General features: G+C 49.4%; 45 protein-coding genes and 1 tRNA gene. 7 read left to right on the top strand and 39 right to left on the bottom strand.

Annotated elements, in window-relative coordinates:
- The 3 genes from ACY2VT_RS09150 to ACY2VT_RS09140 form a co-directional block, all read right to left on the bottom strand.
- Nucleotides 1-888: D-2-hydroxyacid dehydrogenase (locus ACY2VT_RS09150; protein ID WP_461879658.1), on the bottom strand; the 888-nt coding region annotated here is incomplete at its 3' end.
- Nucleotides 889-1,063: 175 nt separating this feature from the next.
- Complete coding sequence (locus ACY2VT_RS09145; protein ID WP_461877090.1) at nucleotides 1,064-1,858, bottom strand: hypothetical protein; 795 nt, start codon at nucleotides 1,856-1,858, stop codon at nucleotides 1,064-1,066.
- A gap of 340 nt (nucleotides 1,859-2,198) precedes the next feature.
- Nucleotides 2,199-2,897, bottom strand: a complete 699-nt coding sequence (locus ACY2VT_RS09140; protein ID WP_022461363.1) for a 5'-methylthioadenosine/adenosylhomocysteine nucleosidase — start codon at nucleotides 2,895-2,897, stop codon at nucleotides 2,199-2,201.
- A gap of 304 nt (nucleotides 2,898-3,201) precedes the next feature.
- Between ACY2VT_RS09140 and ACY2VT_RS09135 the strand changes: the two genes are divergently transcribed.
- Nucleotides 3,202-3,444, top strand: coding sequence for a TIGR03905 family TSCPD domain-containing protein (locus ACY2VT_RS09135; RefSeq protein ID WP_022461364.1), 243 nt, complete (start codon nucleotides 3,202-3,204; stop codon nucleotides 3,442-3,444).
- Here ACY2VT_RS09135 and ACY2VT_RS09130 read toward each other — a convergent pair.
- The 4 genes from ACY2VT_RS09130 to ACY2VT_RS09115 form a co-directional block, all read right to left on the bottom strand.
- Nucleotides 3,431-3,640, bottom strand: coding sequence for a hypothetical protein (locus tag ACY2VT_RS09130; protein ID WP_461879657.1), 210 nt, complete (start codon nucleotides 3,638-3,640; stop codon nucleotides 3,431-3,433). The two genes, ACY2VT_RS09135 and ACY2VT_RS09130, sit on opposite strands and share 14 nt — an antisense overlap.
- On the bottom strand, nucleotides 3,628-5,250 hold the full coding sequence (locus ACY2VT_RS09125) for an MBL fold metallo-hydrolase RNA specificity domain-containing protein (protein WP_461879656.1): 1,623 nt from the start codon (nucleotides 5,248-5,250) through the stop codon (nucleotides 3,628-3,630). The genes ACY2VT_RS09130 and ACY2VT_RS09125 overlap by 13 nt, the downstream gene beginning before the upstream one ends.
- A gap of 667 nt (nucleotides 5,251-5,917) precedes the next feature.
- Nucleotides 5,918-6,415, bottom strand: a complete 498-nt coding sequence (locus ACY2VT_RS09120; protein ID WP_461879655.1) for a DUF6147 family protein — start codon at nucleotides 6,413-6,415, stop codon at nucleotides 5,918-5,920.
- Between the two features lie 58 nt (nucleotides 6,416-6,473).
- Nucleotides 6,474-7,427, bottom strand: a complete 954-nt coding sequence (locus ACY2VT_RS09115) for a DUF4367 domain-containing protein (RefSeq protein ID WP_461879654.1) — start codon at nucleotides 7,425-7,427, stop codon at nucleotides 6,474-6,476.
- An 83-nt stretch (nucleotides 7,428-7,510) separates the two neighbouring features.
- Here ACY2VT_RS09115 and ACY2VT_RS09110 point away from each other — a divergent pair, with 83 nt between their 5' ends.
- A complete protein-coding gene (locus ACY2VT_RS09110) occupies nucleotides 7,511-8,578 on the top strand; it encodes an undecaprenyldiphospho-muramoylpentapeptide beta-N-acetylglucosaminyltransferase (RefSeq protein ID WP_461879653.1) in 1,068 nt (355 codons plus the stop codon).
- Nucleotides 8,579-8,581: 3 nt separating this feature from the next.
- Here the strand turns inward: ACY2VT_RS09110 and ACY2VT_RS09105 are convergent, their stop codons facing one another.
- Both ACY2VT_RS09105 and ACY2VT_RS09100 read right to left on the bottom strand, forming a co-directional pair.
- Entirely contained in the window at nucleotides 8,582-9,106 is a 525-nt protein-coding gene (locus tag ACY2VT_RS09105) for an RNA polymerase sigma factor (protein ID WP_461879660.1), read from the bottom strand.
- 58 nt (nucleotides 9,107-9,164) lie between these two features.
- Nucleotides 9,165-9,581: an HIT family protein gene (locus tag ACY2VT_RS09100; protein WP_172680766.1), complete on the bottom strand. Its 417-nt coding sequence runs from the start codon at nucleotides 9,579-9,581 to the stop codon at nucleotides 9,165-9,167.
- A 203-nt stretch (nucleotides 9,582-9,784) separates the two neighbouring features.
- Between ACY2VT_RS09100 and ACY2VT_RS09095 the strand changes: the two genes are divergently transcribed.
- On the top strand, nucleotides 9,785-10,468 hold the full coding sequence (locus ACY2VT_RS09095) for a two-component system sensor histidine kinase NtrB (RefSeq protein ID WP_195530790.1): 684 nt from the start codon (nucleotides 9,785-9,787) through the stop codon (nucleotides 10,466-10,468).
- On the opposite strand, the gene ACY2VT_RS09090 is transcribed toward ACY2VT_RS09095, so the two are convergent.
- The 16 genes from ACY2VT_RS09090 to ACY2VT_RS09015 all read right to left on the bottom strand — a co-directional run bounded on the left by ACY2VT_RS09090 (nucleotide 10,443) and on the right by ACY2VT_RS09015 (nucleotide 25,068).
- Nucleotides 10,443-11,117 carry a rhomboid family intramembrane serine protease gene (locus ACY2VT_RS09090; RefSeq protein WP_461879652.1) on the bottom strand — a complete coding sequence of 225 codons (675 nt, stop codon included), beginning with the start codon at nucleotides 11,115-11,117 and terminating at the stop codon, nucleotides 10,443-10,445. The two genes, ACY2VT_RS09095 and ACY2VT_RS09090, sit on opposite strands and share 26 nt — an antisense overlap.
- A 483-nt stretch (nucleotides 11,118-11,600) precedes the next feature.
- Complete coding sequence (locus ACY2VT_RS09085; RefSeq protein WP_461879651.1) at nucleotides 11,601-13,097, bottom strand: DUF6382 domain-containing protein; 1,497 nt, start codon at nucleotides 13,095-13,097, stop codon at nucleotides 11,601-11,603.
- Nucleotides 13,098-13,113: 16 nt separating this feature from the next.
- On the bottom strand, nucleotides 13,114-13,539 hold the full coding sequence (locus tag ACY2VT_RS09080) for a TadE/TadG family type IV pilus assembly protein (RefSeq protein WP_461879659.1): 426 nt from the start codon (nucleotides 13,537-13,539) through the stop codon (nucleotides 13,114-13,116).
- A 2-nt stretch (nucleotides 13,540-13,541) separates the two neighbouring features.
- On the bottom strand, nucleotides 13,542-13,973 hold the full coding sequence (locus tag ACY2VT_RS09075) for a prepilin peptidase (RefSeq protein WP_461879650.1): 432 nt from the start codon (nucleotides 13,971-13,973) through the stop codon (nucleotides 13,542-13,544).
- Between the two features lie 104 nt (nucleotides 13,974-14,077).
- Nucleotides 14,078-14,815 carry a hypothetical protein gene (locus tag ACY2VT_RS09070; protein WP_461879649.1) on the bottom strand — a complete coding sequence of 246 codons (738 nt, stop codon included), beginning with the start codon at nucleotides 14,813-14,815 and terminating at the stop codon, nucleotides 14,078-14,080.
- Nucleotides 14,816-14,981: 166 nt separating this feature from the next.
- Nucleotides 14,982-16,514, bottom strand: a complete 1,533-nt coding sequence (locus ACY2VT_RS09065) for a DUF5702 domain-containing protein (protein ID WP_461879648.1) — start codon at nucleotides 16,512-16,514, stop codon at nucleotides 14,982-14,984.
- Nucleotides 16,515-16,670: 156 nt separating this feature from the next.
- On the bottom strand, nucleotides 16,671-16,838 hold the full coding sequence (locus tag ACY2VT_RS09060; RefSeq protein ID WP_022461946.1) for a Flp1 family type IVb pilin: 168 nt from the start codon (nucleotides 16,836-16,838) through the stop codon (nucleotides 16,671-16,673).
- 50 nt (nucleotides 16,839-16,888) lie between these two features.
- Nucleotides 16,889-18,187: a type II secretion system F family protein gene (locus ACY2VT_RS09055; RefSeq protein ID WP_461879647.1), complete on the bottom strand. Its 1,299-nt coding sequence runs from the start codon at nucleotides 18,185-18,187 to the stop codon at nucleotides 16,889-16,891.
- Between the two features lie 246 nt (nucleotides 18,188-18,433).
- A complete protein-coding gene (locus ACY2VT_RS09050; protein ID WP_461874073.1) occupies nucleotides 18,434-19,234 on the bottom strand; it encodes a type II secretion system F family protein in 801 nt (266 codons plus the stop codon).
- Nucleotides 19,231-20,409: a CpaF family protein gene (locus ACY2VT_RS09045; protein WP_461877070.1), complete on the bottom strand. Its 1,179-nt coding sequence runs from the start codon at nucleotides 20,407-20,409 to the stop codon at nucleotides 19,231-19,233. Before ACY2VT_RS09045 ends, ACY2VT_RS09050 begins: the two co-directional genes overlap by 4 nt.
- Nucleotides 20,406-21,443 (bottom strand): P-loop NTPase family protein, encoded by a 1,038-nt coding sequence (locus ACY2VT_RS09040; protein ID WP_461879646.1) that lies wholly within the window; start codon nucleotides 21,441-21,443, stop codon nucleotides 20,406-20,408. The genes ACY2VT_RS09045 and ACY2VT_RS09040 overlap by 4 nt, the downstream gene beginning before the upstream one ends.
- Nucleotides 21,440-21,967 (bottom strand): A24 family peptidase, encoded by a 528-nt coding sequence (locus ACY2VT_RS09035; protein ID WP_022461951.1) that lies wholly within the window; start codon nucleotides 21,965-21,967, stop codon nucleotides 21,440-21,442. Before ACY2VT_RS09035 ends, ACY2VT_RS09040 begins: the two co-directional genes overlap by 4 nt.
- A gap of 352 nt (nucleotides 21,968-22,319) precedes the next feature.
- The gene (gene ybaK / locus ACY2VT_RS09030) at nucleotides 22,320-22,802 is read right to left on the bottom strand and encodes a Cys-tRNA(Pro) deacylase (RefSeq protein ID WP_461879645.1); all 483 of its coding nucleotides are present in this window, start codon (nucleotides 22,800-22,802) and stop codon (nucleotides 22,320-22,322) included.
- On the bottom strand, nucleotides 22,802-23,674 hold the full coding sequence (locus ACY2VT_RS09025) for an alanyl-tRNA editing protein (protein WP_461879644.1): 873 nt from the start codon (nucleotides 23,672-23,674) through the stop codon (nucleotides 22,802-22,804). Before ACY2VT_RS09025 ends, ybaK begins: the two co-directional genes overlap by 1 nt.
- 19 nt (nucleotides 23,675-23,693) lie before the next feature.
- The gene (locus ACY2VT_RS09020) at nucleotides 23,694-24,221 is read right to left on the bottom strand and encodes a cysteine hydrolase family protein (RefSeq protein WP_461874067.1); all 528 of its coding nucleotides are present in this window, start codon (nucleotides 24,219-24,221) and stop codon (nucleotides 23,694-23,696) included.
- Nucleotides 24,222-24,246: 25 nt separating this feature from the next.
- Nucleotides 24,247-25,068, bottom strand: a complete 822-nt coding sequence (locus tag ACY2VT_RS09015) for an alpha/beta hydrolase (protein ID WP_461879643.1) — start codon at nucleotides 25,066-25,068, stop codon at nucleotides 24,247-24,249.
- A 207-nt stretch (nucleotides 25,069-25,275) separates the two neighbouring features.
- Here ACY2VT_RS09015 and ACY2VT_RS09010 point away from each other — a divergent pair, with 207 nt between their 5' ends.
- A complete protein-coding gene (locus tag ACY2VT_RS09010; RefSeq protein ID WP_022461956.1) occupies nucleotides 25,276-25,536 on the top strand; it encodes a DUF1292 domain-containing protein in 261 nt (86 codons plus the stop codon).
- 88 nt (nucleotides 25,537-25,624) lie between these two features.
- Here the strand turns inward: ACY2VT_RS09010 and ACY2VT_RS09005 are convergent, their stop codons facing one another.
- Nucleotides 25,625-26,077 carry a GNAT family N-acetyltransferase gene (locus ACY2VT_RS09005; RefSeq protein WP_461874066.1) on the bottom strand — a complete coding sequence of 151 codons (453 nt, stop codon included), beginning with the start codon at nucleotides 26,075-26,077 and terminating at the stop codon, nucleotides 25,625-25,627.
- Nucleotides 26,078-26,093: 16 nt separating this feature from the next.
- Nucleotides 26,094-27,428 carry a carboxylesterase/lipase family protein gene (locus ACY2VT_RS09000; protein WP_461879642.1) on the bottom strand — a complete coding sequence of 445 codons (1,335 nt, stop codon included), beginning with the start codon at nucleotides 27,426-27,428 and terminating at the stop codon, nucleotides 26,094-26,096.
- A gap of 241 nt (nucleotides 27,429-27,669) precedes the next feature.
- Here ACY2VT_RS09000 and ACY2VT_RS08995 point away from each other — a divergent pair, with 241 nt between their 5' ends.
- Together ACY2VT_RS08995 and ACY2VT_RS08990 are read left to right on the top strand one after the other, a co-directional pair.
- Complete coding sequence (locus ACY2VT_RS08995) at nucleotides 27,670-28,362, top strand: AzlC family ABC transporter permease (protein WP_461879641.1); 693 nt, start codon at nucleotides 27,670-27,672, stop codon at nucleotides 28,360-28,362.
- Nucleotides 28,359-28,682 (top strand): branched-chain amino acid transporter permease, encoded by a 324-nt coding sequence (locus tag ACY2VT_RS08990; protein ID WP_461879639.1) that lies wholly within the window; start codon nucleotides 28,359-28,361, stop codon nucleotides 28,680-28,682. Before ACY2VT_RS08995 ends, ACY2VT_RS08990 begins: the two co-directional genes overlap by 4 nt.
- Before the next feature lie 319 nt (nucleotides 28,683-29,001).
- Here the strand turns inward: ACY2VT_RS08990 and ACY2VT_RS08985 are convergent, their stop codons facing one another.
- From ACY2VT_RS08985 to ACY2VT_RS08950, 8 genes are all read right to left on the bottom strand, one after another.
- On the bottom strand, nucleotides 29,002-29,523 hold the full coding sequence (locus tag ACY2VT_RS08985; protein ID WP_461879638.1) for a VanZ family protein: 522 nt from the start codon (nucleotides 29,521-29,523) through the stop codon (nucleotides 29,002-29,004).
- A gap of 127 nt (nucleotides 29,524-29,650) precedes the next feature.
- Nucleotides 29,651-29,905: a hypothetical protein gene (locus ACY2VT_RS08980; protein WP_461879637.1), complete on the bottom strand. Its 255-nt coding sequence runs from the start codon at nucleotides 29,903-29,905 to the stop codon at nucleotides 29,651-29,653.
- A 16-nt stretch (nucleotides 29,906-29,921) separates the two neighbouring features.
- Complete coding sequence (locus tag ACY2VT_RS08975; RefSeq protein ID WP_118595886.1) at nucleotides 29,922-31,211, bottom strand: glycoside hydrolase family 125 protein; 1,290 nt, start codon at nucleotides 31,209-31,211, stop codon at nucleotides 29,922-29,924.
- A gap of 63 nt (nucleotides 31,212-31,274) precedes the next feature.
- Nucleotides 31,275-32,288 carry a LacI family DNA-binding transcriptional regulator gene (locus tag ACY2VT_RS08970; protein ID WP_461879636.1) on the bottom strand — a complete coding sequence of 338 codons (1,014 nt, stop codon included), beginning with the start codon at nucleotides 32,286-32,288 and terminating at the stop codon, nucleotides 31,275-31,277.
- 239 nt (nucleotides 32,289-32,527) lie between these two features.
- Complete coding sequence (locus ACY2VT_RS08965) at nucleotides 32,528-33,064, bottom strand: hypothetical protein (RefSeq protein ID WP_461879635.1); 537 nt, start codon at nucleotides 33,062-33,064, stop codon at nucleotides 32,528-32,530.
- A 78-nt stretch (nucleotides 33,065-33,142) separates the two neighbouring features.
- On the bottom strand, nucleotides 33,143-33,802 hold the full coding sequence (locus ACY2VT_RS08960) for an ATP-binding protein (RefSeq protein WP_461879634.1): 660 nt from the start codon (nucleotides 33,800-33,802) through the stop codon (nucleotides 33,143-33,145).
- A 163-nt stretch (nucleotides 33,803-33,965) separates the two neighbouring features.
- Nucleotides 33,966-37,661 carry a helicase-exonuclease AddAB subunit AddA gene (addA, locus tag ACY2VT_RS08955; protein ID WP_461879633.1) on the bottom strand — a complete coding sequence of 1,232 codons (3,696 nt, stop codon included), beginning with the start codon at nucleotides 37,659-37,661 and terminating at the stop codon, nucleotides 33,966-33,968.
- A gap of 79 nt (nucleotides 37,662-37,740) precedes the next feature.
- The gene (locus ACY2VT_RS08950; RefSeq protein WP_461879632.1) at nucleotides 37,741-41,244 is read right to left on the bottom strand and encodes a PD-(D/E)XK nuclease family protein; all 3,504 of its coding nucleotides are present in this window, start codon (nucleotides 41,242-41,244) and stop codon (nucleotides 37,741-37,743) included.
- A gap of 194 nt (nucleotides 41,245-41,438) precedes the next feature.
- Between ACY2VT_RS08950 and ACY2VT_RS08945 the strand changes: the two genes are divergently transcribed.
- Nucleotides 41,439-41,912, top strand: coding sequence for a hypothetical protein (locus tag ACY2VT_RS08945; RefSeq protein ID WP_461879631.1), 474 nt, complete (start codon nucleotides 41,439-41,441; stop codon nucleotides 41,910-41,912).
- A gap of 130 nt (nucleotides 41,913-42,042) precedes the next feature.
- Here ACY2VT_RS08945 and ACY2VT_RS08940 read toward each other — a convergent pair whose 3' ends face one another.
- From ACY2VT_RS08940 to ACY2VT_RS08925, 4 genes are all read right to left on the bottom strand, one after another.
- The gene (locus tag ACY2VT_RS08940) at nucleotides 42,043-43,953 is read right to left on the bottom strand and encodes an NAD(+) synthase (RefSeq protein ID WP_461879630.1); all 1,911 of its coding nucleotides are present in this window, start codon (nucleotides 43,951-43,953) and stop codon (nucleotides 42,043-42,045) included.
- Between the two features lie 15 nt (nucleotides 43,954-43,968).
- Entirely contained in the window at nucleotides 43,969-44,844 is an 876-nt protein-coding gene (gene hslO / locus ACY2VT_RS08935; protein WP_022462421.1) for an Hsp33 family molecular chaperone HslO, read from the bottom strand.
- Nucleotides 44,845-44,853: 9 nt separating this feature from the next.
- The gene (locus ACY2VT_RS08930; protein ID WP_461879629.1) at nucleotides 44,854-45,639 is read right to left on the bottom strand and encodes a class I SAM-dependent DNA methyltransferase; all 786 of its coding nucleotides are present in this window, start codon (nucleotides 45,637-45,639) and stop codon (nucleotides 44,854-44,856) included.
- A 90-nt stretch (nucleotides 45,640-45,729) separates the two neighbouring features.
- A tRNA-Asn gene (locus tag ACY2VT_RS08925) sits at nucleotides 45,730-45,801 on the bottom strand.
- Nucleotides 45,802-45,853: the final 52 nt, after the last annotated feature.

Below are 45,853 nucleotides of genomic sequence, written 5' to 3'. Positions count from 1 at the left end.
GCGCGTGCGGGCTTCCTTCGATGCCCAGGCGATGTGCGGCGTGATGTACAGGCGGTCGTCGTCCGCCATTTTCAGCAGCGGACTATCACTGCGGATCGGCTCGCTGGAAAGTACATCGAGCGCAGCTCCGGCAATCAGGCCCTCACGCAGCGCACAGCAGAGATCTCGCTCATTCACAATCGAGCCGCGGCCGACGTTGATCAGGATTGCGTTCCGCTTCATGTTGGCAAACGTTTCGATATTCATCAGGTTCTCGGTCGCCTCATTTAACGGGGCGTGGATGGAAACCACATCAGAATCCTTCAGCAGACGGTAGAGATCGACCCGCTCGTAGTCCGGATCGTCGTGTGCACCGGAGGTGGAGTAATAGATCACACGGCAGCCGAATGCCTGTGCAATCGAAGCCACTTTTCTGCCGATCGCGCCAAGGCCGATGATGCCCCACGTCTTGCCCTCCAGCTCGGTGAACGGTCTGTCCATGCAGGTGAAGAGGCTGCTGGCTGCGTAACTGCCATTTTTTACGTAATCATCGTAATAGCGGAGCTTCTCGGCCAGATAAAAGTACATCGCAAACGTGTGCTGTGCCACGCTGACGGTAGAATAACCGGCAACGTTCGTCACGGCGATGTTGTGGCGCTTCACATAATCGAGATCGATGTTGTTGATGCCGGTTGCGGTAACGCAGATCAGTTTCAGGTTCTCCGCGCCGGACAGGGTGCGGCTGCACATGCGCACCTTGTTGCAGATGACGATGTCCGCCTCCCGCACACGCTCCGGGCATTCCTCCTCCGTTGTTTTTTCATATACTGTCACTTCTCCAAAACGGGAAAAGCCGGACAGATCCATGTCCTTTCCCAGTGACTCTGCCTCAAGAATTACAAGTCTCATGTTGGTTCCTCCTTTTGCAGATGGTGATTCTGCTTTATCCGGGAAAGCAGTACCGCCTGTCTGTTTTGAAAGACGGCACTGCCTGAAATATTTTTATCTTAGATACCTGCGGACTGCCGATTCGGAAATATGGTCATGTCGATATGCCATGCTCCCCGGCCTGGTCCCCTGATATTTACACGTATTCGCTGATAATTTCCCTCATCAGCTTCTCTTCCTCGGGCGTCAGCATTCCGGCAAACCTGCTCTCGGCCGCGGCGGTCTGGCGGATGCCCTCCCTGACTTTCGAAATCCTCGCTTCTTTTTCCGGGTCTGCGAACAGTTCGGTCCGATCCTTTGCGGACTCGCTTCCCGCAGTCTGCGGTTTTGTTTTCGCCGCTCCGGTTCCCGCCTGTGCCATAGCTTCCGCCTGCACGGACTGCACCGGCTGCCGTTCGGTCTGCTGTACGGTTTCCAGCACCGCACTCTGTTTCGTCGCTGCAAACTCATTTTCCAGATAGTCTGTCCAGCCGTTCAGCAGAATTTCCTCTTTTCCGCCGAAATCCAGACAGAGCCGGAAAAAGACAAGGCCTCCGGCAAGCGCGATGCCCGTTCCGAGGTAGCGCATCAGCTCCGCCTCTCCATAACGGTATCGGTAAATCGCCCACAGCGAAAGAATCGACAGTGCCAGAACCGTGAGGATCATATTCTGGCTTCCGCGCAGAAGCGTCGGGACTGCCATTCCCGCTGACCTGCCCTGTGCAATCTGGCTGCGCATAAACGCCCCGGCATTCGAAAAGGGATGCGCTTTTCTCTGACACGTTTCCAGCACCGACCTGGTCCATTTCGATTTTGGTTCCTTCAGCCTTCCGAGATCGCGGATGCCCCGGGTGTAGAAACGGTTATTCCAGAACAGGCACCACACACCGGCGATTCCTGCTGCTATCATTGCGTATAAGAACACATTTTGTTTCACACAAAACTCCAGCATTCTTATTCCCCCTGATGATTTTTGAATTTGCCTGTCATACTCATATGCCGGTGCTTCCGTTGCGGTGCATCGGCGGATGCCGCGGCAGAATTTGCGCGCACAGGATTCTTCCGCAGGCATATCGGACAGAAGGACGTCTCCTCCTCCGATGTGCCACAGTATAGCACTGCCGGAAAAATTTGGAAACAAAAAACGTTCGTCAAATTCTTTGTGATTCTGTGCTTTTTCGCGTGAATTTTTATTTTTCGTTCTTTCAGGTGACTGCTTTCGTGCCGGTTCGCGTGGTTTCGCTGGTTTTCGCCTGCCCGTTTGTCGATTTTTTCTTCTTGCTTTTTTTAGATTACAGGCGTTTTACCATTTCCTGCAGCAGGTTGACACAGTGGCGGGCTGCCTCGCTCTCAAAGGTCGGGTAGTCCATTGTTGCGCTGTCGTCTGCTTTGTCGGAGATGGCGCGGAGTACGACGTATGGAATCTTGTTCAGATAAGCGCCCTGCGCAATCGCAGCGCCCTCCATCTCGGCGCAGGAACCGTTGAATTCCTCGATCAGATGGTTTTTCACTTCTTTGCTGGAAATAAACTGGTCACCGCTGACCACGCGTCCGCGGAATACCTGGATTTCCGGATTGACTTCCTTGCAGACTTCCTCTGCCACCTCTGCAAGGTGCTCATCTGCCGGGAAGCTTAAAACGCCCATCTGCGGAATCTCGCCGAGCGGGTATCCGAAGATGCGCACATCCATATCGTGCTGAACAGCATCGGTCGAGATGACGATATCGCCGATGTTGATTTCATTCCGCAGGGAGCCTGCGATTCCGGTGTTGATGACACAGTCCACGCCGTAATCATCCACAAGAATCTGCGTGCAGATACCGGCGTTTACTTTGCCGATTCCGCTGCGCACAACAACCACTTCTTTTCCGTTCAGGTAACCGTGGTTGAACTCCATGGATGCCTTCGTGCGGATCGTAACATCCGTCATCATTTCCTTTAAGCTTGCAACTTCAACTTCCATTGCACCGATAATTCCGATTAACTTCATGTTTATGATATCCTCCAATAACTTTACATGTACTCTCCGATTCTTTCTGTTCTTGCTTTTATGAAATCATTTTTGTCAGCGGTCAGCCGCTAAAGTAAGAACGGAAAACTCCAGGAGTCCATTTCCTTTTCCTTCTGGTTTCTTTGTAATTCCTGTTACAGCATACCATAAATTTTGGATCTGTGGTATCTTTTTTCTTTGCTGTTTTCGTAATCTATGGTATAATAGCAGGAACCGAAGAATTATCGTGGCTGAAGTTCACGATAATGTTCTAATTTTTTATTCACAAAGGAGGATCTTATCGATGGAATATACAACAAAAGGTACCTGTTCCAGAAAAATTCTGTTTGAGGTAGAAGACGGTAAAGTACACAACGTACAGTTCGTAGGCGGATGCAATGGAAACACACAGGGTGTTGCAAGACTCGTTGAGGGCATGGACGTAAACGAAGCCATCTCCCGCATGAAAGGCATCGACTGCAACGGACGCGGAACATCATGTCCAGACCAGCTTGCAAAAGCACTGGAACAGGCTATTCAGAAATAACTTTTTTACGCTTGCTCTTTTTTATTATAATAACTCCCTGGGGAATGCTCACCCCGGGGAGTTTGTAATTTATCCACTTCTGTTTTTTCTTTTCTGATGCAGCACAGCTTCCCTGCCGCCTGCTTTCTTCCGGTTTTTCTTCTATATTAATAGCACAGTCCTTCTTCCAGCCACCGGACTGCTTTATCTGTCCCATTTGTCGCAGAGACTGTTGATCTGATCGGCAAATTTCGAAAGGTCTTTGTTAGCACCGCCTTTGTTTCTTGTAATGACGGTGAGCAGCCGCTGACCAGCCGCAACGAGACGATCGAAGACGGCATTTCCGCTGTTTCTCGTGCGCAGTGTTCCTGCGTTTGCCGTTGTTTCCTTCTGGATCGGAATGCCAACGGTTTTTTCGATGAATTCATTTTCTTTCAGGTCAAATACCGTGCCGGAGAACGGAGCCATCGCCGGGTAGCGGAATTCATCCCACAGTTTTTCTGCAAAAATTTCCGTCACTTTATCTTCGCCGTGCGTCACGAAAACGCGGTCCGGTTTTGCCTTGAAGCTGCCGGCCCATTTGAGCAGTCCTTCCTGATCCGCATGGCCGCTCATACCCGGGAACTGGATAATGTGCGCGTTCACATGAACCTCTTCCTGGAACAGCTTCACTTCCTTCGCGCCTCCGATCAGCGCCCGTCCCAGTGTACCGACAGCCTGATAGCCGACGAAAAGAACCGTGCTCTCCTGACGCCAGAGGTTGTGTTTCAGATGATGCTTGATTCGTCCTGCATCGCACATGCCGCTCGCGGAGATGATGACCTTCGGGGTTTCGTTGAAGTTGATGGCTTTCGATTCATCGGATGTGATCGAGAGCTTTAAGCCCGGAAACAGAATCGGGTTAATGCCCTGCGCAAGGAGCGCTGCTGCATCGGAATCGTAGCACTCTTTCTGATGATCGCGGAAAATATTGGTTGCCTCAACGGCAAGCGGACTGTCCACGTAAACCGGGAATTCGCCGTGGCCGTGAACCAGATGTTCTGCCTTTATTTCACGGATAAAATACAGCATCTCCTGCGTTCTGCCGACAGCAAACGACGGGATCACGAGGTTGCCGCCGCGGTCGAGCGTTTCCTGAATGATTTTTGCCAGCTCCGGCACGTAATCCGGTTTCGGGCCGTGGCTCCGGTCGCCGTAGGTGGATTCCATAATCACGTAATCGGCGCTCTCCGGGTACTCCGGGTCGTTGATCAACGGCTGATGAATATTTCCGATATCGCCGGAGAAGAGCAGTTTTTTCGTCACACCGTCCTCTGTCAGCCACAGCTCAATGGATGCGGAGCCGAGCAGATGACCGGCATCGAGGAAACGTATCTGAATGCCGTCCGATAGTGTCACACGCTGATGATACGGAATGCCCTCCAGTAAGCGGATCACGCCGAGGGCGTCCTCCATTGTGTATGGTGTGACGTAATCTTCTTTTCCCGCCCGGCGGTTCTTGCGGTTCCGCCACTCGGCCTCGGCGAGCTGAATGTGTGCGCTGTCGCGGAGCATGATGTCCGAAAGCGCTACCGTCGCCGGGGTCATATAGATTGGGCCGCGGAAGCCGTGCGCATACAGCAGCGGCAGATTTCCGGTGTGGTCAATGTGCGCGTGCGTGATCAATACAAAATCCAGCTGGGATGCCGGGACCGGAATCGGCTTGTTTTCATAAATATTCGGTCCCTGCTCCATACCGCAGTCCACTAAAAATTTTTTCCCGGCAGCCTCCAGATAATAACAACTGCCCGTCACTTCATGTGTTGCTCCAAGAAATGTAAGACGCATAAGATGCCTCCTGTTCTCCCGTGTTTGTTCGGGGACAAAATGTTGTCACTGCGGGTCAAAACACGCGTTATACGTTTGGCCCGTTATCGCGGCCAGCAGTCGTCAAGTTCTCATGCCAGCATGGTCTTTGACGCGTTTTCCGCGAAAATAATCTGAAATTTCTTTTGTATTTTATGCTTATTCTCTCTTTTTCGATTATTATAGCATAATATCTGGCGGATTCCAACGGGATTTTAAGGCAGATTGCACAACAATCTTGATATTTTTGTTCAATTATGGGCATCGGACGCCGGAAGTGCATAGAAAAGAGGCACCGGTATTCCTGCAGTAATACCGATGCCTCACTTATCGGGGCCAGCCGATGTTCCGTATGATCACTCACACGCTGAACATAGTAACACATGATGACTCAGATCTGTGTTGTGGTTGGAAAAAGGAATTTCGACGCGTTGAAAATCCTGAAAGATCTGCGTTTTCGTCTTAATATATTCATTGTTATAAGGTTTCTATAGGGGACTGGCCCCGAGGATTTTTAAGGGGTGAGGGAGTGTAAACTATAGTGGGTTAGAAATTGTGTCCGTTCGTTTACGCTACCTCTTTTGCGTTCTTATAAATATCTTTTGTTCGTTTTTTATTTTGATATTCTAATGGTTATATGGAAATTTAATTAACCGATGTAAATACCATTGGTCGAACTTCCACCACTTTCAGTGACACCGTTTTTAGTGCAGGAATGATATCCTCTTAAACGATAATAATAACCCTTTTCTACCTTAATTTCCTTACTCATAAATAAAGAGTCCGTATTATAGTCTACGTTTTCCCACTTTTTATAACTATAAAAAGATTCCGGTCCACTTGAACGTTCCAAATAAATATTCAATTTTACCGTGTTGCAAGTTACATTACATTCTGTACCGCCAAATATTCCAATATACCCATTACCGTTATTCGTAATTCGAACAAAACCTTGATGAAGATATGTACTTCTTGCCACACTCTGATAATTTCCAATTGACTCTGTTTCATTTGTCAATTCCGATCCATCAATGATATTACCTAAGTAATCTAATGATCCAGCCTGTGCATTTACTGTATTCAAAACCATTGTTAAAACGAGCATCACGCAAAAGAGTAAGCTTTTCAAATTAATAACCTTTTTCATACTTCCTCTTTCCCCTCGTCTTCATCTACATAATATATACGTATATTTTTTATAATAATTACAGATCATACTGCATCTCATTTAAAATTTTAATCAATTCTTCTTTCTCTATCTGTCCGCTTAATTGATAATACACATCTTTATACTTCCATAATGCATAATAATTTTCCTCATTATTCTCAGCCATTGTACCCATTTCCACTTCAAGTGTCTTATCTAGCGTTTCTACTTTAACTTTCTCTTTATCTTTCCAATTTCCTTGCGACAAATCATTTTCATTTGCTGCTAAATGAAAATATACTGAATGTCCATTATATTGATACTTTATCACTGCCATTTGTGTCGCTTCTGATATTATTACTCTTTTATATTCCATTCCCTTTGGAACATAATAAAATTCCGGAACCACTATGTGTAAAGTATCTCTTATCTCTTTTTTCACTTCATCCAAATTTTCTTCTGTATATTTTCTATTTTCGCCGTTATCTACCCATGTAGTATCTCCAGCATTTCTAACCCCACTAATCGTCTCCACCAACCGAATCCGATTCGCCTCACTCGTCATACTGGCTCCAAAAACGCACGCTCCCACAACCAACACAACACCAGCCGCCTTTGCCGTCCGTACCCAGTGTTTTGTTGTTTTCGCCCTCTTCGTAATCTGTTTCTGTCTCTCCGCCTGCTTTTCGCGTTCCACCTTTTTCTCCACGATCTGACGGCGGATCGCCAGTGTTTTTTCTGTCGGCTTTCCATCTGCGTCCGCGAGTCCTTCCTTCTGGAGACGCTGTTGGAAGCGCTCGTACATCGCGTTCAGTTCTTCCTCTGAAAGTGCAGGCGCAGCCTCCTGTTCTGTTGCTGTGTTTCCTTCCTCCGCCTTTCCAACTGCCGATTCCCCTTCCACCGTTTTCGAATCCGCAGCTATTTTCTCTTCCGTCGTCTGCTCCAGTTTCTTTTTCAGCTGTTCTTCTTTTTCTATCTTTTTCATCTTCTTCCGTTCCTCGGCATTTTCCATGTTGTAACCGCTCTTGACTTTTTTTCTTCTTGAGGGGATAATAAAAGCCAAATGATATTATCAAATTCCAGGGAGGAATTCTCATGAAGCATATTGTTCTGACAGGCGGAGGTACCGCCGGCCATGTTACCCCGAATATTGCCCTGATTCCAAAATTAAAAGAAGCAGGTTATAAAATCTCTTATATCGGTTCCTACGACGGTATGGAGCGCAAGCTGATCGAAGATCTCGGTATTCCGTATTACGGAATTTCATCCGGAAAGCTGCGCCGCTACTTCGATCCGAAAAACTTTTCCGATCCGTTCCGCGTCGTAAAAGGCTACTTTGAAGCAAAAAAACTGCTCAAAAAGCTGAAACCAAACGTTGTCTTCTCCAAAGGCGGCTTCGTTTCGGTACCGGTTGTCCTTGCCGCCAAAGCATGTAAAGTCCCGGCGCTGATCCATGAATCGGATATGACGCCTGGCCTGGCAAATAAGCTGTGTATTCCGTCCGCTGCAAAGGTCTGCTGTAATTTCCCGGAAACCGTCAAATGTCTCCCGGAAAACAAAGCCGTTCTGACCGGAACGCCAATCCGCCAGGAACTGCTGTCCGGCGATGCACGGGAAGGCCTGAAGTTCTGCGGATTCAATGCCGCAAAACCGGTTATTCTCGTCATCGGAGGAAGCCTCGGTTCCGTTGCTGTCAATACTGCGGTCCGTTCTATTTTACCAGAACTTCTGAAAGATTTCCAGGTGATTCATCTCTGCGGTAAAGATAAACTGGATGCATCCTTAAACGGCACCGAAGGTTACGTTCAGTTCGAGTACATCAAAGATGAACTCCCGGATCTCTTCGCTGCGGCAGATCTGATCATCTCCCGCGCCGGCGCAAATGCGATCTGCGAAATCAGTGCTCTGGCAAAACCAAACATTCTGATTCCGCTTTCTGCCAATGCCAGCCGCGGAGACCAGATTTTAAATGCGCGTTCCTTTGAGCGTCAGGGTTACAGTAAAGTTCTGGAAGAAGAATCCGTGAATGCGCAGACTCTTCAGTCCGCAATCCGTGAGGTTTACGAAAACCGTCAGACCTACATCAATGCGATGAAGAAGAGCAGCCACACCGATTCCATCGGCCGCATCCTTTCCCTGATCCAGGAATGCGAACGCAAATAGTAACTACAGAAATCCCATTTCTCTGGCTTTGTCGGCAAAATGCTGACAAAGCCATTTTTTCGTCCGGGTCATTTTCACCCGCAGATTTCCGATGGTGATACCCATTTCGGATGCTACTTCCTTTTCCGGACGCTCATGCACCTTGATTTCACGCGTAATATAATAACCCGATTCATCATGCTCTTTCAGTGCGTCCATCATTTCCCAGAAAAAATGATTTCTCTCCTGCTTTTCTTCCTCTGCAAGCGTCGGAAGTTCCATCTCTTCCGCCCGAAGATCCTCATCCAGTTCGTTCCAGTCAAAACGTTGTGCTTTTCTTTGATAATCAATTCCCAGATTCTTTGCATCGACACGGACCCAGCCTTCTACTCTGTCTTCATCCAGCGCATCAATATTCAGGTACAGTTTCACCATCGTTTCCTGTGCGATATCATCCGCATCGGCTTCATTGTGCACCACCTGCATTGCGGCTGAATAGGCTGTCATTACATACTTTTTATATATTTCTGAAAAGTTATTTTTGTCCATTGTTCTCCGCCCCTGTTCGTCTGTCATTGATTCTGCTCTGGCTGCTGCCAGCCCTTTCTCAGGCCTTCAGCTCTGCCGTCACGCTCTCAATGATCTGCTCTTTTACCGCATCCTCGAGAGTTCCCTGCTTCCATGCAGCAATACCGGCATTGTCACCTTCATATCTTGGAATCAGATGCATATGGAAGTGGAATACCGTCTGTCCTGCTGCCTCGCCGTTGTTCTGTACCAGGTTAAAGCCATCGGAATGCAGTGCTTTTGTCATGGCTGTTGCCATTTTTTTGCCGAGAATCATTGCTTTCGCTGCGGTTTCATCCGGAATCTCATAAATGTTTGCAAAATGCTGTTTCGGAAGAATCAGCGCATGTCCTTTCGTCGCCGGTCCCTGATCCAGAATGACACGGAACTCATCGTCCTCATACAGTGTTGCGGTTGGAATTTCTCCGTTTGCTAATTTACAAAAAATACAATCCATGATCTTTTTCTCCTTTACTTTTTTTAATTTTTCTGTTGTTCCGAATCCCGTTTCGCACGGTTCCGGACAACTCTATTTTCTCACTATTTGTCGAAAAATGTCAAAAAATGCAGAACGCTTTTTGTTGCGCGCTCCCCCTTTTCAATGCTAAACTTTTGCCTAATCAAAAATCATTACCTACGCATCATAAGGAGGATACGGCTATGTCAAAAGAACCAACAACCAATTCACAGGGCTTATCGGAAGAATGTCACGCTATGATTTCCCGGATTTCACATGAGGTTCGAAATCCTGTTGCGATTATCCACAGCTTTCATCAGCTTCTTCTTTTAGCGCATCCGGAGCTTTCCAACGATCTCTATTTTCAGAAAATCCAGGAAAATATGGCTTTTCTGAACTCCCTGCTCGATGAGCTCTCCTGCTATAATCATTCGTATCGGGCGGTACGCGCTTACGTGAATCCTTATCTTCTGCTCCAGAATCTCTGTGCCGATACCGGCGTTCTCCTCGAAAAACAACAGGTTTCCATTGAACTTGTCAAGGAATCTGCCATTCCGCGCTTTGCCCTTGATACCACGCAATTTCGTCAGCTTTTTCTGAACCTGATCCGAAATGCGGCGGAAGCAATGCCTTCCGGCGGAACGATCAAAATCTCTCTCTGTTTCGACGGTGACTTTCTGACCATCCGTGTGCAGGACACTGGCTGCGGAATCCCCGCCGAGGATCTGCCGACTCTCTTTGACCTTTTTGTCACACATAAGAAAAACGGAACCGGCCTTGGACTTGCCATCTGCAAGGAAATTGTAACCGCACACGACGGCACGATTTCCGTTTCTTCCGTTCCCGGGGAAGGAAGCACCTTTACGGTCGTTTTCCCCTTTTCCTGATCCTTGCCATTCCCGGATAAAGAACCGCCATCAGGACTGCACCTGCCAGAAAACCGCCGATGTGTGCGAAGTTGTCCACATTTGAAGACTGGAATCCGACCAGCAGCGAAAGGACAGCCATGACGGCCATCCGCCGGAAGGTGAGATCCTCCAGCCTTCCTTTCCGAAATGCCAGAAGAACGAGCATCGCTCCGACTGCTGAAAAAATCGCTCCCGAAGCGCCGGCGGAAACTGCCGGTGCTTCCCCTGTTTTCATCAGGGACAGTTCATGCAGATACGAGCACAGATTTCCGACGAGTCCGCCGCCCAGATAGATGACCAGATAACGGATCTTTCCAACTGCGCGTTCCAGGTAATCCCCAAGGAACAAAAGAAGCAGCATGTTGTTGATCAGATGCTGGATGCCAAAGTGAAGAAACATACTCGTAAACAGGCGATAGTATTCTCCGCTCTCAATCAGCGGCGCATACGCCGCACCGCAGTCCATCATATGTCTGGAGCTCTCTGTCCCTCCGGTCAGTGTGACTGCAAGGAATACCAGAATATTGCATACAACGATGACCAGATTGATGCTGTTTTTTGATCTCTTCCACATACGATCCACGATATCTTCGTTCGGAGCGTAACTGTTTTTCCTTGGTTCTTCCATTACATCATTTCCTTATCTGTGCTATTTTTTTATTATAATTTAATTCATTTGTAAATGCAAGAAATCGTCAAATTTTTTTCTTTTTTGATAAACGTTTTTCGACAATTATTGACGCTTCACGACGGCTTTCGACGTTTTATGACGTTATTTTTTACATTATTTCTCTTTTTAGTTTTATGCATAATTTTCTTTTCTATAATATTTTTGTTTCATTCGCATAACTTTTTTCTTCGATCATTCTGCCACATTGTTTCAACTCACAGTCGGTATTTCACGGAGTCTGACATGTCGAAAATAGTTCGACTGTGACTTGCCTCATGTCAGTGGAGGATACCGATTTCTCTCCGCCCGCCACTGCCGTTATGTTTCTTTTAGCAATTCATCCCACCGCTTCAGAAACGGGGGACTTCTTGTCTACTGGTGTTAAAAATAACGCATCCAGCACTTTCTCCAAATTGAAAAAGTGTAATGCGTCATTTTTCTCTAATTTCTGTTTTTCTTTCCCGCCTTATACCGGTATTTCTTCCCGGCAAATGAGATATCGTCTCCATCTTCCAGCTTCCTTTTTGTCTCGCCCATCAAAGGAACGCCATTCACCGTTGTTCCGTTCCGCGAATTCAGATCCAGCAGATAATCTCCCTCTTCTGTACTGACCAGCTTTGCGTGAAGGCGGCTTACCGTACGGTATGGCAGAATTACATCTGCCGCCGCTGACAGTTTTCCAATCAATGTGCTTCCGCGTTCAATCGGAATCAGAGGAAGATCAATCGGATCTATCGGAATCAGATATGCCCTTCCCTCATCCTCCGGGCTGGTCAGCAGTTCCGTTTTTCCAAACAGATCCTCTTCCTGCCCCTCCAATTCCATCAGGCTGTGCATCTTTCTGTTTTCCTGTTCTTCATTCTTTTCCCATATTTTCTCTTTTTCGACTGAGGAATCCCTTCTCCATCCCTGCTGTTCTGTATCGCTTTGCGGATTCCATGTTCCATCTTTCTGTTTTAAACCCTTCCGATTCTGATATTCCGAAAATACATCTCCTGTTTCTTCTTGCTTCCGGATTCCTGCGGCCTTCCCATAGCTTCCTGTTTCTGTTCCCGACTGCCGCTTTTTCCATCGGCTGACAAGTTCCAATGCCAGACTTACAATTCCCACAACAGCCGCCGCTCCTCCCAGCACCAGATACCAAACGGTTTCGGCCTGTGTCCACCGCAGTGCCAGCACACCTCCCAGAAATCCGATGCAGATCACTGCTTCCACAATATTTTTCCAGTTTCCCTCATCCTTTTCTTCCTCCGCTTCCACAAAAAAATTTTCCGCCGCCGCTTCCGCTTCTCGTTCCTCCCAACGCATTTCCTCCATCTGTACAGGCGGATTTTCTTCCCTAGAACGCTCTTTTCCCTCCTGCTCCGTCGTTTCTTTTTTCTCTTTCCCTGTCTGATATAAGAGTGCCTGAATCGTCTCAACAGAAAAGATCTCCGCCGAAATCTCCCGATACAGCCCATACCCGAGTACCACCGCATCCTGCTCCTGGTGATCCAGCTTCGGCAGCAGATATTCCATCAGCTCCCGGATCTGCTTCTGAAAACAGCCTGTGTGTCCCTGCTTTCCCGGCAGATAACAGAAGGAAAAGTTCTCCAGATTTGCATCTGCAAAAACCAGCTCCGGCTGCAGAACGAGACCGTCCGGCACAAGCAGGTACTGCCCCAGTTCTTCGAGGAGATCCAGCAGCTGTTCAAACAGTTTCCGCAGTACCTCCGCCCCAATCGAGCGCTGTTCAAACACACTCTGAAGCGACTGCCTTGATGTCACCTCATAGTAAAACAGTGTTTTATCATCCATTTTCCCGATTTTGCAGTCCAAAAGCCCTGGGATTGCGTTGGTCAGCAGCATACGAATCTGATACGACGCCGTGTCCGGCTCTTTTTCCTCCTGTAAAATAACATACGTATGGTTCAAATCTCTTTTATAATCAATCTGCATTTCTCCGCTTCCGTCCTTACTTCTGGTTCCAGATCTGTTTTACTGCCCGTATCTTCCGGATCGTTTTCACCGGATTGTTTCTCCTGCTTTCACTCAAAACCGAATATTCCCATGCGTTCCGGCTCCAAATTGGCAGAATGTTTCCTTCTGCTTTTATCTGAATCTCTTTTTCTCTGCATTCCGTCTGTACAGTCACCGGTTCAGCCGGAAGCGGTATCTGGGAAATCCACCACTCCATCCGGCTTTGTGCGGCTGCCTCTCCTTTTTCCACAGACAGGCGGCCTTCACTGGCGGCAAGCATTGTGCTTTCATATACCGCAAATGTATACCAGCTCCGTGCGTGCACAAAAAAGGTCAGCGACAGCAGAAGAAAAATCACCATCAGAACAAGCGGCACGACCAGAACTGCCTCTACCGTAATACTTGCTTTTCTCATTTTCACTTTCAAAGCAGTCCGCACCTCCCCACAAATCCAAGCAGCAGAAACGGCACCAGCGGTATGGAATCCTGTTTCCGTATTTTCTTCCGCATCAGAAGGACTCCGCAGAGTACCGAACAGAGAATGAGTCCCAGCGTCAGAACGCCGAACGTCTGCCCAAATCCCAGCCAGATTCCAACCGTCAGAAGCAGAAGGCCGTCCCCGTATCCCACCTGTTCCCGTGATATATAACTGAGCGTCAGAAATCCCGCTCCCGGCAGCAGAGACAGTAGCCATTCCAGCCACGATGTCTGTTCCACCAGAATCCGCCATCCAATGCCTGCCAGAAACAAAACACCCGTCAGAACAATGCTGATCTGTCTTTTTCTTACATCCATTCCGGCAAGAATCCCAAGATACAGCAGTATAACGGCACTCTTTACTTCTTCCTGATACACAGTCTCCGCCTCCTTTCTACAAACCCAAGTTTCTGTTCACCGTCTTTCTTTCCGGTCGCCACGGCAGGAGGACACCTGCTCACATCCGCCCATATCCTGCTTTCTTACGCCGCCTTTTTCGCGCATTTCGAGCACTGCGGCAGTCCATCCGTCTGTTCCAGTGCTACAAGTTTTACTTTACGTTTCAATCCTTTGCAGGAAAGACTGTTATGATACCGGTTTCCGTATTTCGTATAGTAAACTTCTGCCCCCACAGCGCCATTTCCCACGCACTGTTCGCATTCCTTATATTTTTCTCCATCCTGATTCCGTTTCCACGCAAGCGCACCCGGTGAGGAAACCTGGATCGAAAGATTGATATGACTGCACGACGAATCGGTATGATACACACTGCCGTTCTCAGTCACCCACACCATCTGTTTTGCTTCGCCCTCTTCCTCGTCTGCCTCTTCTTCTGTCTTTCCACAGAACAGATGCACTTTCGCACACGCCGCAATTCCCCGGTTCCGCACCGGAACGAGGCGGTTTCCCATTTTCGGCCAGTAAATGGCTTTCAGTTCCAGCCATCCATTTTTCACACGGCTTCCCGCCAGCGTCACCGTTCCATTTTCGCGGATTTCTTTTGGAATCCTGGTTTCTGCATAAGCAATGCACACAGCCGTTTCCGGTATTTCATACGTTTCTTTTCCCGTCTCGTCCACCGCGTAGGCACAGACGGAAAGATACCGCGCGGACTCCTGCAGAGATACCGTCAGCATTCCATGCAGCCGGTAAAGATCCACGATTTTTAATAACACAAGAACCGCGATCAGAAAAACAGGAAGTGCCAGTGAAGCTTCCACCGTCAGGCTTGCCCTGTTCCATTTTCGTTTTGCAAAAGGCTGCTCTCCTGATCCGGATTTATAAAAATTCCCGGAAGAGTGGATAAGTTTTTTGATAAGGTTCCAGAAATAAATGTGCCGTTCAGAAGAACACCCTTTTGTATCCCTGCCGGAGTCATCCCATTTTTCAGGCTGCTCCCTGCATCTCATATCCATAATTTCTCGTAATTTCATACTCTCGTTTCCCAATTACCGCCGTAAAACCGGCTTCCAGTTCATCGACACAGCAATCCAGTCGGAAGCCCGGCTGCTGCTGTTCTGTCCGCATATTGTATTCCACCAGATCCATCGCTCCAAACGTTACTGCTTTTCCCGATTTCTGCATCAGAAGCAGCCGCAGATAGTCGGAATACTCCATGCCGCCCGGTGCCTTTTTTCTGCTCTGATCCCCTGTTTCCAGCAGTTTCGGAAGCTGTTCCAGAGAAAGCTGCCACGATTCTGCCGTTTTGAACAGTGCTACTTTTCCACCGTCCAGCAGTTCCCGCAGATCCAGAATGCTTTCTGCAAATGCCCAGCACACGGCAAGCGCCATTTTCACAACCGGCATCGCCGCCGGAACTCCAAACGACGCGGCAATCACCCCCGCCATCGCTTCCATCTCGCTCTGCTTCTGCGCATCTTTCGCCAGATACACCAGATTTGCCGCCTCCCGCAGCACCAGCAGACGGTTCACGGTTCCCGCCAGATTATCCTGGTCACTGTTTTTTTCGCAGAGCACATATTCCACCTGGCACTGCAGCCCCTCCTTCTTCTCCTTGCTGGTATAGCAGGGGAATTTCCACAGAATATATTCGGACGAAAGCATCTTATCCACAAAGCTCAGTTCTTTTCCACGCTCTGCCATGCCAAACCCGCTCTGCAGCTCCCGTTTTGATGCAAGAACCGATACATCCGTTTCTCCCTGCGGCAGTGCCTGCCCTTCCGGGAGAACCAGTCCTAAAATTCCCATTTTCATCACTTTCTGAATGACCTCAATCGGATTCACAAAATCTTCCGGTACCGGCTGCTTCTGATCCGGTTCCGAAGGCGTGCCGTTTCCAGATTCTCCTTCACCTTCTGTTTTTTCTGTTCCCTCTTCTGGCTGTTTGGATTCTTCATACTGTTTTAAAACCTCCTCTTCCTCGTAACCGCTCTGTCCGTCCTCCTGACGTTTCACGGTTTCCTGTTCTCCTCTTAATTTCTGGGAAAGCTGCTGTATTCCATAAGTTCCAAGGCTGGCTTTCATTGCCTCACAGATCTGACGGGAGAAAGCACTTCCCTCCTCGTCTGTCGCAAGACGATAGCCGCCAAGATAAACTTCTGTAACCTGTCCGCCAGATAAACTGCCTGATAGAATTCCCATCCCCGATGCAGTGGGGGACAGAACTTCTCCCGCAGTTTCTGCGACTTTTCTGCTCATGGTTTCAGGTTTCCAGACACCGCTCTTATCCCCGCCGTTATAAAAAAACAGCTCGTACTGTCCCAGCAGTGTTCTGTCATACCCGGCAAACAGAGAATACAGTCCCTGTTCCATTGCGCAGGCCGTCATCACCCGTGCATGGGCATTTCGCACCGACGCAATTGTCCCGGAAATCAGGGAAAGCATCAGTATCAGAACGAGACACAGATATGCTGTTATGCTTCCGGCTGCCCATCTTTTCTGTCTTTCCGTTTCCCTCATGGGATACAGCTCCTTCCACTTTACTTTTACTTTTTCGAACTTTAGATGCCGTGGATCGGATAAAGGATATACCGAGACACAGATATGCAAATGACATATAGGTCCGTACCGGCTTCTAAATTTTTCTTTGGAGTTCCGTATTGGACATTTTCCCGTTTATACGGTGTTGCTCTGGTTTGTAACCTTCTCCATCAGGCTGTTGACCAGACTCACAAGCTGCTTTTTAAAGATTAGTACGAGTCCGATCAGCACAACGAGAATCAGAATCACTTCCACAACACCAACCGCATCTTCCTCTTTCCAGAACTCCGATATCAGCTTCATAATTCCCACCTCCCTCTCTTTACCAGCTGTTGTGGGGATAAAAACATCCCCTATGCATAAAAGGACAAAAATGCCGGAACCGTGAGTATGACCAATACAACCGCAAGCATCATGCCCATCGGAAGAAGAAGCTTTGTCGATGCCTTTTCTCCTGTTGTTTTCGCCTGCCTTCTTCTCTCCTCAAAGGCCTCCTGCGATTCCTGTTTCAATAATTCCAGCAGTCCTTTACTGCCTTTTTTCAGATTCTGCGTCAGCAGAACAGCAAGGGAACGATACGCTCCGGTTCCCATACGCATTCCCATGCGCTGGTACGCTTCCTGCTCGGAAACACCGTTTTCCATCTCCTGGCAGGTAAATACAATCTCTTCATAGGCAAAACGTTTCTGCCCGCCAAGCGCCAGATTTTTCCGGTAATCCACTGCAATCCGCTCGAGTACTTTCCGCATCCCAAGCCCGGCACCCAGAAGAAGAACCATTTTGCTGACAATTTCGGGATAATCCCGCAGCATCTGTTCTTCTCTTTTCTGCCTTGCTTTTTCTTCTTCCCTTCCTTTTGCCGCCCAGCAGGCTGCTCCTGCCGCCGCGGCAAGTGCCATCAGTTCCAGACCTGTCAGATCCGGCACTTTTGACCATGTTACAGTTTCTCCGTTCAGTGTCTCCGGCAGATAATAGGCTGTTTCTTCGGGATGTGCTTCGTTTTCTTTTTCCACTGCTTTTTTCAGTGCCCTAAGAACCGCATCCCGCCCTTTTATCTCCGGTGGATAGACCTGAACCTTCCGTATATATTCTGTTGTTTCCCCCTGAAGTTCCAGTTCCGCTTTCAGCGTAACCTCCACTCCTTCTTCGGGAATCTCGTCTGACAGCAAACCCCGGCTGTCAATCAACAACGGCCTGTCTGTTTCCCAGCTAAGCGCCACCGGGCTTCCCGGTATTTCCGTAACCAGATCCATGTTTCTGTTTACCGTATGAAAAGACAGATTCTCACCTAAGATGATTTCGTCCAGCGCCTCTATCGCCGCACTGAACGCCTCTTCTATCTCTTCTGCGCTGTAAGCTCTTGCAGGTACAGACAATGTAATTCTCTCCGGTTTCTGATTTCCAACAGAAACCTCAAGTTTTTCCTCTGTCGGTTGGCTGCCTAAGGCACCCCGTTCCAGTTGAAGTTCCGCTTTTTCATCTCCTGAAACTTTTCGCACTCCGATCGGAAGGCAGAGTGCAGTGCCCGCTATAAACCCTGTCGCTGCAAGGCAGAAAATCCGTCTCACCAATTTGTGATCTTCCGCCTTTTTTCTCATCCGGAAATACCAGATGAACAGCCCCGCCCATGCGGCCAGACAAATCCACAACATTTGATTCCTCCCCTTTTTGCGGACGAATCGTTATGATTCGCAGTCTTACTTTTTGTTTCAACTCACAGTCGGTATTTTCACGGAGTCTGACATGTCGAAAATAGTTCGACTGTGACTTGCCTCATGCCAGTGGAGGATACCGATTTCTCTCCGCCCGCCACTGCGTTATGTTTCTTTTAACAATTCATCCCACCGCTTTAGAAGCGGGGGACTTCTTGTCTACTGATGTTAAACTCTAATTGCTTCTTAAAACTCAATGTCCAGAATCTTCTTTCCAAGCACCCATGCCGCCAGATACACGGCAAGGCATCCGCTCATGAAGAAAACCCCGATTACATTCCCATACATCACACTTAAGAATTCCGGAAAGGAAAGCTGTACATATCCCAGAATTCCAAACGGCACAACACTCATAATATTCTGCTCGAACCGCCGGGAAGAAACGCCCGCACGGATTTCCCGCATCGTGTCAATTCTCGTACAGAAAATATCCCACGTATTCTGAAAGATCTCGCAGACATTTCCTCCTGTCCGCTTCGCAATCACCAGTACACTTGCAAACGTCGCAATATCGTCAATGCGGCTTCGCACCGCAAGATCCTGAAACAGTTGTTCCACCGGCACGGAAATCATCATTTTATGACGCATCCGGCGCAGTTCCTGTACCAGAATGTTTTCTTTTCCCAGCGACTGTTCCAGCTGTCCTGCCGCCTCCAGCACTGCATTTTCCATGGAATAGCCGGAACGCAGTGCCGTGTGCATCCACGCAATCAGATCCCGGAAGCTGTCGTACAGCTCCTCTTTCCGTCTCTGAATCCGGTTTTTCCGATACGTGTGAAAACATACGATTCCAACCGGAACCACAGCAATGCATGCCCACCACGCCCGGTAACAGAGCAGGTTCACGGCAGCGGCAATTCCAAGACTGATTCCTGCTATTTCGAGATATTCCCGCCCGGTAAATTCCCAGGTCTGATAGTCGATCCCCTTTGTCTCCTTCTCCTCTGCCATGCCCGTCTTTGCCGGACTTCCAGCACGTATTCTCATCCCGTTTTCCCCTCCAGTTTTTCTCTGTGTACCAGTTCGCCTGTCCTTTGCAGGCCTTTCCCATACTCTCTTCGAAACAAAGAAACCGTTTTGATTTCGTCCTCCTCCATCCCTGTGATCTCTGCGATCTCCTCCACCCGACGGCTTCCATCCTCCCCGCGTCCTAAATGCACGAGAATTTCGATTCCCGATGCAATCTGGCGGCGGATTGCTTCCAGCGGGAGCTGCACTCCCATCAGCACCATCGTTTCCAGACGGGAGATCATATCTTTCACGCTGTTTGCATGCGCCGTGCTCAAAGATCCCGCATGCCCGGTATTGAGTGCGGATAATAATTCAAACGTTTCCGCTCCGCGCACTTCGCCGATAATTACGCGGTTCGGACGCATACGCAAAGCTGCGCGGATCAGATCGCGGATCGTAATTTCTGTTCCTGATTCCAGATTTGCCTCTTTTGCTTCCAGCCGCACCAGATTTTCCACACCCTGGATCTGCAGCTCTGCATTGTCTTCGATGGTTATGATGCGCTCGCCCTTTGGAATGTAGGCGGAAAGCGCATTCAGAAATGTCGTTTTGCCAGATCCGGTCGCCCCGCCGATCATCATGCTGTAGCGGGTCCGGACGAGGGCCTGCAGAAACTCTGCCGCCTCTTTTGTAATACTCCCGATGGAGACCAGAAATTCCATCGTCACCGCCTGCTCCGGAAAGCGGCGGATGGTCAGAATCGGTCCGTTTAATGCGACCGGTTTCATGACAACGTTGACGCGGTCTCCATTTTCCAGCCGTGCATCCACAATCGGGTTCTGTTCATTTACCACACGGTTGCACCGGCCTACAATCTGCTGAATCACATCCTCCAGCTTTTCTGCGGAGGTAAAGCTTTTGCCGTATCTCTCGATTCTGCCGTTCCGTTCCACGAAAATATGCTGATAACCGTTTACCATAATTTCGGTAATTCCCGCATCTTCCAGCAGCTCCTGCAGGACATCGAGCCTCCGCACACTGTAGAACAGTTGTCTGCGCAGCTCCGCCTTCTGTGCCACCGGAAGATACCGTGTTTCTTCTTCCCCTAAAATCAGACGGTCAATCTCTTCGAGAACCTCTCCGTCATCCGGTTCGGATGCGATATCGATCCGTTCCATCAGTTTTCTCCGCAGAATTTCCGGCATTGTCATGTTTCTTCTCCTCTTCTGCCGTCCCGCAGAATCTGGCGCACATAATCGCCCAGCTCGCTCCAGACAAGCTCCTCAAAGTAGGCTTTTCCCGTCCGGTTTGCCGTGTGGAACGGAACGTGGATTTTCCGCATCTTGTCCAGCACCGACTGGCAGTCCCACCGGCGCAGCAAATTTTCAAACTGCTCCATTTTTGCCGCAGAAATCACATCATTCCTTGTCGGAACGTAAATTTCATTGCAGAAATCCAGGATCTGATACAGATCCGCCACACCATCCCCCAGGTCAAGAATCAGCACTTCATAGCTGCTGTTCTTCTCAATCTCCTGAAACAGCCATTTCCATTCTTCGTATTTTGCAGTCTGAATATCCATCGGCGATGCGGCGGGCGGCAGATAATCCAGGTTCTGCATCGACTGGACCATTCCGCCCAGTTTGTAGATGATGCCCTGATTTTCCTGTCTCGCATAATACAGAATATCGCTCATCCCCCTGTCGTAACTGCATTCCAGCAGCCGTTCAAATCCGGAATAGCTCTCCATATTGAGATACAGAACCGCCCGCTCCTTCGCCAGAATCTGCCCCATCGTCAGGGCAAACGAGGTCTTCTGCGTCCGTCCGACCGGCGAATAAATGCCGATGATGCGCATTTCTTTTTTCGGCAGCAGTGCAGGCGATGTATCGACACCGTTTTCCACGCCGTAGCACGCCATGACCTCGCGGATCACCGTTTCCGACGACTGATATTTATAGACCGCCGGATACTGATCCAGCACGGGACTGTGTACCCCCTCCGACAGAATGATAATCTGACGGATCGGATACCGGCGGATCTCTTCTTTCATCGCTTTATCTGAAATCAGAAGAATCTCTGTTTCGTTGTTTTTTGCGAACTCCAGAAACATCTCCGCGCTGGAAAATGCATGCACTTCAAACGGAATATTTCTCTTTTGGTTCAGATATTCCATAAAATTGCGTGCATATTCCATTTCCGTGTCACAGACTGCAAAAACACTCTTTTTCTTTGCAGTATTCAATAAAATCCCCCAATCCAGAGCAGCACTCCCATCAGAACGGGAACGGAAAAATGGATGCACTCCATGCCCCACTTCCCATCGTAATAGGGAACCGGCTCTGTTTTTTTCTGGTATTTTCTTTTGGTAAAATAAGTTTGGAAATAATTGAAAAATTTGGTAAGACGCTGCGGCAAATTTCCGCAGACGAGAATAATTCCGATAGATAAGACCGCTCCAGACAGGAACGACACAATCATACATTTCAGGATCGCTGGCACACCGAGAAAGCCTCCAACAGCGGAAAGGAGTTTGATATCTCCCGCGCCCAGCATATGAAAATAGAACAGAATGTAAAGTGCGAGTATCGGGAAAAGCATCCCAAAAAGAAAAATACCCGCTCCCGCGGCGCCATAGCGGATGAGCTGTGTAACCAGCCCGGCGATCCATGCGGTGATAATCCATTCATTTGCAATTCTGCGTGTTCTTAAATCCATCCATACCGCCCCTGTCGCAACTGTCAGTACCAGACAGTGCTGCAAAGACATGTTGTCTCTCACCTCCCGTTTCGTTTGGGTCAACTTGATTGTGAGGTCATTATAGTTGCCTCTTTTCGATTTGTCCAGCGATTTTCAATAACTTTTTCCGGTTTGTGAATTGCCTCCAAAAACGGGATGAAAATTTCTCACACCAAAAAGAAAAGTCGTATGAAAGGTTTTCCGTTTTTCGCGGATTCGTAGAATCGTATCGCAATTTCCGCACTTCTTTTTGGCTATTATTTTCTGTTCTTTTTATAAGAATTTTTGAAAGAAATCTGCCCCTGCGTGGTCTGTTTCTCTGTATACAAAAACAGACCGGAACCGTCTGCACCAGTTCCAGTCTGCATAAAATAATATATTTTTACTGAATAAAATCCGCATACTCCGCCCTGCTGACCTTCTTCAGGTCTTCCGGTGTCATGCACAGTGTGGTTCCGATTCTTCCCCCGCTCACATAAACCTTGTCAAAATTCGCCGCACATTCCTGAATCACGGTCGGATACTGTTTCTTCATTCCGATCGGACTGCAGCCGCCGCGGACGTATCCGCTGACTGCGGTAATATCTTTGACATGAATCATCTCGATGGATTTCTCACCCACCGCTTTTGCTGCTTTTTTCAGATCCACTTCCTCTGCAATTGGAAGAACCAGCACATAATACTGCTTACTTTTTCCCTGTGCTACGAGCGTTTTGAAGGACTGCTCCACCGGCGCGCCGGTTTTTTCCGCAGTGTGGAGGCCGTCGATAAATTCGTCACATTCATATTGAAGAACTTCGTATTTAATTTTCTGTCGGTCCAGAATCCGCATTGCATTTGTTTTAATTTCTTTTTCTTTTGCCATTATTTTCTCTCCGGTGCTCCCTGCAGTGCATACAGTTCTTTTTTGAGCTGTTTGATTTCTTTTTTCATCTCTATATTTTTCTGTTTCAGCCGTACGACAGCATCCCCGGCTTCTTCCGGTTTTACAGAAAGTAAACGTGCAATGCCAAGGGTATTGATGTGCTTTAAGCAGTAATCCGCATACGCTTTTTCACCGGAAAGCATGGTCACGCGGACGCCGCCTTTGTATTTCTGCGCACTTAAGATTTTAATCAGACGGATTTCCCCTGTTTTTGCAACGTGGGTTCCGCAGCACGCACAGCTGTCGTAGCCTTCGATCGTCACAATCCGCACCTGGCCCTCGATCTCTTTTTTACTGCGGTAATCCATGGTTTCCAGCTCTTCCTTTGACGGATAACTGATCGTAACCGGAACATTTCGAAGAACGGCCTCGTTTGCCTCCTGCTCTACATCGTAGAGCTGCTCCTCGGTCAGAACACCGTCAAAATCCACGGTGACAACATCACTTCCCATATGGAATCCAACGTTATTGAAACCGTAAATCCGATGCACGATACCTGACACGATATGCTCTCCGCAGTGATTCTGCATATTGGAAAAACGTTTTTCAAAGTCAAGTTTTCCAACTACTGTTTTGCCCGGCTCAAGCGGTGCTTCCACGGTATGCCAGATCTCGCCGTCGATTTCCTGTACATCCGTTACAAAAATTCCGTCCAGCGTTCCCTCATCTGCCGGCTGACCGCCGCCCTCCGGGAAAAATGCGGTCTGATCCAGCAGCACGCGGTACATGCCGCCCTCGCAGACGCTTCGTTCTACGGTTGCCTCAAATTCTCCCAGGTACGCATCCTGATCAAATAATCTTGTTGTGCTCATAATTTTTCCTCTTTTCCGTCTATTCGTTTACAATGTCAATCTGGCACATTTTCATAGCTTCCAGTGCATTTTTATGACTCTGCGGCGTTACGCCCGCGCACGCGGATGCATCGACCGAAATCGGCACTTCCGGATAAAATGCTTTCAGCAGCATGGCATTGGAAATCACGCAGATGTCGGTGCAGAGTCCGACAAGTTCGATGGATTCCGGCACGCCGCCTGCCAGTTTTTCGATCTCCTCCGGCAGATTTTTTGCACCGAAGGTGACCTTATTCATCACTACGGCCTGTTTTTTCTCCGCCATTTTCTGGATTTTTTCCTGCAGAGCATGCCCATTCGTTCCTTCGATACAGTGTTCCACCGGAAGTTTTCTGCCCTCGGATGTTTCCAGATAACCGGCAAAATGGGTATCTCTGGTGCAGATAACGGCTCCGTCAAACGAATCCATCACCTCCGCAGCGCGGTCAACAATTCCGACCGCCTCTTTCGTGCCGAGACTTCCGTCAATAAAATCGTTCTGCATATCTACTACAATTAATACTTTCATCTTTGTTCTCCCTCTGGGACTTTTTTTATAAATGCTGCATCCAGTTCAGTGCCAGTGAAATCCAGCTCTGGCACTCTTCGCGTACTGCGTTCTGGTATTCATAGCTCTGCGTCTCCTCGCTTGCAAGGCCAAGGCCGTGGCCGCCGACCGGATAAATATGCATTTCTACCGGAATCTCCAGCGCATGCAGTGCTGTAAAGAACATGATCGAGTTTTCTACCGGCACGCAGTCGTCCGGAGCGGTGTGCCACAGGAAAGTCTTCGGCGTATCGAGGCTGACCTGATTTTCCAGAGACATCTCGTCCACCAGTTCATCATACTGATCGCCCAGCAGATTTTTAAAGGAATCGCGGTGTGCCTTCGGGCCGGAGGTGATTACCGGATAGGATAACAGCAGGCCGTTCGGACGAAGCTGCTCTGCGTCTACGCCAAGCTCTTCCGCAAGAAATGTTTTCTTTTTCCAAAATACACCGTACGATGCCGCCAGATGACCGCCGGCGGAAAATCCGGCCACTACTACTTTGTTCGGATCAATGTGATATTCTGCCGCATGCTCCCGCAGATGTGCAACAGTCCACGCAAGCTGGCGAAGTGCCGTCGGATAGTGAGCTGCCGGTGCAACACTGTAACGCAGAATAACGGCATGATAACCTGCTCCTAAAAACTTCATCGCAATCGGCTCTGCTTCGCGGTCGGAAACCCATCCATATCCGCCGCCCGGACAGATCACGATGACAGGACGCACACGGTTCGGATCAATTTCATGTGAGTTGTCCAGAAAATACGTGTATAATTTTCCGGTTTCTTCTGTATCTTTTACTTTGACATCTAATACCTGATAATTCATAAGTTCTTCCTTTCCCCCAATTTTTCCGGGCACGGCCACAGCCGCCAGTTTTTACTCTGTTGTCATTATACCGTATCAGCGCAAAATATCAAGCGTATCGCACCATACACTTTTTTCTTTTCAAATCCAATTGCTCATAGTATAATAAATTTATATTTGCATGTTTTTGAGCGGCAAAAATAACACATAAAGGAGTATATTGCAATTATGGATTCCAATCTTATTGTCCTTACCGATCAGGACGGAAATTCTGTCCGTTTTGAGCTTCTGGATATCGTAGAATACAAGGAGGATGAATACGCCGTTCTCTACCCGGCCGACGGCGGCGACGATGAGCCGGTACACATTCTGCGCATCATTTCCGAGAATCTTGATGTCAACGAAGCCGAGTTCGAAGGCCTCGATGATGATGAGCTGATCGACACCATTTACCAGATTTTCCGCGAACGCAACGATCTGGATGACTGATCCTGCCACACAAAAAGAGCAGCATTTTACCGCCGTGTGTGCGGTCAAAATGCTGCTCTTTTTGTGTTCCTGATTTTTCGACTGTTATCTACAATTTATACTGCATAAAATTCCCATTGTGCACAAATCCAAAATTTGTATACAGTTTTACTCCCATATCTGACCCCGTGATCTGTATTGTGCCGCATCCATATTCTTTTGCATCCTTTATTACACGGGACAGCAGTTCCCTTGCAATACCTCTTCTTCGATATGCCGGATCGGTAAACATACTGGACAGTAAACCAATTCTGCCGCTCGGGCATCCGAAGTATGGAGGTTTTTCTACAAATGACATTCCACTCGTTCCAATGATGTTCTCTCCGTCAACAGCAATCCAGGATACAAAAGTGCCATCCGCCATATGGCGTTCATAGTAATCTTTTAACGCAGGTGCTAAATCAATCGCTTCTTTTGCCCCTTCTTCGCGAAGCTGATGGATTCTCATCTGAATGAAAATATCAAGTTCCTTCTGGGTAAGTCTTTTATATTTGATTGCCATTTTTATTCCCTTCTGCTTATTCTCTCACATCCAGCACCTGCACATACGGCTCCTCTTTTGTGCATGGTTTCCAGTCGTCTTTTCCCTCTGCATTCGGGTTTCCGGTTTTCATGAAATTGGTCCAGTCGTCCATCATTTCTTTGCTGAGGGCATAGTCGCCTTCGGTTTTCGGGCGCCAGCTTCGGCCGAGGGTTCCGAACATGTACCAGAGTTCGGAGGAATGGAACGCTCCGGCGTCGTCGCCTAACAGGGCGCGGGTGAAGTAGTAAACGTATGCCGGTTTTCTTCCGAGTTTTTCCAGCGCAAGGCTCCAGTTGATGCATCCCTTATAAATGCCGCCGTGCTCGCCTTTTTCTTTCATCTCCGGGAAGACACCGATATCGTCTGCGGTGGAACCGAGCATGTATGGGATATCCTTGATTTTTCCTTCTGTCACAGCCTCGTTATAGCCGCAGGTCAGCAGGTAGTTGTCGATATTCGGTACGAAGCTCAGCATTCTCGATGGATTTACGCGGCCAAATTCTTCCTGCAGCTCCACGATTTTCTCTGCCGGAATCGCACGCAGTTCTTCGAGTGTTTTTGCACCGGTAAGCTCTACAAATTCCTGACCAATGGTTTCTGCCTCGGAAAGCAGCATATCACGGTTCAGTCCGGTGTCGTAGCCGCCGGCACTCTGAAAAATGGCCCTGCTGATCCAGTTTTCCGTCAGCGGAGAGCTCACAAGTGTCTGTACGCTCATGCATCCTGCGGACTGACCGAATACGGTAATGTTTTCCGGGTTGCCGCCGAATTCTGCGATATTTTCTTTTACCCATTTCAGCGCCGCAACCTGATCGAGAATCGCATAGTTTCCGCTTCTTCCGACGCCGCTCTCCTCGGAAAGCCACGGATGCGCCAGGAATCCGAAGGCACCGAGACGATAGTTGATCGTTACCAGAATCACACCGCGCTCGCAGTAAGCTGCTCCGTCAAATTCGGATTCGTGGCTGAAACCATGCAGAAATGCACCGCCGTGAATCCAGAACGCAACCGGCAGTTTTTCGTCTGCCGCATCTGCCGGTGTCCAGATATTTAAGTACAGACAGTCTTCACTCTGGTTCATGCCGAATTCCGGGTCAAGATAAAATTCTTTTCCATAGAAGGAATCCGGCTCGTGCTCAGTCTGCGGGCAGACGCATCCGAAATGATCCGCCTCATAAACACCATCCCAGCACTCCGGCTCTTCCGGCGGGCAGAACCGTTTTTCGCCTACCGGCGGCTTTGCGTATGGAATGCCGCGGAATACGGTGTAGCCATCTTTTTGCACACCATGAATCTGTCCATATCTTGTTTTTGTCTCTGTAATTGCCATAAGTAAAAATCCCCTTTCCATTTCTTAATACCTGTGATAAAAACCCTCATACAACTTCAGTATAGCAAATCTTTTTTCTGGCTTCCATATGCACAATTCCAAAGAATACCACCTGATTTTGTGACAATTGCAAAACAGGATTCCATTTTTCTATATTCCTATTGACTCACTATGTTTTGAATAGTATGATAAATTTAATTTTGAAAACAATCTCTAACTTATTTTTACATGAGGATACTTTATGACAAAACGATTTTCTTCCACTACCTTAAAAACAGCTTTCGTAAAATCCATCCCGATTTTCTGCAGCTACGTTTTCGTCAGCATGGCCTACGGCATGATGATGGCATCTGCCGGTTTTCCCTGGTATGATTCACTGCTGGTGAGCCTGACGGTCTACACAGGCGCGTTCCAGTTCGTCCTGATTACATTTCTTTCCAGCGGCGCATCCCTGATCACAATTGCCCTCACGGCGCTTCTGATGAACAGCCGTCAGAGCTTTTACAGCCTTACCTTCCTGAAAGAATTTAAACAGATGGGACGGCGGAAACTGTACATGATCCACACAATGACCGACGAAACATACGCCGTAAACTGCACACTGGATCTTCCCAAAAAAGAAAAAGAGGACACCATGTTCCTCGTCGCTCTGTTCAGCCGCTGTTATTGGATGGTTGGTTCGGTTCTTGGCGGCATCCTCGGTCAGATCATTCCGTTCGACCTGACGGGCATTGATTTCTGTATGACAGCACTTTTTCTCATCATCTTCATTGACCAGTGGGAAAAAGCAAAGAAGCACTCACCAGCACTCACCGGTCTTGGCATCGGCATCCTCTGCCTGCTGATCTTCGGTGAAAACCGTTTCATGCTTCCGGCACTGCTGATCGTATCCGCCCTTTTACTTCTGTTCCAGAGAAAGGAGACTCTCGCATGACAACCTCTTATTTTCCGACGGCCGTCGCCGTTTCCGCTGTCATCACATTCGGACTCCGCGCGCTTCCGTTTCTTGCATTTTCCGGCAGCCGTAAAATGCCCGTCTCCCTCGAGCGCCTCGGCCAGGCACTGCCGTCAGCCATCATGGCAGTTCTGATTGTCTACTGTATGAAAGATATCCCATCCGGCGGTCTCTCTGCCGCATTACCAAAACTGCTCGCAGCAGCGGTCGTCTTCATCACCTATAAATGGAAACATCAGACACTTATCTCTATTCTGCTCGGGACAATTTCTTATATGGTGCTTCTGCATCTCTTTTAACCATACTTCTGTTCACAAAAAAGGAATGCAGTCACGAACTCCTATTGAAATTCGCGGCTGCATTTTTCTTTTCCTGCTATGCTCCAATCAGCACATTCTTCCCCGCAAATGCAAACTCATAATGCCGGATCCTTTCCTGCGGCACGCCGAGAGCCACCAGTCCTTGATGAAGTGAGATTTATCCACAAAGAAATAATGGTTTTCCCTTAAGGATGCAAAATTCTGTTTTCCTATACTGATTACTTTTTCCATCCATCACACCTGCTTTCGGAATTTGTCCTTTTCTCGATTATACACTATCCTTTCCTGAATTCCAATCTTAAAACATCTCATTCGCCGCAAACGTAAAAAACAACAACGCCAGAAACAGCACTTCCAGCACCGCTCCCAGAATGGTAATGATCTTTCCCGTCTTCTCTTTCCAGATTTTTTTCATCCCCAGATACAATAGAATTCCGATCACCGCGCCAAGCGTATTATCGATCACATCCGTAATATCACTCGCGCCGATCGCAAAAATATACTGCGTCACCTCAAAAAACAGGCTCAGTCCCGAGGCAAGGAGAATGCGGTTCTGGATTTCGCTGTCCGGATAGAAGGCTGAGATGCAGAGGCCGAACGGCAGAAAGACCAGCATATTTTCGATAATTTCACTAATCTGCACTTTCCCGTTCACCACAACCGACGCCGCATACGGAATCAGATTAATCCCCCGCAGGTGCGGAATTTCTTCCGGGCGCAGGGCGAATTTGAATAAAATGCACCAGACAAGCAGCGCCAGGTAAATGCCGAATACCACCAGAAATGCTTTTGATTTTTTCTTATTTGCCAGAAATCCCATATTGGTTCCCCCCTCTGAATCAGATTTTCTATACGTCCGATTCTATCAGAACATTCTTAGGATTCCTCTTCTCTTTTCCAAAGAAATCCCAACGGATTTCCTAAGATTTTCTGAAGCTCAGATTCTTTTACATTTCTTCGTCATGCCAATTTATTATATCTTTCATATCAATTATATCTTTTACATATCGTAAAAACTGTGTATAATACCCCGTGGGCAGAGAAAAGAAGCGGGATGAAAATCTCATATTCCCCTGGGACAGCAGTATTCTCCCCACTGCTGTCTCTCCTTTCAGTGAAGGCTGTCGCAGACAGTTTTCTGTGGTGTAGATAAAAGAGGAGGCCGTGCACTGAGCACAGCCTCCTCTTTTCGTGTTTTTCATCTTTATTTTTTCATCGTTATTTCTTAATCTCATATCCACAATACTGCATTACCAGCTCGCAGAACATCGCATTCGCCCATGAGAACCACTCTCTGGTGTAAACGGTCGGATCATCTACGAAGACACCCTCGTGCATCAGTCCTGTACCGCCGTCGGTTGCCATCAGTTCGTGGATCATCTGATGCTTCTCCTCTTTTGTCGGTGCGGTCAGTCCCTCGATGGCTTTGGAAATGTGCCATACGTAGCGAACCGGTGTATGCGGGCTTCCGATTCCGGAAAGCTTTGTTCCGGAATAGTAGAACGGGTTTGCCTCGCTTAAGATCAGCTTTCTTGTATTATCAGCCACTTCCTGGCTTTCCGGCTCGTAGCCGAGATAGCTCATGGCCAGAAGGCTCGGTACATTGGCATCATCCATCAGATTATACTGGCCAAAGCCGTCTACCTCGTAAGCATAAACATCGCCAAGTCCCCAGATATGGGTGGTTCCGTAAGTCTCAATGGCCTGTTTTACGGTCTTCGCCATCTCTTCTGCTTTCTTTGCAATCTCCTCTTTTCCGCCGACGAAATCTGCGATCTCTTTCAGGTAATTCAGAACGACAACCGCAAACATGTTGGACGGGATCAGATAGCCGTAGCGGCAGGAGTCATCGCTTGGACGGAAGCCGGACCAGATCAGGCCGATGCCGGATTTTACCTGCGCACCTTTTCCGTCTCGGGAAAGCGTATCGGTGTAGGAGCAGTTTTTCCGGATGAAGCTGTACGGGGATTTCTCTTCGTGATTCATTTCGGTCTCAAATACAGTCAGGATTTTGTCAACACCTTCCCAGAAAACCTCATCAAACTGATCCGTTCTTCCGGTGTTCTTCCAGAACAGATAGGAGAACTGCAGCGGATAGCAGAGCGAATCGATTTCATACTTTCTCTCCCAGATCCACGGTCCCATATCGGTCTCGTCCTTCTCCCAGCAGTTGCCGTTCGGTCCTTCGTTGAATGCGTTTGCGTATGGATCGATGTTGATGCACATAAACTGGCGGCGGATCAGGCCTGCGATCAGGTCAGCCAGCTCCGGGTCGTTCTGTGCCGGAACAAGGTACGGGCGCAGCTGTGCTACGGAGTCACGCAGCCACATTGCCGGGATATCTCCGGTGATGACGTAGGTGCTGCCGTCCTCCATTTTCTTCACGGTCGTATCGAGGGTGTTGGAGTAGCATCGCTCAAACATATCAACGATTTCCGGCTCGTCTTTCAGTTTTTCTCTCAGGCTTAAAATCAGCTCCTGGACAGACTTTGGTAATGTCTCTTTCATTGTTTTTTCGTCCTTTCGATGAAATAAATTGTAATTCTACCATATCAACTTTACTTCTGCGCGTCAATCTCTTTTCGGTTTCTCTGCGACAGAATCCCGGTAAATAATTTTTCCCGGAATGCGGTACACCTCGCCGCCCTGCTTCTGCGGTTCGTTCATATGTTTGATCATCCGTTTTGCGGCGAGCCGCGCAATCGCATCGGTGTCAACCGAAACCGTCGTAAGCGGCGGACTGCAGAGCTGCGCGTAGATCGAATCATCAAAACCGGTCACGGAAACGTCTTCCGGAACGCGGATTCCCCGCTCTTTTAACGTCCGCACCAGACGGAATGCCGTTTCATCACAGTTGCATACAAACGCAGTCGGAAGGTCTTCCGGCAAAGAAAGTTCAATCGCCGTTCCTTCCTCACTCCGGTCCGGAATCATCCATTTTTCTTCCGGGTGAATGCCCTCTTCCAGCATGCTCCGCAGATAACCGAGATACCGGTCGGAAATACTGGTTGTGCTTCCTACCGTTCCGACAAATCCAATCTTCGTGTGACCCTGCTGGATCAGATAATTCGTCAGCTCGTAGGAACTGTAAACGTTCTCTGTGATGACGGAATCCGACTTGTGCGTCCGGTCGTAAATGTCCACATACACCTTCGGGAGATCAATCTGCGTAATCTGCTCCCGCACCCCGTTGTCGAGAATGCCAAGAAAAATCAGACCGTCAAACAGCCCGCGGGTCCGTATGGTGTTCAGATCCGACGGCAGTGTTGCCATCGTCGGCGAAATCATAATGCTCGAGCAGGATGCTTTCTGCAGTTCGTAGATGATCCGCTCATACATCGCCATATAAAATTTTCCTTCATCTCCGAAGCTGAACCTCGGGCTCATGATGATGCCTACTTTTTTACTTCTTCGTTTTCCGTAGTCCGGAAGGACGTAGCCGGATTCTCTTGCGAGTGCAAAAATTTTTTCTTTCAGTTCTTCCCCCACGCCGTCTTTTCCATTCAGCGCTTTGGAAACGGTTACTTTACTGATCCCCAGCTGATCCGCCAGGTCCTGCATGGATACCGATTTTCTCTCTGCCATGTTGTTAACAGCCCCTCTATTTGTTTCTTAACTTATAGTTAGATGTTAACATCGTTTTTCACCGCTGTCAACTGGTTTTTCGTTGATCTGTACAGCAGAATTCTATTCCATATCTGTCTTTTGTATAATTTTTTCTATTTATGCACTTCTCGCAGAGTACAGAAAATCCCCTGTTTTCGGGTCTTTTTCTTCCGAAAACAGGGGATTTCATCTTCTTTTGCTTTGGTTTTTCTGTCTTTTTAATACCTTTCCTGTAACACTTTCATTTCCTGCACGACACTTTGCAGCCGTTTCTCACCGACATAATTTCCAACTGCGAACAGTGCTTTATAAAGAAAATTTACTGCCGCCTTGTCATCAGACTTCTGCTCTTCCTGCCTCTTCCGCAGTTTCTCCGCCATCGGAAACAGCCCGGCCAGCAGTTCTTCTTTCCATGCACGGTCTGCCGATTCATCCGTTTCCAGTTCTTCCAGGTCGTAATTGTCCGTTCTGCCGCATTTTCCTTTACAGACAGCGCAGTCAGGATTCAAACGGTTTTTCTCTGCTTCAACGCGTGCAATCCATTCTTTTCCATTTTCTTCTGTCAGTTTTTTTTCCGGATCTGCCGCGCAGAGCCCTGCAAGCAGAATCTGATGTGTCGCGCCATCCGGTCTGTAACCATTGCTGTCACCGCTCGAAAACTCCTGCGATTCGCCCTCAGCGGCTTCTCCTCTTCCATCCACCGACCGCGCCAGGCCGATCAGGGCACCGATGAGTTTTTCCTGTATTTTTGTCATCTTTCTTCTCCTGTTATTCCTGCTCTGCATTTTTGAACAGGGCTTTTCTCTTTTGTCCTGCTGTTTCCAGCCAGTCTGTTACTCTAAAAGCTCGCCCTCCGTAGAAATCACAACCGTTTTCACCGGAATCTTCTTTCCGCTCTCTTTTACTGCCATTTTCACCGCACGCTCCATTCCCGCACAGCACGGAACCTCCATACGTGCAACGGTGATGCTTTTGATATCATTCCGCATGAAAATCCGCGCGAGCTTCTCCGAATAATCGATATCGTCAAGTTTGGTACATCCCACCAGCACAACATGATTGCGGATGAAATCCTGATGAAAGTTTCCGTAGGCATATGCCGTACAGTCCGCCGCAACAAGAAGGTCTGCTCCCACAAACATGGAAGCCCGCTCCTGCACCAGCTTGATCTGTACCGGCCACTGGCGGAGCTGTGACGGAGCTGCCGCGTTGGTTTCTGCTGCTTCCGCCGCATTCTTTCCGCTTTCCGCTTTCGCTTTCCGCTGGTTCTCCTTCACCGCCTCCTCATCGTACGGCAGCGCCTCCCGCTCCACAAACGAAATCGCATCCGCCGGACAGACCGGCAGGCAGTCGCCGAAGCCGTCGCAATAGTCATCGCGGATCAGTTTCGCCTTCCCGTCGACCATTGCAATCGCACTCTCATGACAGGCATGCGCACACAGCCCGCATCCCGTACATTTTTCTTCGTCTATCTGAACAATTTTTCGAATCATGGTGTTAACTCCTTTTCTCTTTTTACTGCTCCACCATGATACCATATTTCATCCCATCTTTAACAGTTCTTTTTTCTAGTAGTTTTTTCCTCTTGCTCCAACCGCAAAAGCAGGGCGCTGCGATTTTTCTTCACAGTTTCCCTGCTTTTAAACCATGTTTTCTCTACAGCACCAGCTCCTCATCCAACGCCAGCGAATAAATAATTTTCTCTTTTACCTTCTTCCCTGTCGTCCTCTCGAGTGCCTGCTGGTAGTAGGCGAGCTGTTTTTCATATCGTTTCTTCAGCTCCCCGATCTCTTTCACGCGGTCTGTTTTATAGTCCACGAGAACTAGTTTCTCACCCTCGTTGAACCACGCATCGATGATTCCCTGCACGAGAATCGTCTCCTCCGCCGGATACGACGGATCGGCCTCGCTTGCCGGAACGGACATTACAAACGGCTGCTCCCTCCTCAGCGTTCCATTCAGAAACGCATTCCGCATCCGCATTCCGACCGGACTCTTGGCAAATGCCAGAACGGATTTGAAGTAAATGCAGTCCGCCGCCTCTTTCGTCATTTTTCCTTCCGCGACAAGTTCCTCCGTCTGTGCCATCAGCTCTTTGATGCTGTATGCCCTGCGGTAATCGAGGCATTCCAGCAGACGGTGGTATGCGGTTCCGCGGTCAGCTCCGGTCAGGGCCTCGGCGTTATCCTTTTTCATAAATCCAGGCACAATTGGAACAAATTCTTCCTGAACGAACAGCTCTTTTCCGATTTCGGATTCCTCCATTCCTGCCTTTTTCAGCTGGGAAACCGTAACCTTTACCGGAATCTGCTTCTCGTCTTCATACGGATACTGATACGAAAACCGCCCTTCTACGAGTTCCTTCAGCGCCTCTTCCCGCGGCGGCTGTTTCGGAATTTCCATGATTTTCTGCTCATTCACCGCGCGCTCCATCTGGTGCAGAACCTCGCCCTCGACGAGTCCCGCCGGTGATACCAGGCGGATCGTAGCCGGAATTTTCTCCGCGTACAATGGATTTTCCGCATTACCCGCAAGACCAAACTGTTCATACAGCCCATCAAAACACCGGTTCCGTGAAAATGCCGGTAGAATCCAGTCGAGATAACCGGATGCACTGCTCAAAGTCTGATACGACAGCAGTTCTTCCTGCCGTCCCGCATGTGCCGCGCACTGTTTCACACGGCTTTCCAGCTTCGATGCCATCCCAGTCATGATCAGCTTCTCCTTCGGACGCGTCATCGCAACGTAGAGCACACGCAGTTCCTCCGCCAGATTTTCCAGTTTCATGCTCTGCCGGATAATCTGCCGCGGCAATGTTGCCTGGCGCACGCGGTGCTCCGGATCGATCGCATCCGCACCGATACCCATCCGGGAATGCAGTACGAGTGCCGCGCGGCTGTCCATCTGGTTGAACGATTTTCCCATACCAGAGAGGAACACGACCGGAAACTCAAGTCCCTTACTCTTGTGGATACTCATAATACGCACGGTATCCGCGCTCTCACCATAAATATTCACTTCTCCGAAATCCACTTCATACTTCTGAAGCTGTTCGATATAACGGATAAAGTTGAACAGGCCGCGGTAACTCGTGGCCTCGAACTCCACCGCCTTTTCCACCAGCATTTCCAGATTTGCCCGCCGCTGCACGCCGCCCGGCATCGCAGATGCATAGCCGCCGTAGCCCGTCTCCTCGAGAATCTGCGTAATCAGTTCATGAATCGGCGTGTACGGCACACGGCTCCGCAGCATTTCGAGCTGTGTGAGGAACCGCCGCAGTTTCTCCCGAAGCGTCTCATCTTCGCCCGCCGCCGCATATTTTCCACACGCCTCATAAATTTTTACATCTTTATCCACACAACGCACCACCGCAAGCTCTGCATCGGTGCATCCGCAGATCGGCGAGCGGAGAATTGCCGTAAATGGAATCTCCTGGCATGGATTGTCGCACAGATGCAGATAATTCAGCACCGTCACGATTTCCTGCGTGGAAAAGTATCCCGTTTTTGATGTGCTGTACGCCGGAATTCCCGCCGCCTGCAGTACGCGCGAAAACGTCTCCGCCCATCCGCTGACCGCACGAAGCAGAATTACGATATCGCGGTACCGGATTTTCCGGTATTCCCCGGTCTCTTTGTCCACGACTTCCTCATTTCCGACCATCTCGCGGATGCGCGCCGCAACGGCAGCCGCCTCCGTTTCCATCTTTGTCTCACGCGACTTATCATCTTCCAGCTCGGGCGCCTTGTCATCCAGTAAAAGAAGTTCCGTTTCATATGCTTTCTGCCACGTTTCCGCCTTTCCCTCTTCCATTTCCGGCGATACAGGAAACGCTGCTCCCACATGAAGGCTCGCCGCCTCATCGTACGCAATGCCGCCAAGCTCCTTGCTCATCAGCTTGCAGAATACATAGTTCGCGGTTGCAAGCACTTCAGGCCGGCTTCGGAAGTTTTTGTCGAGGTCAATTCTCTGCTGGCTTTCCCCGTCCTTCGCATACGTATGATATTTTTCCAGAAACAGCTCCGGCCGCGCCAGGCGGAATCCGTAGATGCTCTGCTTGATATCGCCGACCATAAACCGGTTCCATCTGCCTTCCTCCTCACCGGACACTGCAGAGAGCAGCGCCTCCTGGATAAAGTTGCTGTCCTGATACTCATCGATCATGATTTCGCGGAACTGTTCCGAGAGCTCCCGCGCCGCATCGGTCCGCACCAGACGGCCGTCCTCCTGCTGCACAAGAATTTCGAGCGCAAAGTGTTCCAGATCGGCATAATCAAGAATATTTTTGCTCCGTTTTTTCTCTGCAAACGCTTTCGCAAACTGCTCCGTCAGATCGATCAGCACGCCGATCGGCTCCCGGCAGTCCGCAATCTCCTCCGCAATCTCGGCGCTGTCCTTCTCGAAAAACTGCTCTTTTAATTTCTGCAGTTCTTTTTTGCATGCATCGCGCTCCGCCTTCACCTGATCTTTCAGCGCCTCGCTCACATCGTCTGCCTTTTTCCGCGAAAGCGCCTTGAACTTCATTCCGGCCATCGCACGCACCAGCCCGTCAAACGATTCCGTTTCCAGCAGTTCTTCCACCACCTGCTGGTCGGAAGCTAATGCCTCATCATACAGATACGGTCCGCCCGGGCTTACCGCCGTTTTTCGGTTTTCCTCTATTCCTTCCAGAATACTCGAGAGCCGCTTTTTCGCCTCAGCCATCAGCTCCTGTACCCAAATACTTTTCTGCACCGCCTCCGGCGAATTGATCTGATACGCCGCCCGGCACTCCTCAAGCCACTGTTCCGGCCACGGATAACTCATGGAAAATTCATACAGCTTCAGCACGAGCGCGTCGAGCCCATCGTCCTGCTTTCCCGCCGCGTAGCTCTCCACAAACCGTGTAAACGCAGGATCTTTTTCCGCAAACCGCTCCTCCATCACCTTCTGGATCACGTCGCTTTTCATCAGGCGAATTTCCCCCTCGTCCGCCATGCGGTATACCGGATCGAGATCGATCATCTGAAAATAATTTTTTATCACATACGAACAGAAGCCATGGATCGTGCTGATCTGCGCATGGTGAAGCAGGGTCTGCTGCCGCTGTAAATGCTCATTCTCTGGATTTTCCTCGAGGCTCTGCTGCAGGGCGCGGCCGATTCGCTCTTTCATCTCGCCTGCGGCCGCACGCGTAAAGGTCACGACAAGAAGCTGATCAATATCAATCGGGCGCACGGGATCTTTCACCATTGCAAGGATCCGCTCTACCAGAACCGCCGTCTTTCCGGAACCGGCCGCTGCGCTGACCAGAAGATTCCGGTCTCTCGTATCAATGACTTTCTGCTGTTCCGCTGTCCATTTTACTGCCATTTATCTCTCCCTCTTCTTTCTGGCTGATTACTTTCTCATACATGGAAAACTGCATTTCTCTTTCCTTTCCGGAAGGCAGTCACTCTTTTTGATCACTTTGTATTATCTCCTGCATCGCCTTCATCAGCAGTTCCGTGTCCATGCCCTTCAGTTTGCGGTACTCGTATCCCTGAATTTTCTGGTCAAAACCGCAGATTCCCTGATATTCACAGTACGCACACGCCGTCGCACCGTCCCGCTGATACGGGGAAATTTTTACATTGCCCGAGAAAATGCCCTCGCCGATCTCGCGCACCTTCTTTCTGGTGTACGTACGGATCACATCAAACTGCTCCGGCGATGCTACTTTCGAATAGCTCGTATAACTTCCGTCCTTCTTTTTTCCAACCGGGATCACATCGGATGTCGTTCCGTCCTCGAGCACGCGGTCGAGAAGCTCCACAACTTTCCGGTCCGCATTCACAAGACCATCCATCCGCAGCGCTTTCAGCATCCGCCGTCCCCACGCCTCGTCGGTCTCATCCTCCGCCTGATCGAGCATCGGATCATCGATATGATAATAGAACACGCCCGCCGGCTCTACCTGTTTGCCGGGATGCTTTTTCTGTTCCAGCTCCACTGCCGCATCAAGATAGACCGCAAGCTGCAGCTGCAGTCCATAATAGAGTGCCACCAGGTCAAGCGACGTATTTCCCGTTTTATAGTCAATAATTTTCACATAGACCTTATCATCCGTCTCGCAGAGATCCACACGGTCAATCCGTCCGCGCAGACGCATTTTCTCATGCTCCGACAGATCGATGTTGATCGCAGACAGCGAATCCTCCATCGAGAACGAAACCTCGAATTCCCCCGGCTCAAATTCTCCCTGCAGGATCTGCTGCTGCAGTGCCCAGACGGTTCGTTTCAGGATCCTTTTTACGCGGATAATGCGGTACTGGTTCCGGCTTGAGCTCTGGAAAATTGTGTTTCCATAGTCTGCCATCGTTTCCTCGACACACTCCTCGATCAGACGGTCGCGCGTGTCATCAGTCACCGTTTTCCAGGTCTCACCGTTCTCCTGCAGTTTTTTCGAAAACTTCTCAAGCGCTTCATGCATGACCGTTCCCATATCCGCCGCTTTCAGCTCATACTGATCCCGCTCGCGGATCTGGAGACCGAACTCCATAAAGTGGGCAAACGCACACGCCGCATACTTTTCCAGCCGCGTTGCACTGTTTTTTAACGTCTCTCCGTACAGTGCCGATGCCGCACTTCGTCCAATCACACCGTCCGCACAGCGAAGAAACGCCGCTTTCCGATACGTCTCCGCCGGAATTCCCGCCTCCGGATGTGCTGCATACCAGCGGTAAAGCTCCTCAAACAGCGGATCGATCTCTCCCTCCGCCGCTCTGCCAAGCTCCTCCAGAAACAGTGCCTCGCCTGAACGCGGCATTTCCAGTTTTTCCTCCGGTTTTTCCTCTTTTTCAATATCCCGCACCGGAATCTCCGGGAACAGCTTTCGAATCTCATTGATCAGATACGACGGATTCTGCGCCTCGCCGGATGCACCCGCCTTGGCAAACGAAAGATACAGCCGCTCCGACGGCTTCGTCAGATTTCGGTAGAGATGAAATTTCTGCTGATACATTGTCTCACGCGCCGTCGGGGACAGCTTTGCATCCGCCCGCTCCAGCTCCTCGCGGTCATACTCCGAGAGAATACCGCCGCCCGCGTCGTGGCGCGGAATCAGCCCGTCATTCACGCCGACGAAAAACAGCACGCGGATGTCCTTCAGACGCGACCGTTCATTATCACCGATCAGCACCTGATCCGCGGTCGGCGGAATAATGCCGACAGATGCCTCCGCAAAGCCCGCCTCCAGAATTTCCTGATACTCTGCCAGCGTCATCTTCTCATCGCCCAGCACCTCGACAATTTTGTCCAGCAGCTCCATGACAATGCCGTAAATCTGGCTGTATTCTTTTGCGAACGCCTCCTGTCCCTGCTGCTCAAACTGCTGCCGCCGCTCCTCGAGCTTTTCCTGCATCTGATTCTGCACTGCCAGTGCATACAGCGCCTCGGTCCGCTCCCGCACGGTGGCATCTTTCTTTTTCATCTGCTCCGCAAACGGCTGCACTTCGGCATAGAACTTCTCCCGCAGAAGATTGCGCTGCGGCACTTCATCCGGCTTGATGCCGCGGTAGCCCCTCGTCCAGGTTTCCCCATACGCTTTCAGCCCACGGATACCAAGCGCGAGCACATAGTTTTCCATCGCATCCGTCTCCTCGCGGTTCAGACTCGAAAGACCGCAGCGCAGATAGCGGAAGACACTCTCGTAGGAAAAGCTCTGCACGACCATCTCAATCGCCGCGCGCAGAAATTCGACGAACGGGTTCATCAGGACGGAATGTTTTTCATCAACGAAGTACGGAACACCGCATTTTTCAAAGATTTCCCGCGCGTATGTGCCGTAAACGGAGAGATCTCCGGTCAGAACGGCGAAATCCTGGTAGCGCATGCCCTCCTCGCGCACCATGCGGCGGATCAGACGCACCGTCTCTTCCAGCTCGGCACGCGGATTCGGCGCTACGCTGATATAGATTCCCCGCTGGTTCGCCTCGTGTCCTGCTGCCGGATTTCCCGTCTTTGCTTCCGTTCCTGATTCCGGTCTTTTTTCTATTCCATTTCCGGAAAATCCTCTCTTCCCATACCGGAACAGTCTCTGCTCCAGCTGATCCATCGTGCTTCCTGGCTGAAAACGGCCATGTCCCGAGCGTCTGACCCAGATTTCCGGCTCCACCGGGCACCCTGCTTCATCTGCCGCTTTCATGAGCTGCTGGACAAGCTGGCGGCTCATCGCAAAAAGCTGATGCGGAATCGCCTTTTTATACGGGTTCTCCCGCTCATCCATAATAATCGTCACATAAACCTTCGCACAGAGCCGGAACAGCTTTCCAAGCACACCGATCTGTACCGGCGTAAATCCGGTAAACCCATCCACCAGCACCTCACTGTTTTTGATCAGCGCCGATTCTTCCAGTTTCCCCGCCAGAACTTCCAGCACATCCTCCGCCGTCACATAACGGTTTTCCAGATATTCCTCAAACGCACGGTAGATCACACCGGTGTCCTTCAGCTTTGCCGCCAGCAGCTTTTTCTCTCCCGTCTCTTCCGCCCACGCATCAAGCTCAGACGGCGCAATCTGGTACTGCTTCAGCTCGGAGATCAGCGATTTCATCTTCGAAACCGCACCGGTTCTTTTTAACGTGCTGCCAAGAATTGTCAGCTCCTTTTTCTTTTCCTGCGCAACGCGCTTCACCACAAGGCTTTTTCCCGTCTCTTCGAGCACCGGATACAGGCTTCCGCCGGTCTCCTCAAAAATACGGTATGCCAGACGCTGGAAACTTAAAATATCAATATTTAAAATTCCGCCCGCCGGATGCAGAGACACGAGTTCTTTCTGCGTCTGCATCGTAAACTGCTCCGGCACGACGATCAGATAATTTTTCTCTGGGTGGCGCGCCGCTTCCGCCAGGATTTTTTCATACGCATACCGCGATTTTCCGGCCCCCGAATTTCCCATAATAAACTGCAGGCTCATACTTTGCTCCTCCTGTTCTGATCCATTTCTGCCCCAAAACAAACATAGCTACAGTATAGCAGACTCTTTTTTTTGATGCAATCAACCTGCTGTAGAACAACCTTCATAAAAACCATTCTTCCCACATACATTATAGTAAAAACGCCCGTCTGTTCCGCCCCGCAGACGACTTTCCAAAAAGGAGTGTGCCCGCCATGAGTTCCAAAACGAAAATTGTTGTATTACATATGAAAGAAGTGGTTTACACCGCTGTTTTTCTTGCTCTCGCGCTGATTCTTCTCGTGGTGTTTCTGATCATGTTCTCCGGGAAGAAGGATTCTGAGAAAAAAACTTCTGTCACCACTGCTGCTTCCGCCGAAAATGCACGCTACATTCCCGGCATCTACACCTCCACGATCTCCCTCGGCGACCAGACCTTCGATGTGCAGGTCAATGTTGAGCAGGACCGCATCACCGCGATTTCACTGAATAACTTAAGTGAAACCACCGCCGCCATGTATCCGCTCATGGAGCCCGCGCTCGATTCCATCGCCAGCCAGATCTATGTGAATCAGACAACGGAAGGCCTCATCTACGGAGAGGACGACCGCTACACCTCTGAACTGCTCGTCTCCGCGATCAATCAGGCGCTCGAACAGGCTCAAAATCCTTCCGCCGCAGAATCATGATCTTTCCATGAAAAAGGCCTCGAAGCATTCTTCTGCTCCGAAGCCTTTTTTCTGTCGTGCATCTCAAAATTTGATTGTCTGCACCAATTTGGATTATCTTTGTTTCTTTCCGTATTTCCTGTTTTGTTTTTTACAGCTGGTCAAGTTCCTCTCTCCAGAGCTTCACGCACGCATCGCTCGGCATACGCAGGTCGCCTCTTGGGGATACTGCAACGCTTCCGACTTTCGGACCGTCCGGCAGGCAGGAACGTTTGAACTGCTGTGCAAAAAATCTCCAGTAGAAGGTTTTCAGCCATTTCAGGATTGTCGCATCATCGTAAACACCGGCAAATGCAAGTTTTGCCACACGGTAAATCTTGAGCGGTTCGTACGTCACACGCAGCATATAATATAAGAAGAAATCATGAAGCTCGTACGGTCCGACGAGATCCTCTGTTTTCTGGGAAATGACACCGTCCTTCGGCGGCAGCAGTTCCGGGCTGACCGGCGTGTCGAGCACATCCAGAAGGATATCGGAAAGTGCTTTTTCCCCGCAGGTGTCCGCATAATACTGTACCAGATGGCGCACCAGCGTTTTCGGTACGGATGCATTGACGGCATACATTGACATATGGTCGCCGTTGTATGTTGCCCAGCCAAGTGCCAGCTCCGAAAGATCACCCGTTCCGATGACCATGCCGCCGGACTGGTTGGCGAGATCCATCAGAATCTGGGTTCTCTCACGCGCCTGTCCGTTTTCATACGTCACATCGTGCTTCTCCGGATCCTGTCCGATGTCGCGGAAATGGAGATTGACGGCCTCTTTGATGTCGACCTCTTTTAAGGTTGCACCAAGGCACCGCGTCAGTTCACAGGCATTCTGATACGTGCGGTCCGTCGTTCCAAAGCATGGCATGGTCACAGAAAGAATCTGTTTTCTCGGAAGTCCGAGCAGATCAAACGCTCTCGCCGTCACGAGCAATGCCAGCGTTGAATCCAGTCCGCCGGAAATACCGATGACCGCGCTCTGGCAGTGCGTATGCGCCAGACGTTTTTTCAGTCCCATGGCCTGAATATTTAAAATTTCATCACACCGCTGATCCCGGTTATGCTTATCCGACGGTACGAACGGCCGCGGATCGAAGTAACGGGTCAGCTTTGTTTCTTCTATTGTTAGTGAGAACTTAACCACCTGATAACCGTCGGTTCTCTGTTCCGGATATGTGGTCATTCTTCTGCGCTCACTCGTCAGACGATCAACATCGAGATCCGCGCAGACGATCTGATTCTCGAACCGTTTTGCCTCGGCAAGAATCGTTCCGTTCTCCGCAATCAGATGCTGTCCGCCAAAGACGAGATCCGTCGTGGATTCGCCCTCGCCTGCTGTCGCATAAATATAACCGCAGATCAGACGTGCCGACTGTGCACTCACGAGACTTCTCCGATAGCTGTCTTTTCCGACCATCTCATCACTCGCAGAAAGATTGACGATCACCGTCGCACCGGCCAAAGCATGCGCCACACTCGGCGGATTCGGAGTCCAGAGATCCTCGCAGAGCTCTGCAGCAACTTTCAGGCGCGGCATCTCTGCACACTGGAAGAGCAGATTCATGCCGAACGGAACCTCTTTTCCGAAAAATTCCGTTGTTGTCACCGCTTCTTTTCCCGGCGTAAAGTGACGCAGCTCATAAAATTCATTGTAGTTCGGCAGATATTTTTTCGGTACGACGCCGAGCAGCTCTCCGTGGCAGAGTACGGCAGCCACATTAAACAGCTTTCCGCCCTGTTCCCACGGAAGGCCGACAAAAATCAGTGCATCGGTCTCTTTCGTTCCGTCGGCAATCTCTTTTAATCCCTCTTTCGCCGCGTCGATCATCTGGCTCTGCCAGAATAAATCGCTGCAGGTATAGCCGGTCAGCGCCAGCTCCGGGAGTACCATCACTTTTGCGCCCTCGGCCGCCATTTTATGAATGGTTTCCAGAATGACTCTTGTATTTTCTCTGACATCCGCTACTGCCACCGCACAGGAAGCGGCTGCGACTTTTACGAATCCCTGTTTCATCTTTTTATCCCTCCGCTATTTGCTTTTGCGCAGTAATTCTTTCAGATCCTCGGTAGAAAATTCATAGGCGCTGTTGCAGAAATGGCATTTCAGCTCCACCGGTTTTGCTTCCTGAATCATCTCATTCAGTTCTTTTCTTCCGACCGCAATCAGCGCTTTCGATACACGCTCACGGCTGCAGTTGCAGTAAAACTGGGTCGGCACAGTATCATTGATCACAAGATCCATGTCTCCAAGCAGCTTTTCGAGAATCTGCTCCGGGGTCAGTCCCTCGTCGAGAAATGCGGTAACAGAATTGACTTCTGCCAGACGCTGTTCCAGTTTTTCAATGACTTTCTCATCGCAGAACGGCATCAGCTGAATGATAAAGCCGCCGGCCTGACGGACAGTATTGTCTTTGTTCATCAGCACACCAAGTCCGACGCTGGACGGAACCTGCTCACTCGTTGCAAAATAGTAGGTCAGGTCCTCTGCGATTTCACTCGTCTGCAGAACGCACTGTCCGACGTACGGCTCTTTCAGTCCCAGGTCTTTGATGACATCCATGAATCCGACGCCGACAGCACCTGCCACGTCAAGTTTTCCTTTTTTGTTGGCCGGAATCACGACGTCCGGGTTTCCGACGTAACCTTTTACATTTCCTTTGGAATCTGCTGTTACGGTAATGCCGTTCAGCGGTCCGCCGGCATGGATGCGCAGGGTCAGAAGGTCTTTATCTCCCTTCATCATAACGCCCATCATCGCACCTGCCGTCAGAAGGCGGCCCAGCGCTGCGGTTGCAACCGGGCTCGTGTTGTGATCCTGACGTGCTGTCTCTACAGTTTCTCTCGTTGTCGCTGCAAACGCACGAATCTGTCCGTCTGCCGCTGTTGCTCTTACAATATAATCCATGTTTCTCTCCTATTTCTCACTTTTTCCTTTTTCTCTTGCTACGACATAAATACGTTCGCTCTCCGGTCTCGGCGCATCCTTTGTGAATGCATCGTAGGCCGTCACAAACTCCATGCCTGCCTCTTCCAATAAGCGGCGGATCGTCGCAAGATCGTAAGCTCTCTGATAATGTACCTCTTCAAATTTACGGTACAGATCGGAATCTTCTCCCTCCGGGATGAAAATGGCAAGCTTATATTCGTTGATCTCTTCCTCCGGGTCATAGTAATTATCCCAGATGAAGCTTGCCTCTTCGCGGTTTTCCGCAATCGTAGTCTCACCCATCTGTTCATATTTATACTTGGTATTCAAATCAAAGATAAACATGCCCTTCGGGTCCAGATAATTGTTGACGAGCGAGAAGACTTCCCGCAGATCGTCTTCCTCCAGAATATAGTTGATGGAATCGCAGATGCTCACGACCGCTTTCACGGTTCCGTAAAGCTCAAATTCCCGCATATCCTGAAGCAGATATAAAATGTTTAAGCCGGACTCGGCGCGTTTTTCACTGGCAATCTCGAGCATATCCTCGGAGTTGTCCACGCCGATCATATCGTAGCCCTCTCTGGCGAGCAGCTCAGTCATGTTTCCCGTTCCGCAGCCAAGATCGAGCACCAGTCCGTCTTCCACCTGATATTCTTTTAAAAGCTGAATCAGATATTTGCTCCAGGCAGGGTAGTCCACGTTGTCCATGAACATGTCGTATACCTGGGCAAAACTGGTATAACTTTCATTCATCTTTCTTTTCTCCTTCATCGTTTCCAGTAGCTACGCCTTATTGTATCACATCACACAGGGCAACTCAATATACGAAAAGACCTGCAGGATCCCTGCAGGTCTCATTCACTCCCCGAGTTGGGCTCGAACCAACAACCCTTCGGTTAACAGCCGAATGCTCTACCATTGAGCTATCGAGGATTATTTAATTGAAGATATTTGATATACCTTCAAAACCGCATACACTTTACAT

The organism is Fusicatenibacter sp., assembly GCF_050872605.1.
In the GTDB taxonomy this organism is placed as follows: domain Bacteria; phylum Bacillota; class Clostridia; order Lachnospirales; family Lachnospiraceae; genus Fusicatenibacter.
This window is presented reverse-complemented; position numbering and strand designations above follow the sequence as displayed.

What these genes read in the sequence shown, in the direction of transcription:
- ACY2VT_RS09145 (WP_461877090.1), bottom strand. Translation starts at nt 1,858, where the DNA reads ATGCTGGAGTTTTGTGTGAAACAAAATGTGTTCTTATACGCAATGATA.
- ACY2VT_RS09140 (WP_022461363.1), bottom strand. Translation starts at nt 2,897, where the DNA reads ATGAAGTTAATCGGAATTATCGGTGCAATGGAAGTTGAAGTTGCAAGC.
- ACY2VT_RS09135 (WP_022461364.1), top strand. Translation starts at nt 3,202, where the DNA reads ATGGAATATACAACAAAAGGTACCTGTTCCAGAAAAATTCTGTTTGAG.
- ACY2VT_RS09130 (WP_461879657.1), bottom strand. Translation starts at nt 3,640, where the DNA reads ATGGGACAGATAAAGCAGTCCGGTGGCTGGAAGAAGGACTGTGCTATT.
- ACY2VT_RS09125 (WP_461879656.1), bottom strand. Translation starts at nt 5,250, where the DNA reads ATGCGTCTTACATTTCTTGGAGCAACACATGAAGTGACGGGCAGTTGT.
- ACY2VT_RS09120 (WP_461879655.1), bottom strand. Translation starts at nt 6,415, where the DNA reads ATGAAAAAGGTTATTAATTTGAAAAGCTTACTCTTTTGCGTGATGCTC.
- ACY2VT_RS09115 (WP_461879654.1), bottom strand. Translation starts at nt 7,427, where the DNA reads ATGGAAAATGCCGAGGAACGGAAGAAGATGAAAAAGATAGAAAAAGAA.
- ACY2VT_RS09110 (WP_461879653.1), top strand. Translation starts at nt 7,511, where the DNA reads ATGAAGCATATTGTTCTGACAGGCGGAGGTACCGCCGGCCATGTTACC.
- ACY2VT_RS09105 (WP_461879660.1), bottom strand. Translation starts at nt 9,106, where the DNA reads ATGGACAAAAATAACTTTTCAGAAATATATAAAAAGTATGTAATGACA.
- ACY2VT_RS09100 (WP_172680766.1), bottom strand. Translation starts at nt 9,581, where the DNA reads ATGGATTGTATTTTTTGTAAATTAGCAAACGGAGAAATTCCAACCGCA.
- ACY2VT_RS09095 (WP_195530790.1), top strand. Translation starts at nt 9,785, where the DNA reads ATGTCAAAAGAACCAACAACCAATTCACAGGGCTTATCGGAAGAATGT.
- ACY2VT_RS09090 (WP_461879652.1), bottom strand. Translation starts at nt 11,117, where the DNA reads ATGGAAGAACCAAGGAAAAACAGTTACGCTCCGAACGAAGATATCGTG.
- ACY2VT_RS09085 (WP_461879651.1), bottom strand. Translation starts at nt 13,097, where the DNA reads ATGCAGATTGATTATAAAAGAGATTTGAACCATACGTATGTTATTTTA.
- ACY2VT_RS09065 (WP_461879648.1), bottom strand. Translation starts at nt 16,514, where the DNA reads ATGAGGGAAACGGAAAGACAGAAAAGATGGGCAGCCGGAAGCATAACA.
- ACY2VT_RS09060 (WP_022461946.1), bottom strand. Translation starts at nt 16,838, where the DNA reads ATGAAGCTGATATCGGAGTTCTGGAAAGAGGAAGATGCGGTTGGTGTT.
- ACY2VT_RS09055 (WP_461879647.1), bottom strand. Translation starts at nt 18,187, where the DNA reads ATGTTGTGGATTTGTCTGGCCGCATGGGCGGGGCTGTTCATCTGGTAT.
- ACY2VT_RS09050 (WP_461874073.1), bottom strand. Translation starts at nt 19,234, where the DNA reads ATGAGAATACGTGCTGGAAGTCCGGCAAAGACGGGCATGGCAGAGGAG.
- ACY2VT_RS09045 (WP_461877070.1), bottom strand. Translation starts at nt 20,409, where the DNA reads ATGACAATGCCGGAAATTCTGCGGAGAAAACTGATGGAACGGATCGAT.
- ACY2VT_RS09035 (WP_022461951.1), bottom strand. Translation starts at nt 21,967, where the DNA reads ATGTCTTTGCAGCACTGTCTGGTACTGACAGTTGCGACAGGGGCGGTA.
- ybaK (WP_461879645.1), bottom strand. Translation starts at nt 22,802, where the DNA reads ATGGCAAAAGAAAAAGAAATTAAAACAAATGCAATGCGGATTCTGGAC.
- ACY2VT_RS09025 (WP_461879644.1), bottom strand. Translation starts at nt 23,674, where the DNA reads ATGAGCACAACAAGATTATTTGATCAGGATGCGTACCTGGGAGAATTT.
- ACY2VT_RS09020 (WP_461874067.1), bottom strand. Translation starts at nt 24,221, where the DNA reads ATGAAAGTATTAATTGTAGTAGATATGCAGAACGATTTTATTGACGGA.
- ACY2VT_RS09015 (WP_461879643.1), bottom strand. Translation starts at nt 25,068, where the DNA reads ATGAATTATCAGGTATTAGATGTCAAAGTAAAAGATACAGAAGAAACC.
- ACY2VT_RS09010 (WP_022461956.1), top strand. Translation starts at nt 25,276, where the DNA reads ATGGATTCCAATCTTATTGTCCTTACCGATCAGGACGGAAATTCTGTC.
- ACY2VT_RS09005 (WP_461874066.1), bottom strand. Translation starts at nt 26,077, where the DNA reads ATGGCAATCAAATATAAAAGACTTACCCAGAAGGAACTTGATATTTTC.
- ACY2VT_RS09000 (WP_461879642.1), bottom strand. Translation starts at nt 27,428, where the DNA reads ATGGCAATTACAGAGACAAAAACAAGATATGGACAGATTCATGGTGTG.
- ACY2VT_RS08995 (WP_461879641.1), top strand. Translation starts at nt 27,670, where the DNA reads ATGACAAAACGATTTTCTTCCACTACCTTAAAAACAGCTTTCGTAAAA.
- ACY2VT_RS08990 (WP_461879639.1), top strand. Translation starts at nt 28,359, where the DNA reads ATGACAACCTCTTATTTTCCGACGGCCGTCGCCGTTTCCGCTGTCATC.
- ACY2VT_RS08985 (WP_461879638.1), bottom strand. Translation starts at nt 29,523, where the DNA reads ATGGGATTTCTGGCAAATAAGAAAAAATCAAAAGCATTTCTGGTGGTA.
- ACY2VT_RS08980 (WP_461879637.1), bottom strand. Translation starts at nt 29,905, where the DNA reads ATGAAAAACACGAAAAGAGGAGGCTGTGCTCAGTGCACGGCCTCCTCT.
- ACY2VT_RS08975 (WP_118595886.1), bottom strand. Translation starts at nt 31,211, where the DNA reads ATGAAAGAGACATTACCAAAGTCTGTCCAGGAGCTGATTTTAAGCCTG.
- ACY2VT_RS08970 (WP_461879636.1), bottom strand. Translation starts at nt 32,288, where the DNA reads ATGGCAGAGAGAAAATCGGTATCCATGCAGGACCTGGCGGATCAGCTG.
- ACY2VT_RS08965 (WP_461879635.1), bottom strand. Translation starts at nt 33,064, where the DNA reads ATGACAAAAATACAGGAAAAACTCATCGGTGCCCTGATCGGCCTGGCG.
- ACY2VT_RS08960 (WP_461879634.1), bottom strand. Translation starts at nt 33,802, where the DNA reads ATGATTCGAAAAATTGTTCAGATAGACGAAGAAAAATGTACGGGATGC.
- addA (WP_461879633.1), bottom strand. Translation starts at nt 37,661, where the DNA reads ATGGCAGTAAAATGGACAGCGGAACAGCAGAAAGTCATTGATACGAGA.
- ACY2VT_RS08950 (WP_461879632.1), bottom strand. Translation starts at nt 41,244, where the DNA reads ATGAGCCTGCAGTTTATTATGGGAAATTCGGGGGCCGGAAAATCGCGG.
- ACY2VT_RS08945 (WP_461879631.1), top strand. Translation starts at nt 41,439, where the DNA reads ATGAGTTCCAAAACGAAAATTGTTGTATTACATATGAAAGAAGTGGTT.
- ACY2VT_RS08940 (WP_461879630.1), bottom strand. Translation starts at nt 43,953, where the DNA reads ATGAAACAGGGATTCGTAAAAGTCGCAGCCGCTTCCTGTGCGGTGGCA.
- hslO (WP_022462421.1), bottom strand. Translation starts at nt 44,844, where the DNA reads ATGGATTATATTGTAAGAGCAACAGCGGCAGACGGACAGATTCGTGCG.
- ACY2VT_RS08930 (WP_461879629.1), bottom strand. Translation starts at nt 45,639, where the DNA reads ATGAAGGAGAAAAGAAAGATGAATGAAAGTTATACCAGTTTTGCCCAG.